At 70.9% G+C, this 57,671-nt stretch carries 49 protein-coding genes (2 of these 49 cut by a window edge); 23 read left to right on the forward strand and 26 right to left on the reverse strand.

Going from position 1 to position 57,671, the window contains the following annotated elements; translation table 11 throughout:
* Nucleotides 1-103, forward strand: partial view of a LysR family transcriptional regulator gene (locus EW117_RS18430; protein ID WP_129788168.1) — the 3' end only. 797 nt of this gene lie to the left of the window's left edge; 103 of the gene's 900 nt are visible here — the last part of the coding sequence; the start codon falls outside the window, past its left edge; the stop codon is at nucleotides 101-103.
* Nucleotides 104-113: 10 nt separating this feature from the next.
* Here EW117_RS18430 and EW117_RS18435 read toward each other — a convergent pair whose 3' ends face one another.
* The 3 genes from EW117_RS18435 to EW117_RS18445 all read right to left on the reverse strand — a co-directional run bounded on the left by EW117_RS18435 (nucleotide 114) and on the right by EW117_RS18445 (nucleotide 2,132).
* Nucleotides 114-995 carry an LLM class F420-dependent oxidoreductase gene (locus EW117_RS18435; protein WP_129788169.1) on the reverse strand — a complete coding sequence of 294 codons (882 nt, stop codon included), beginning with the start codon at nucleotides 993-995 and terminating at the stop codon, nucleotides 114-116.
* Between the two features lie 102 nt (nucleotides 996-1,097).
* On the reverse strand, nucleotides 1,098-1,529 hold the full coding sequence (locus tag EW117_RS18440) for a hypothetical protein (RefSeq protein ID WP_129788170.1): 432 nt from the start codon (nucleotides 1,527-1,529) through the stop codon (nucleotides 1,098-1,100).
* A gap of 72 nt (nucleotides 1,530-1,601) precedes the next feature.
* Complete coding sequence (locus EW117_RS18445; RefSeq protein WP_242504364.1) at nucleotides 1,602-2,132, reverse strand: MarR family winged helix-turn-helix transcriptional regulator; 531 nt, start codon at nucleotides 2,130-2,132, stop codon at nucleotides 1,602-1,604.
* Nucleotides 2,133-2,221: 89 nt separating this feature from the next.
* Between EW117_RS18445 and EW117_RS18450 the strand changes: the two genes are divergently transcribed.
* Together EW117_RS18450 and EW117_RS18455 are read left to right on the forward strand one after the other, a co-directional pair.
* A complete protein-coding gene (locus tag EW117_RS18450) occupies nucleotides 2,222-2,845 on the forward strand; it encodes an NADPH-dependent F420 reductase (protein ID WP_129788171.1) in 624 nt (207 codons plus the stop codon).
* A gap of 31 nt (nucleotides 2,846-2,876) precedes the next feature.
* Nucleotides 2,877-3,785: a VOC family protein gene (locus EW117_RS18455; RefSeq protein ID WP_242504365.1), complete on the forward strand. Its 909-nt coding sequence runs from the start codon at nucleotides 2,877-2,879 to the stop codon at nucleotides 3,783-3,785.
* On the opposite strand, the gene EW117_RS30835 is transcribed toward EW117_RS18455, so the two are convergent.
* Nucleotides 3,765-4,205, reverse strand: a complete 441-nt coding sequence (locus EW117_RS30835) for an alpha/beta hydrolase (RefSeq protein ID WP_242504366.1) — start codon at nucleotides 4,203-4,205, stop codon at nucleotides 3,765-3,767. The two genes, EW117_RS18455 and EW117_RS30835, sit on opposite strands and share 21 nt — an antisense overlap.
* Nucleotides 4,202-5,080, reverse strand: a complete 879-nt coding sequence (locus EW117_RS30840) for an alpha/beta fold hydrolase (protein WP_242504377.1) — start codon at nucleotides 5,078-5,080, stop codon at nucleotides 4,202-4,204. Before EW117_RS30840 ends, EW117_RS30835 begins: the two co-directional genes overlap by 4 nt.
* Here EW117_RS30840 and EW117_RS30275 point away from each other — a divergent pair.
* Nucleotides 4,974-5,216, forward strand: coding sequence for a hypothetical protein (locus EW117_RS30275; protein WP_242504378.1), 243 nt, complete (start codon nucleotides 4,974-4,976; stop codon nucleotides 5,214-5,216). The two genes, EW117_RS30840 and EW117_RS30275, sit on opposite strands and share 107 nt — an antisense overlap.
* 378 nt (nucleotides 5,217-5,594) lie before the next feature.
* On the opposite strand, the gene EW117_RS18465 is transcribed toward EW117_RS30275, so the two are convergent.
* Both EW117_RS18465 and EW117_RS29810 read right to left on the reverse strand, forming a co-directional pair.
* The gene (locus EW117_RS18465; RefSeq protein WP_129788172.1) at nucleotides 5,595-8,534 is read right to left on the reverse strand and encodes a glycoside hydrolase family 2 protein; all 2,940 of its coding nucleotides are present in this window, start codon (nucleotides 8,532-8,534) and stop codon (nucleotides 5,595-5,597) included.
* A gap of 44 nt (nucleotides 8,535-8,578) precedes the next feature.
* Entirely contained in the window at nucleotides 8,579-8,977 is a 399-nt protein-coding gene (locus tag EW117_RS29810; protein WP_207211924.1) for a hypothetical protein, read from the reverse strand.
* Between the two features lie 436 nt (nucleotides 8,978-9,413).
* Here EW117_RS29810 and EW117_RS18475 point away from each other — a divergent pair, with 436 nt between their 5' ends.
* The 6 genes from EW117_RS18475 to EW117_RS18500 are packed head-to-tail and all read left to right on the forward strand — an operon-like array spanning nucleotide 9,414 to nucleotide 17,271.
* Entirely contained in the window at nucleotides 9,414-10,991 is a 1,578-nt protein-coding gene (locus EW117_RS18475; protein WP_129788173.1) for an ABC transporter substrate-binding protein, read from the forward strand.
* Nucleotides 10,988-11,965: an ABC transporter permease gene (locus EW117_RS18480; protein WP_129788174.1), complete on the forward strand. Its 978-nt coding sequence runs from the start codon at nucleotides 10,988-10,990 to the stop codon at nucleotides 11,963-11,965. The genes EW117_RS18475 and EW117_RS18480 overlap by 4 nt, the downstream gene beginning before the upstream one ends.
* Nucleotides 11,962-12,852, forward strand: coding sequence for an ABC transporter permease (locus EW117_RS18485; protein ID WP_129788175.1), 891 nt, complete (start codon nucleotides 11,962-11,964; stop codon nucleotides 12,850-12,852). Before EW117_RS18480 ends, EW117_RS18485 begins: the two co-directional genes overlap by 4 nt.
* Nucleotides 12,849-14,612: an ATP-binding cassette domain-containing protein gene (locus EW117_RS18490; protein ID WP_129788176.1), complete on the forward strand. Its 1,764-nt coding sequence runs from the start codon at nucleotides 12,849-12,851 to the stop codon at nucleotides 14,610-14,612. The genes EW117_RS18485 and EW117_RS18490 overlap by 4 nt, the downstream gene beginning before the upstream one ends.
* Nucleotides 14,609-16,648: a CocE/NonD family hydrolase gene (locus EW117_RS18495; protein ID WP_207211926.1), complete on the forward strand. Its 2,040-nt coding sequence runs from the start codon at nucleotides 14,609-14,611 to the stop codon at nucleotides 16,646-16,648. Before EW117_RS18490 ends, EW117_RS18495 begins: the two co-directional genes overlap by 4 nt.
* The gene (locus tag EW117_RS18500) at nucleotides 16,645-17,271 is read left to right on the forward strand and encodes a TetR/AcrR family transcriptional regulator (protein WP_129788177.1); all 627 of its coding nucleotides are present in this window, start codon (nucleotides 16,645-16,647) and stop codon (nucleotides 17,269-17,271) included. The genes EW117_RS18495 and EW117_RS18500 overlap by 4 nt, the downstream gene beginning before the upstream one ends.
* A gap of 12 nt (nucleotides 17,272-17,283) precedes the next feature.
* Here the strand turns inward: EW117_RS18500 and EW117_RS18505 are convergent, their stop codons facing one another.
* Entirely contained in the window at nucleotides 17,284-17,919 is a 636-nt protein-coding gene (locus tag EW117_RS18505) for a histidine phosphatase family protein (protein ID WP_242504367.1), read from the reverse strand.
* Between the two features lie 297 nt (nucleotides 17,920-18,216).
* Here EW117_RS18505 and EW117_RS18510 point away from each other — a divergent pair, with 297 nt between their 5' ends.
* The 3 genes from EW117_RS18510 to EW117_RS18520 all read left to right on the forward strand — a co-directional run bounded on the left by EW117_RS18510 (nucleotide 18,217) and on the right by EW117_RS18520 (nucleotide 22,333).
* The gene (locus EW117_RS18510) at nucleotides 18,217-19,962 is read left to right on the forward strand and encodes an HNH endonuclease signature motif containing protein (protein WP_129788178.1); all 1,746 of its coding nucleotides are present in this window, start codon (nucleotides 18,217-18,219) and stop codon (nucleotides 19,960-19,962) included.
* 210 nt (nucleotides 19,963-20,172) lie between these two features.
* Nucleotides 20,173-21,009, forward strand: a complete 837-nt coding sequence (locus EW117_RS18515; protein ID WP_129788179.1) for an NAD(P)H-dependent oxidoreductase — start codon at nucleotides 20,173-20,175, stop codon at nucleotides 21,007-21,009.
* A 151-nt stretch (nucleotides 21,010-21,160) separates the two neighbouring features.
* Nucleotides 21,161-22,333, forward strand: coding sequence for an endonuclease/exonuclease/phosphatase family protein (locus tag EW117_RS18520; protein WP_242504369.1), 1,173 nt, complete (start codon nucleotides 21,161-21,163; stop codon nucleotides 22,331-22,333).
* Between the two features lie 40 nt (nucleotides 22,334-22,373).
* On the opposite strand, the gene EW117_RS18525 is transcribed toward EW117_RS18520, so the two are convergent.
* Entirely contained in the window at nucleotides 22,374-23,231 is an 858-nt protein-coding gene (locus tag EW117_RS18525; RefSeq protein WP_165362768.1) for a dihydrodipicolinate synthase family protein, read from the reverse strand.
* Between the two features lie 68 nt (nucleotides 23,232-23,299).
* Entirely contained in the window at nucleotides 23,300-23,560 is a 261-nt protein-coding gene (locus EW117_RS18530) for a hypothetical protein (protein ID WP_129788181.1), read from the reverse strand.
* Between the two features lie 84 nt (nucleotides 23,561-23,644).
* On the opposite strand from EW117_RS18530, the gene EW117_RS18535 reads away from it, so the two are divergent.
* Nucleotides 23,645-25,243, forward strand: a complete 1,599-nt coding sequence (locus tag EW117_RS18535) for an alkaline phosphatase D family protein (protein WP_207211927.1) — start codon at nucleotides 23,645-23,647, stop codon at nucleotides 25,241-25,243.
* Nucleotides 25,244-25,400: 157 nt separating this feature from the next.
* A complete protein-coding gene (locus tag EW117_RS18540; RefSeq protein ID WP_129788183.1) occupies nucleotides 25,401-25,967 on the forward strand; it encodes a dihydrofolate reductase family protein in 567 nt (188 codons plus the stop codon).
* Between the two features lie 94 nt (nucleotides 25,968-26,061).
* Here the strand turns inward: EW117_RS18540 and EW117_RS18545 are convergent, their stop codons facing one another.
* The 4 genes from EW117_RS18545 to EW117_RS18560 form a co-directional block, all read right to left on the reverse strand.
* Nucleotides 26,062-26,868, reverse strand: a complete 807-nt coding sequence (locus tag EW117_RS18545) for an ABC transporter permease (RefSeq protein WP_129788184.1) — start codon at nucleotides 26,866-26,868, stop codon at nucleotides 26,062-26,064.
* Nucleotides 26,865-27,908, reverse strand: a complete 1,044-nt coding sequence (locus EW117_RS18550; protein WP_129788185.1) for an ATP-binding cassette domain-containing protein — start codon at nucleotides 27,906-27,908, stop codon at nucleotides 26,865-26,867. The genes EW117_RS18545 and EW117_RS18550 overlap by 4 nt, the downstream gene beginning before the upstream one ends.
* A gap of 84 nt (nucleotides 27,909-27,992) precedes the next feature.
* The gene (locus EW117_RS18555) at nucleotides 27,993-29,807 is read right to left on the reverse strand and encodes a calcineurin-like phosphoesterase C-terminal domain-containing protein (RefSeq protein ID WP_207211928.1); all 1,815 of its coding nucleotides are present in this window, start codon (nucleotides 29,805-29,807) and stop codon (nucleotides 27,993-27,995) included.
* Between the two features lie 173 nt (nucleotides 29,808-29,980).
* Nucleotides 29,981-30,481 (reverse strand): nitroreductase family deazaflavin-dependent oxidoreductase, encoded by a 501-nt coding sequence (locus EW117_RS18560; protein WP_129788186.1) that lies wholly within the window; start codon nucleotides 30,479-30,481, stop codon nucleotides 29,981-29,983.
* Nucleotides 30,482-30,624: 143 nt separating this feature from the next.
* Between EW117_RS18560 and EW117_RS18565 the strand changes: the two genes are divergently transcribed.
* Entirely contained in the window at nucleotides 30,625-31,299 is a 675-nt protein-coding gene (locus EW117_RS18565) for a GntR family transcriptional regulator (protein WP_129788187.1), read from the forward strand.
* Here EW117_RS18565 and EW117_RS18570 read toward each other — a convergent pair whose 3' ends face one another.
* Nucleotides 31,300-32,697, reverse strand: coding sequence for an MFS transporter (locus tag EW117_RS18570; protein ID WP_129788188.1), 1,398 nt, complete (start codon nucleotides 32,695-32,697; stop codon nucleotides 31,300-31,302).
* A complete protein-coding gene (locus EW117_RS18575; RefSeq protein ID WP_129788189.1) occupies nucleotides 32,694-33,425 on the reverse strand; it encodes an RraA family protein in 732 nt (243 codons plus the stop codon). The genes EW117_RS18570 and EW117_RS18575 overlap by 4 nt, the downstream gene beginning before the upstream one ends.
* 43 nt (nucleotides 33,426-33,468) lie before the next feature.
* Between EW117_RS18575 and EW117_RS18580 the strand changes: the two genes are divergently transcribed.
* From EW117_RS18580 to EW117_RS18590, 3 genes are read left to right on the forward strand one after another with little or no spacing between them, the layout of a single operon-like run.
* Nucleotides 33,469-34,785 (forward strand): MFS transporter, encoded by a 1,317-nt coding sequence (locus EW117_RS18580; protein ID WP_129788190.1) that lies wholly within the window; start codon nucleotides 33,469-33,471, stop codon nucleotides 34,783-34,785.
* Nucleotides 34,782-36,164, forward strand: a complete 1,383-nt coding sequence (locus EW117_RS18585) for an acyclic terpene utilization AtuA family protein (RefSeq protein ID WP_207211929.1) — start codon at nucleotides 34,782-34,784, stop codon at nucleotides 36,162-36,164. Before EW117_RS18580 ends, EW117_RS18585 begins: the two co-directional genes overlap by 4 nt.
* A complete protein-coding gene (locus tag EW117_RS18590) occupies nucleotides 36,157-36,519 on the forward strand; it encodes a DUF4387 domain-containing protein (RefSeq protein ID WP_129788191.1) in 363 nt (120 codons plus the stop codon). Before EW117_RS18585 ends, EW117_RS18590 begins: the two co-directional genes overlap by 8 nt.
* Here the strand turns inward: EW117_RS18590 and EW117_RS18595 are convergent.
* A complete protein-coding gene (locus EW117_RS18595; RefSeq protein ID WP_129788192.1) occupies nucleotides 36,480-36,710 on the reverse strand; it encodes an AraC family transcriptional regulator in 231 nt (76 codons plus the stop codon). The two genes, EW117_RS18590 and EW117_RS18595, sit on opposite strands and share 40 nt — an antisense overlap.
* A gap of 8 nt (nucleotides 36,711-36,718) precedes the next feature.
* On the opposite strand from EW117_RS18595, the gene EW117_RS18600 reads away from it, so the two are divergent.
* Nucleotides 36,719-37,678, forward strand: coding sequence for an SDR family NAD(P)-dependent oxidoreductase (locus EW117_RS18600; RefSeq protein WP_129788193.1), 960 nt, complete (start codon nucleotides 36,719-36,721; stop codon nucleotides 37,676-37,678).
* Between the two features lie 4 nt (nucleotides 37,679-37,682).
* Complete coding sequence (locus EW117_RS18605) at nucleotides 37,683-38,285, forward strand: TetR/AcrR family transcriptional regulator (RefSeq protein WP_129788194.1); 603 nt, start codon at nucleotides 37,683-37,685, stop codon at nucleotides 38,283-38,285.
* A 33-nt stretch (nucleotides 38,286-38,318) separates the two neighbouring features.
* Here EW117_RS18605 and EW117_RS18610 read toward each other — a convergent pair whose 3' ends face one another.
* From EW117_RS18610 to EW117_RS18645, 8 genes are all read right to left on the reverse strand, one after another.
* Nucleotides 38,319-40,397 (reverse strand): glycoside hydrolase family 31 protein, encoded by a 2,079-nt coding sequence (locus EW117_RS18610; protein ID WP_129788195.1) that lies wholly within the window; start codon nucleotides 40,395-40,397, stop codon nucleotides 38,319-38,321.
* 54 nt (nucleotides 40,398-40,451) lie between these two features.
* Complete coding sequence (locus EW117_RS18615) at nucleotides 40,452-41,420, reverse strand: glycoside hydrolase family 43 protein (RefSeq protein WP_207211930.1); 969 nt, start codon at nucleotides 41,418-41,420, stop codon at nucleotides 40,452-40,454.
* Nucleotides 41,421-41,454: 34 nt separating this feature from the next.
* On the reverse strand, nucleotides 41,455-43,776 hold the full coding sequence (locus EW117_RS18620) for a glycoside hydrolase family 2 protein (protein WP_129788197.1): 2,322 nt from the start codon (nucleotides 43,774-43,776) through the stop codon (nucleotides 41,455-41,457).
* An 82-nt stretch (nucleotides 43,777-43,858) separates the two neighbouring features.
* The gene (locus EW117_RS18625) at nucleotides 43,859-45,505 is read right to left on the reverse strand and encodes a type 2 periplasmic-binding domain-containing protein (RefSeq protein WP_165362769.1); all 1,647 of its coding nucleotides are present in this window, start codon (nucleotides 45,503-45,505) and stop codon (nucleotides 43,859-43,861) included.
* 92 nt (nucleotides 45,506-45,597) lie between these two features.
* Nucleotides 45,598-46,557, reverse strand: a complete 960-nt coding sequence (locus EW117_RS18630) for a carbohydrate ABC transporter permease (RefSeq protein WP_129788199.1) — start codon at nucleotides 46,555-46,557, stop codon at nucleotides 45,598-45,600.
* A 14-nt stretch (nucleotides 46,558-46,571) separates the two neighbouring features.
* A complete protein-coding gene (locus tag EW117_RS18635; protein WP_129788200.1) occupies nucleotides 46,572-47,543 on the reverse strand; it encodes an ABC transporter permease in 972 nt (323 codons plus the stop codon).
* 180 nt (nucleotides 47,544-47,723) lie between these two features.
* A complete protein-coding gene (locus EW117_RS18640; protein ID WP_129788201.1) occupies nucleotides 47,724-48,719 on the reverse strand; it encodes a LacI family DNA-binding transcriptional regulator in 996 nt (331 codons plus the stop codon).
* 3 nt (nucleotides 48,720-48,722) lie between these two features.
* A complete protein-coding gene (locus tag EW117_RS18645) occupies nucleotides 48,723-51,089 on the reverse strand; it encodes a glycoside hydrolase family 95 protein (RefSeq protein WP_129788202.1) in 2,367 nt (788 codons plus the stop codon).
* Nucleotides 51,090-51,262: 173 nt separating this feature from the next.
* Between EW117_RS18645 and EW117_RS18650 the strand changes: the two genes are divergently transcribed.
* Together EW117_RS18650 and EW117_RS18655 are read left to right on the forward strand one after the other, a co-directional pair.
* Entirely contained in the window at nucleotides 51,263-55,540 is a 4,278-nt protein-coding gene (locus tag EW117_RS18650; RefSeq protein ID WP_129788203.1) for a putative Ig domain-containing protein, read from the forward strand.
* 345 nt (nucleotides 55,541-55,885) lie between these two features.
* Complete coding sequence (locus tag EW117_RS18655; RefSeq protein WP_129788204.1) at nucleotides 55,886-57,067, forward strand: glycoside hydrolase family 76 protein; 1,182 nt, start codon at nucleotides 55,886-55,888, stop codon at nucleotides 57,065-57,067.
* 4 nt (nucleotides 57,068-57,071) lie between these two features.
* Here EW117_RS18655 and EW117_RS18660 read toward each other — a convergent pair whose 3' ends face one another.
* Nucleotides 57,072-57,671 carry the final stretch of an alpha-L-arabinofuranosidase C-terminal domain-containing protein gene (locus EW117_RS18660; protein WP_129788205.1) on the reverse strand. It continues 1,698 nt past the right edge of the window, so the window shows 600 of its 2,298 coding nt (coding positions 1,699-2,298); the start codon falls outside the window, past its right edge; the stop codon is at nucleotides 57,072-57,074.

Below are 57,671 nucleotides of genomic sequence, written 5' to 3' on the forward strand. Positions count from 1 at the left end.
GCCCTCCCGGCGCATCCTGACGTGCGTGCGCCGGGGGAGCTCCGGTCAGAGCGCCATTGCCGAGGGGCTGAGAGCGCTCAGGGCACGCGCCACCCTGAGGTAGCGGGGCCCGGCTAGACCTGCTTCAGCCGCGGCACGACGTCCTCGACCAGCTTCGTCGCCCAGGGGACCGGGTTCTCGTACGGCGTCGGCGTCAGGCTCACGAGCGTGACGCCCAGGGCCTTGTACCGCTCCATGTCCGTCAGGAACGCGTCGGCGTCGATGGCCGCGTCACCCGGGTAGAGAATGGTCTTCTCGATGGCGTCGTAGTCGGTGCCCAGGCGGTCGCAGTGCTCTCGCAGCACCTCCAGCTTGTGACGGATGGTCTCCAGCGACTCCTCGCCCGGCCCGGCGAACAGGTTGGTGCCCTGCCCGTACTCGGCTACCAGGCGCAGCGTCTTGCGCTCCCCGCCGCCGCCGATCATCACCGGGACGGTGCCGCGCGGCGGCTGCGGGAGGTTGATCGTCTCGGCGAGCTGGTAGTGCTTGCCGTCGAAGGCCCCGTCGTCGTCCGACCACATCTGCCGGCAGATCTGCAGAGTCTCCTCGAGGCGCTCGAAGCGCTCCGCCGTCGGCGGGAAGGGCACGCCCAGGCCGGCGTGCTCGCGGTCGTACCAGGCGGCTCCGATGCCGAGCATCGCGCGGCCGCGGGAGAGCACGTCGAGCGTGGAGACCGTCTTGGCGAGCAGGCCCGGATGCCGGTAGGTGACGCCGGTGACGAGCAGGCTGAGCCGGACGTTCTTCGTCACCCCGGCGAGATAGCCCAGCGAGGTGTATCCCTCCAGCATCGGCTCGAACGGCCCGCCCGTGTGGAGCATCTGGAACCAGTGGTCCATCACCGACATCAGGTTCACCCCGCCCTCGTCGGCGATCTGGGCGGTCTCGGTGAACCGCTCGGCCAGGGTGGTCTCCCACTCCGGGTGGGTGAAGGTGAAGTAGTGCAGCCCAAGTTCCATGAAGTGCTCTTCCGTTCGGCGGGTGCATGACGGCGCCGACGACGGGCGCCGCCCCGACGCTACGACCTCGCCGCCCGCTGAGCCAGGCCCCGGCAGTCCCTGTCAGGTCCGGTCAGCCCTCGTCAGGCCCCGGCTCGGTGCGCCGTTGGGCGCGCCCGCGTCCCAGGAGCGCGCGATGCCGAGACGTCGCAGGTGATCGCCGGTCACGGTGACCCCGTCCGGCCCGATCCAGTGCTCGCTGCCGAAGCGATCATCGGTGGCGGCATCCCAGCGGCGCATGAAGGGCGTGCCGTTGTCGGCGATGACCACCGACCCGTAGGTCGTGGGGAGCGGCCGAGCTGGAAGGTGGATGAGGGTGTACGTCTCCGCGAGGTCCGACGGGCCGACCGAGGACACGCTGTACCAGTTGCCGTCGACGTCCCGCTGGACCGCGTACCCGCTGGCGTCCAGGGCGACGCTGAGGTGGGGCAGGTCGGCGGCGAGAAGCTCCTGGCTGGTCTGGTAGACAGTGCCGACCTGGGCTGGTTGGGTCATCGCGGGGATCTCCTGGATGTCGAGTCGGTGGTATTCACCCATCCAAGCGGATTCGTCGCGATTTGGCCGGGGTTACGACGTCTTCGGTCCGGATGACTTGCGTGCCGGTGAGCTGAGCGACTCCGGCGGCGGGTCGCCCGACTCCTCGGCGAGCTTCGCGCCGATCGCGCCGGTGATCTCGGTGAGCGCGTCGAGCTGCTCCGGGGTGAGCGCGTCGATGACGAGCCGGCGCGCCGTCGCGATGTGGCCGGGGACCGAGCGGATCAGCACGCGCCGGCCGTCACCGGTCAGGCCCACGTTGGTGGCGCGGCGGTCCTCAGGGCAGGTGGAGCGGGCGACGAGGCGGCGCTTCTCCAGGCGCCCGACCACGTGGGAGAGGCGCGGCAGGGTGGCGTCGGTGGCCTGGGCGAGCGTCGTCATCCGCATGGTCGGTTCCGGGCTGAGCTGCAGAGTGGACAGCACCACGAACTCGAAGTGCGTCAGCCCGGAGTCGCGCTGGAGCTGCCGGTCGAGCGCGGACGGGAGGAGGCTGAACACCGTGGTCAGGCCCAGCCAGGCCGCCGACTCCTGCTCGTTCATCCGGGGTACGCGTCGCTTCTTCACAAACCCATCCTACCGTTTGGTTGACGCGACAAGTAATCGGTGCGAGACTCGACCTGTTGGTTGTAGGAACAACTATTTAGGGAGCGGTCATGACCACGGTCACCGTCATCGGAGCAGGAAACCTCGGCAGTGTCGTCGCGGGCATCGCGGCGAAGGGTGGGACGGGCGTGCAGGTGCTGGCCCGCGACGCGGAGAAGGCACAGGCGGTCGCCGGTCCGCTGGGCGGCAGCGCCGGCGTGGTCGGTGACGCGGTCACGGGGGAGATCGTCGTGCTGGCCGTTCCGTACGCGGCGTTCGAGGACCTGATCGCCGCCTACCCGGGCGCGTTCGACGGCAAGGTGCTGGTGGACGTCAGCAACCCCGTCGACTTCAGCACCTTCGACGATCTCCTGGTCCCGGCCGACTCCTCGGCGGCGAAGGTGCTGCAGGACGCCGTCCCCGGGGCGAAGGTCGTCAAGGCGTTCAACGCGAACTTCGGCGCCACCCTCGGCACCGGCGCGGCCGGCCCCGTGCAGACGGCGGTGCTCGTCGCCGGCGACGACGCGGACGCCAAGCGGACCCTCGTCGACCTCGTCACCTCGGCCGGGCTGCGCGCCGTCGACGCGGGCTCGCTCAAGCGGGCGCGTGAGCTGGAGGCCATCGGGTTCCTGCAGATCACCCTTGCGGGTGCCGAGAAGATCTCCTGGGCGGGCGGCTTCGCCCTCGTCGACTGAGTCGACTGAGTCGACTGAGGAGGCTCAGCTGATGAACATGCAGAGATCCGTCCCCGCGTGGCTGCCCCGCCACGTCGCCACCGCGGGGACGGCGCCCGACGGCACCCGGATGAACACCGTGGAGCTGCTCGTGCGCGACCTCGACGTCATGACCGCGTACTACCAGCACGCGGTCACCCTCGACGTCCTCGGCCAGTCCGGTGCCACCGCGACGCTGGGCCGCGGCGGAGTGCCGATCATGGTGCTCCGCCAGGAGCGGGACCTTCCGGCCGCGAACCCGCGAGGCGCCGGGCTGTACCACACGGCCATCGTCTTCGAGGACGAGCGGCGGCTCGCCGCGGCGCTGGCGTCCATGGCGCAGCGGGTGCCGCAGACCTTCACCGGCAGCGCCGACCACCTGGTCAGCGAGGCGTTCTACTTCTCCGATCCCGAGGGCAACGGCGTGGAGCTGTACCGCGACCGCCCCCGCGAGGAGTGGACCGTCAACCCGGACGGGACGGTGGCGATGGCCACCGAGTACCTCGACCCGAACCAGTTCCTGCGGCGCTGGCACGACCCGGACGTGCCCGACGCCGGCGCCTCCGCCGCCATCGGGCACGTCCATCTGCAGGTGGGTGACATCGCCTCCGCGCGCCGGTTCTACGTCGACACGCTCGGGTTCGACGTCACTGCGAGACTGGACTCCGCCCTGTTCGTCTCGGCGGGTGGTTACCACCACCACATCGGCATGAACACGTGGCGCAGCGCGGGGGCCGCGCCACGCGCGGCGACGCTGGGCCTCGGCGACGTCCGGATCCTCGTGCCCACGCGGGCCGACGTCGAGGCCCTTGCCGACCGCCTCCGGTTTCACCGGGTGCCCACTGCGGACGACGGCGACACGCTGCGCTTCGCCGACCCGTGGAACACCCGGCTCGCGGTGTCACCCGAGAGCGAGGGCTGAACCAGCGTTGCGGGCTGAGCCGGCCGGGGCCGCGCAGAGGGTGTCGGTCTGCGGCAGGTTCCCGTCGAGCAGGAATCGCGTGGTGGTGTTCAGCGCGCACGGGTTGTCGGCGTAGACGTACACGCCGTGCCCGCCGTCGTCGACGCTGACCAGCCGCGCCCGGTCACCGAACGCCTCGCGGGCGATCTGCCCACCCAGGAGCGGGGTGGCCGGGTCCCGCAGGTTCTGCAGCACGAGCACGTTAGCCGGACCCTCCGTGGTGAACTCCACCGGCGGCTCGACCGGGTCGTTGTGCCAGAACGCGCACGGCGTGATGTTCGCGGACGCCGCACCGAACAGCGGGAAGCGCTCGCGGTCGGTCGCGACCGCGCGCTGGTAGGTGCGGACGTCCTCGGGCCACTCGGTGTCGTTGCAGGTCACGGCCAGGAACGCGGACCAGGCGTTGTCGTAGGGCGACGGCGTCGCCGCCGACGTCCCGTCCGTGCCGGCAGCGGCCGTCGTGCCGGGCAGCGTGGCGCCGGGCAGCGCGCCGCCAGACAGCGTGGAGCCGGGCGCCATGGAGGGGACCACGGAACGCAGCTTCTCCGCCTGGCTGCGCGCGGTCTCCGCGTCGCCATCGGCCAGGGACTGCCAGAGCTGGGCGACCGTCCCGAAGCTGCTGTCGCCGTAGAGCCCGGCGAACGTGTAGAACCGGAGGGTTGCGCCGTCGATGCCACCGACGGGCCGGTCAGCCAGCTCGTCCGCCTGAGCGACGAAGGTCTTGCGTACCGCGCTCGGGTCGTGCCGAGCCCGTAGCTCTCGTGCCGTGGGGCCGCCCACTTCGCGAAGTCGGGGAAGCGGTCCTCCATGCCGAGCCCGAACCGGCGCAGAGCACCCTGGTCGAGCGAGGTCGCGCCGAGGTTGCTGTCCACGACCACCCGGTCGCTCCGCTCCGGGAACAGCGACGCGTAGGCGGAGCCCAGCGCGCTGCCGTACGAGGCGCCGTAGAAGCTCAGCCGGTCCTCGCCGAGCGCCGTCCGGATCACGTCCATGTCGCGGGCCGTGTTCGCCGTCGTCATGTGCTGCATCCGGCCCTCGGGGTCGTTGGCCGCGCACTGGTCGGCGATCCTCCGCGCGGCCTTCGCCTGCTCGGCGACCGCCGCCGCGTCCTCCGCGTACGGCGGGACGTTGCCCGGATAGTTCTGCTCCATGGTGAAGCCACAGCTCACCGGAGACGAGTGCCCGACCCCGCGCGGGTCCATGCCGATCAGGTCGTACGCGTCCAGGACCGACGCCGGCATGCCCCGCCCGTTCAGGTCGGCCGGCTGGGACAGCCCCGAGCCGCCGGGCCCGCCCGGGTTGAGGAGCAGCACACCCTGCCGGTCGGCGGGACTGGTGCTGGCCAGCCGGGAGATCATGATGTCGATCTGCGTGCCGTCGGGCTGGTCGTAGTCCAGCGGCACCGGCACGGTGGCGCACTCCAGAATGGCCCGCGGCTCGGCAGGCATGTCGTCCGGGCACGACCCCCAGGCCGGTCCGGCGGCCGGGGCGCCCGGCCCTTCGTCGGCGCTCGCGGCCGGCGTCGTCAGCAGAGCCCCGGCGAGTCCCGCCGCGGCAGCCACCGCCAGGCCGGCCCGGACAATGTCAGCCCGGACAACGTGTCGTCGATCCATCTCGTACCCCTCGTCTCGTCGTGCGCCTTCGGCGCGGGCGAGACCCACTCCAGACCGTGTTCCTGGCACACGGTCAAGGGCGGACGAGAACCGGCACGGGGAGCAGGCCATCGAGGCGGGGTTGTGCGGGCGGCGCCGTGCGGGCGGCGCCCGGACGTCACCGCAGGACGGTCAGCAGATCGTCCGGCGCGACGGTCTCCGCAGGAGCGAACTCGGGTCCGGCCATGTAGTCCAGCAGGCTGTGCCGGAACTGGCGGGCGGCTGCGCGGTCACCTGACGGGTCGAGGTTGAGCGAGCTCACCACGATCCTGCCCCGCCCGACGTTCGCCTCGAACAGCACGCCGAGCCGCCGCGCCTCGAACCAGGTGTCGATCGGCTGCGCGAGGGGGCGCAGGCCGGGGGAGAGCCCGTCGAGCAGCATCGCCTTGGCGCCGTGCAGCAGCTCCCACCACTGCCAGTCGGTGGTGCCTTCCGTGGGGAAGTGCCGGAAGACCGGATGCCGCGGGTCGTGCAGCACGCCGAGGGTGTGGGGCGCCTGGCCCGAGGTCCAGGCGGTGTTCCAGAACGCCGGCGTGAAGCCCAGCGCGACGTCGTTCCCGACGCTCTGGGGGCCGAGCTCGAGCAGCACGGTCGCGCCGTCGCCGGCTCGTTCGAGGGCCTCGCGAATCTCGCCGGTGACCAGCACGGCGTCCCGGAGCTCCACATCCTGGGCGGGCTCCTGGGCGGCCTCTGGGGCGGGCGGGTACACCCACACGTCCCAGTCGTTCTCGGAGGAGGCGCCGGCGGCGTCCTCGACCGAGATCGCGAGGGTCAGCTGCGCGGGCCCGGAGACGAGTCCCGCGGGAACGACCACGGGGCCGAACCGGGTGCCGTTGCCGATCGGGATGTGCGCGCCCTGGGCGACCGCGCCGCTCGCGAGCTCCGTGCCGTCGCGGTCGCGGAGGTGCCAGCGCACGTCGGCGTCGAGCGGCGTCGGGCCGAAGTGGGCAACCTGCACCTCGAACCGGATCTCCTGGTCCGCGGTCCAGACCCGCCGCGGCAGCCGCGCCAGCGGGACGGTGGGGCCGCAGAAGCGCGCGAACTCCTCGGGCGTGCAGTAACCCTTCGTCTCCCAGAACGGATTGAGAACGCCGACCAGCGCCGTGCCCTGCCCGGGAAAGTCGCTCAGGCCGAGGAGGTGGAAGCCGCCGAACCCCTCGGTGCGCAGCGCCGCCTCGATGTCCTCCTTGTAGCAGAGCACCTGGAGCCGGCCGGAGGCGTGGAGGAACGCCTCGGCCTGGTCGGCCATCCCGGCGTCACGCAGGAAGTCGGCGAAGATGCCGAAGTTCCTGGGCTCCATGAGCCCCGTGTACCTCGACGTCTCCGCGAAGTCGGGGTACGCGCACCACTGGCCGATCTCGTGGCTGATGATCGGGCGGGGGCGCGAGCTGACCCAGTCCCGGTAGTCCGACTCGGTCTCCGGCGGGCGGCCGTTCAACCGGGACTGCAGCCCCTCGCCCCACCGGTGGGCGCGCGGCTCCGGGATGTTGTCGAAGTCGTTCTCGGGGAGGGCGGGCCAGCCGGCGGCGCTGGTGTACAGGCGCCGCGGGTCGTACGTCCGCCACGTGGTGACCCACGAGGCGAGGAGCTCGGCGTCCCGCCCGCCGGGCTCGTTGCCGTGCGCCATCATGAGGAACGAGGGGTGGTTCCCGTAGGCGTCGAGGATGCGCCGGGTCTCCTCGAACAGGAAGGCGTCGACGGGGCGCCCCTCGCCGAGCCCGGCGCCCTGGTTGGCCCAGACCGGTCCCTCCACCTGGACGTAGAGGCCGGCCTCGTCGGCGGCCACGAACGCCGCCTCCGGCGGGCACCAGGAGTGGAAGCGCAGGAGGTTCAGCCCGTGCGCCTGGCAGACGGCGACGATGCGCCGCCAGGAGCCGACGTCGGTGGGCGGGTAGCCGGTCAGCGGGAAGACGCAGCACTCGAGGGTGCCCCGGATGAAGGTGCGGCGGCCGTTGACCGTCACCTGGGTGCCCTCGACCCCGACCTCGCGCACGCCGAAGACGGTGCGGGCCACGTCCCGGCGCTCGACGTCGTGGACGTCGGTGACCAGCTCGACCGTCAGCTCGTACAGAGCGGGCCGGAACTCGTCCCAGGTCAGCGCGTCGTCGCCCAGGGGCAGCTCGACGTCGACGTGCGTCCCGCCCGAGGTGAGGCCCCGTTCGCCGAGGTCACGGCTGTGCTCGGCCTCGAAGGTGGCGGTTACCGGCCCGGCGTCGTGCTCGCCCGGAACCTCGCCCGCCGCCTCCCCTGGAGTATCGCCCGGAACGTTGAAGCGCCGCGCCGAGACCCGGACGCTGCCTACGCCCGCGCCGCCGCTGCCGGCCGCGATGTCCACCTTGACCAGCGCGGACCTGGCCGCGACGTCCGGCACGACACGGACCCGGCGGATCGTCACGTCGGGCCGGGCGGTCAGGGTGAGCGCGCCGACGACCCCGTTCCAGTTGCCCTGGGTGTGGTCGGAGACGCTGTGCGCGTTGGGTCCGACGTCGACCACCGCCCGGTTGTCGACGCGGATCGTGAGCAGGTGCCGGCCGGGGAAGAGGCGGCCGAGCTCGAACCGGTGGGCTGTGCTGAGGCTGCGCTCCGTGCCGACCTGCCGGTCGTCCAGCCAGACCGTCGACTCCCAGTGGACCCGCTCCAGGGACAGCACGACGTCGCGCCCGCCCCAGTCCTCCGGGATCTCCACCTCGCGCTGGAACCACGCCGCGCCGCGGTAGTACACCCGGGGCTGGAGCCAGAAGGGCACCGCGATGTCGCCCGGCTCGCGATACGGGGCGTAGCGCTCCTCGGTGAAGTACGACCGGTCGACGATGCTGCCCGTCCATGGGGTGTCCAGGCCGACCGGGTCGCCGATGCCCTGGTGCTGGATCGAGCCCGGCAGGTCGACCGCCGGGGTGTCCCCGGGCAGGGCCTGGCGGAACCACTGCTCGAGCTCGCCCACGCCGTCCGGGTCGAGGGCGCAGCGCCACCGGCCCGACAGGTCGAGGGACGAGCGCGCCGCGCGAGGCGCCTGTGCGTCAGGGGCGGCCGGATCGGACGCGGACTCGTCGGTGAGCATGGCTCGACCCTAGGTCGACCGCGGGGGCCGTTGAAGGGACGATGCTACGCAGTCGGATGGACGATTCTCTGGTCCTGGCCGGTCAGCCGCCTCCGTGGGCAGGCGACCGTTTCCTCCGCGCTGTTCGACCTAGGGCTGGATGGCGTTGCGGATCTCGTCGGCGAGTGCTCCTCGGAGGCGTAGATGAAGGACGGGATGACCTCGGCGAGCAGTTCCTGGTAGCGGTGGTGCATCCACAGGTCGTAGTCGGACAGGAAGTTGTCCTCGTGGCGCAGGTTCTCGTTCTCCGCACGGCGGCCGGTGAGCGCGGCCTGGACCAGGTGGGGTCGGATCTCGCCCATCGTGGCCGTGACCAGATCGGCGATCTTCTCCGCCAGCTCGCGGTCCTTGGTCATCGCACCGAACACGGCGAAGTACAGCGCGGCCCTGGGGGTACCGCGCACGCACTCGCCTCGTGATACACCCGACCACATCAGCGTGCTTGACCTCAAAATCACAGATCACGATGGTCGGAGCGTCCCTGGCGTCGGGGAAGAAAGACGCGGACCAAGCTCGACGCCGTCGCTGACCTTGTTGCAGCGCAGATAACCGATCGGGCACCGGGCGAACCGCGTCGAGGCGGGCGCGCGGCCCATGGCCACGCCGCGTTCGAAGCCTTCCCCGATCTCCAGGACGCGGGCGGCGGCCACACGGCCCAGCCCAGGCGTAACGACTGTGTAAATGATCCGCGCCCGCCAACACCCTCATCAGACACGCCGGGATCGGCGCCAGCCCGTCGATCCCGGCGGGTGCCGAGGACCGCCGTCGGCATGTTTCCGCGGTATGACTCCCCGTCGGTACCCGCTATCGTTCAGCGGAACGATTACGGGGAGGTCGAGAATGCCACGCATCGCGGAGCCACTGAGCCGGCGGACCGTGCTCGCCGGTGCCCTCGGGGCGGCGGGTCTGGGGCTGCTGTCGCTCAGCGGGTGCGCGCCCGCCCGGCAGGAGCCGACGATCCCGCAGGCCGCGGCGACCGGCGCGGCGCGTCCCGGAGGCATGCTGCGCGTGGCGCGCCCTGCGGCGTCGGCGGCGGAGACGCTCGATCCCGCGAGCTCGCTGTCGGCGTACGAGTACCTCGGCGCGCTGTACAACCGGCTCGTCAAGCTCGACGAGCGGGGCGGTACGGTGCCCGACCTGGCGACCGAGTGGAGCAGCAACGCCGACGTCACCCAATGGACGTTCCGGCTGCGCGGCGACGTCCGGTTCCACGACGGGGGCGACTTCACCGCGCGCGACGCCATCGCCTCGATCGCGCACATCCTCGACCCCGCCACGGCGTCACCGCAGGCAGGGGTCCTGGGGGAGGTGATCGACGCCGCGGCGATGACCGCCCCGGACCCGCACACGCTGCGGTTCCGCCTCTCGAAGCCGAACGCCGAGTTCCCGTCGCTGCTGGCGGCCTACCAGTGCTACATCGTGCCGGCCGACGCCATCGGCGATCCGCGGCGTGCCGGGATCGGCACCGGCCCCTTCCGCCTCTCGTCGTTCCACCCGGCCGGCACGGGATCCGTGGAGGCCGTCGACGACCACTTCGCCGGCCGGCCGATCCTGGACGGGATCGACTTCTTCTCCGTCCAGGACGCGTCGGCCCGGGTGAACGCGCTGCTCGCGGGCCAGATCGATCTCATCTCCCAGACCAACCTCGACTTCGCCACCGCGCGCGTGGTGTCGGCGTCGCCACGCGCGACGGTCGCCCGCAGCGAGAACGCGCAGTGGTACACGATCCCGATGCTCGCCACGAGCCCCGAGTTCTCCGACGTCCGGGTGCGGCGGGCGATGAAGCTGGCCTACGACCCGCGCCGGGTCGTCGAGACGGCGCTCAACGGCACGGGCTCGGCCGGCTGGGACAACCCCGTGCCGCCGAACATGGCGGCGTTCCTGGACGAGCCGCGCGAGCACGACCCCGACAAGGCCCGCTCGCTCCTCAGGCAGGCGGGTGCCGAGGGGCTCAGCACGAAGATCTACACCTCGAGCTACGACGCCGTGTTCACGCCGCTGGCGGTCGCGTACCGGGACGCCGTCGCCGACGCCGGGGTCCGGCTGACCGTGCAGAACGCCTCGTCGGACTCCTACTACACACAGGTCTGGATGCAGGAGCCGCTGATGGTCAGCTACTGGTTCACCGGTCGTCCGATCGACCAGCTCCTCGGGCAGATCTTCCGCTCGGGCTCGTCGTACAACGAGAGCGCCTGGTCCAGCCCGGCGTTCGACGCCGTGCTCGACGACGCGCGCGCCGAGACGAACGACGCCCGGCGGCGGATGCTCTACCAGGACGCCCAGCGGCTGATCGTCGAGGACGGGGCGGACATGACGCCGATGTTCGGCGACCGGCTCGTGGGGATCTCGCGCGACGTCGTGAACTACGCCGAGTACGGCTTCGAGTTCGACTACCTGTCGATCGGGTTCCGGAAATGAGCGCCGTGGTCGCCGTCGGGCGACGCGTGCTCATCGCGCTGCTGACGATCGTGCTGGCCTCGTTGTTCGTGTTCCTTGCCGTCCAGGCGCTGCCGGGAGACGTCGCCCGGCAGCTGCTGGGCCAGGACGCGACGCCGGAGGCCGTCGCCGCGCTGCGCGAGACGCTCGGCCTCGACCGGGACGTCTGGTCCCGGTACGCCGACTGGCTCCTCGGCGCGGTGCGCGGCGACTTCGGCGTCTCCCTGGTGAGCGGGGCGCCGGTCGGCCCCGACCTGCTGACGGCCTTCGGCAACAGCCTGCTGATCGCGGTGCCGGCGGTGCTCGTCGGCATCACCGTGGCGCTTCTCCTCGGCGTCGTCGCCGGGGTCAGGCGCGGCCGGACGGCGGACACCGCCATCTCCATGACCGCCCTGGTCCTGATGAGCGTGCCCGAGTTCATGATGGCGACGGTGCTCGTGCTGCTGTTCGCGATCGTCTTCCCCGTGCTGCCCGCCGTGGTGCTCCGCGGGCCGGAGGCGACACCGGTCGAGCTGCTGCCGAGCGTCGTGCTGCCCGCTGTCGTCCTGACGCTCGCGATGGCCGCCTACGTGGTGCGCAGCATGCGGTCGTCGACCATCGACGTCATGTCGCGGGAGTTCGTCGTGACGGCCGAGCTGAAGGGGCTCACGCCGCTGCAGGTCGTCCGGCGGCACGCCCTGCCCAGCGCGCTCCTGCCCGTCCTCGACGTCGTGGCGCTCAACGTCGCGTGGCTGCTCGGGGGCGTCGTGGTCGTCGAGAACGTCTTCAACTACCCGGGCATGGGCAAGCTCATGATCGAGTCGGTGCACAACCGGGACCTGCCGATGATCGAGGCGATCGCCGTGGTGAGCGCGGCGGTGTACGTCCTGTGCAACCTCGCGGCGGACATGACGGCGCTCGCGCTCGACCCGAGACTCCGGACGCGACGCCGCACACGAAGCAGGAGATCCGCATGACGACGACACCTGACGGGCGCAGCTCTCTACGGGGTGCTCTGGGGGGTGCTCTGGGGGGTGCTCTGCGCGGGTCACCGACCCTGGTGGTCGGCCTCGCCCTCGTCACCCTGCACGTCCTGCTGGCCCTGACCGCGCCGTGGACCACCGGCCACGATCCGGTCGTGACCGACTCGGGCGACGTGCTGTCCGGGCCGACGGCGGCGCACTGGCTCGGCACCGACCAGTACGGCCGCGACATCCTCTCCCGCGTGCTCCACGGTGGCCGGTACGCGCTGGCCGTCACGGGGCTCGCCACGACCGTCGCCGTGGCCGCCGGCACGGTGATCGGGTGCTTCACCGCCTACGCCGACAACTGGCTCGACGAGGTGGTGATGCGCGTCATGGACGCCCTCCTGAGCATCCCGACGGTCCTGGCGCTGCTCGTCGTCGTGACCGTGCTCGACCCGGACCTGTGGGTGGTCGTCCTCGCCATCACCGTCGTCTACACGCCTGCGGTGACGCGCGTCGTGCGCGGTGCCGCGCGCGCCGTCATCACGCAGGACTACGTCACCGCGGCGCGCGCCCGCGGCGAGCGTGCGCCGAGCATCGTGTTCCGCGAGATCCTCCCGAACGTGCTCGACGTCGTCCTCGTCGAGCTCGCGATGCGCGCCTCGTGGGTGGTGCTGCTCGTCGCCACGCTCTCGTTCCTCGGCTTCGGCGCCAACCCTCCGACCCCCGACTGGGGACTCATGGTGGAGGAGAACCGCACGGCCCTCACGGTCGTCCCACTCGGCACGATCGCGCCCGTCGTCGCACTCGCGACCCTGGTCGTCGGGCTGAACCTGAGCGCCGACGGGCTGAGCAAACGTCTCGGCGTCGACCGAGCGCAGCAGGGAGCCGCCGCATGACCGCCACGGAGCAGGTGGCCCCGCCGGTCACCGGTGAGCCGATCGTCCGGGTCGAGGACCTCACCATCTCGTACCGCACTGGCTCGTACCGCACCGGCCGCCGTGACGTCCCCGTCGTCAAGGGCGTGAGCCTCGTGCTCCGGCCCGGACGGGTCCTCGGCCTCGTCGGCGAGTCGGGCAGCGGCAAGTCGACGCTCGCCCGGACGCTCCTGGCGCAGCTGCGGCCGGGCTCGCGGGTCGTGGGCGGGTCGGTGGTCGTCGACGGGAACGACGTCTTCGCGCTGACGCCGGCCGCACGCCGGGAGCTGCGCGGCGGCACGGCCGCGCTCGTGGCACAGAACGCCGGGCAGGCGCTGACCCCCTCGATGCGGGTCGGGCGCCAGATCGCGGAGGCGCTCGAGAGCCACGGCCTCGACGCCGGCGCCGAGCGGGTCCTGGAGCTCGCCAGGCACGTCCGGCTGCCGGACCCGGAGCAGCTGGTCCGGCGCTACCCCCACCAGCTTTCCGGCGGCCAGCAGCAGCGGGTCGCGATAGCCATGGCGATCGCCGCGCGGCCCCGTGTCCTCGTCCTCGACGAGCCGACGACGGCGCTCGACGTCATCACCCAGCACGCGATCCTCCGCCTGATCAAGGGGCTCGCGGACGAGCTCGACATGGCGGTGCTCCTCGTGAGCCACGACCTCGGCGTCGTCTCCGCCATGTCGGACGAGACCGCCGTCATGACGGACGGGCGGATCGTGGAGCAGCAGCCCGCGAGGGACCTCTTCGCCGCGCCCCGGCACGAGTACACGCGCTCGCTGCTGGCGGCGTCGCCCGCACGGCTGCGGCCGGCTGCAGTGGTGAACGAGCCTGTCGCGGACGAGCAGCAGGAGATCGTCGTGCGCGCGGAGAACCTGGTCGTGCGCCACCATCGGTCTCTGGCGCCCGCGGTCAGCGACGTGTCGTTCACGATCGGCGCCCAGGAGACCCTCGCGCTCGTCGGCGAGTCCGGCAGCGGGAAGTCGACGATCGCGGCGGCCCTCGCGGGCCTCGTGCCGGTCGAGTCGGGCCGGCTCGATCTCACGTCCCCGGACGGGGCGTCGGATCTGAGAACGAGCCCTACTAGGGACCTGACCAGGACTGCCACGTCCCGGGACACCCAGACGCTGCGCGCCGTGCAGCTGATGTTCCAGAACGCCGACACCTCGTTGAACCCGCGGCGCAGCATCGGCTCGGCGATAGCACGCCCGCTCAAGCGTTTCGCCGGGCGGCACCCGCGCGCCGGCGTCGGACAGCTGCTCGCCGAGGTCGGCCTGCCGCCGGCATTCGCCTCCCGCCTGCCCGCTCAGCTCTCCGGCGGCCAGCGACAGCGCGTCGGCATCGCCAGGGCGCTCGCGGCCGGACCCCGGCTGATCATCGCCGACGAGATCACGACGGCGCTGGACGTCCGGGTGCAGGCCGAGGTCCTGGAGCTGCTCCGGACGCTCAAGGACGAGCAGCAGCTCAGCTGTCTCCTCATCAGCCACGACCTCGCCGTCGTGCGGAGCGTCGCCGACCGCGTCGCCGTGCTGAACGCCGGCCGGATCGTGGAGATCGGGACGGCCGAGCAGGTGTTCACCGGGCCCAACCATCCCTATACGCGGCAGCTCATCGACGCGACGCTCGAGCCCGGGGCGGAAGGGCTCGACGAAGCGGTCGAGCAGGTCGCGTGGCGGGACGCGGGCGACGGCTGGATCGACGCGGGGGACGGGCATCACATCAGGAGGTGGGAGCAGGGATGACGGAGGGTATCGACGTCACGGATCGCATCGATGTCAGGGAGCGCTTCGACGTCACCGTACGTGACGAGTGGATCGAGATGCCCGACGGCGTCCGGCTGCACGCGAGGATCTGGGCGCCGGTCACGGACAGGACCGTCCCGGCCCTGCTGGAGTACCTGCCGTACCGGCTCGACGACTGGACGGCGCCGCGGGACAGCGAACGTCATCCTTGGTACGCCGCCAGGGGTTACGCGTCGGTCCGGGTCGACATCCGCGGGACGGGGTCGTCGGACGGCTTCTTCGACGACGAGTACTCGCCGCAGGAGCTCGACGACGGCGAGGCCGTGATCGCGTGGCTCGCCGCCCAGCCATGGTGCTCGGGCGCCGTCGGCATGTTCGGCATCTCGTGGGGCGGGTTCAACGCTCTGCAGCTCGCGGCCAGGCGCCCGCCGGCGCTGCGCGCGATCGTCACGGTCTGCTCGACCGACGACAGGTACGACAACGACGTGCACTACATCGGTGGGGCGGTGCTCGGCATCGACATGGCGGCCTGGGGCGCCACGATGTTCGCGTTCAACGCCCGGCCGCCCCGGCCGGAGGTCGTGGGGGAGGAGTGGGTCGAGCGCTGGCGCGAACGGCTGGAGCAGCACCGGCCCATGACGCCGACCTGGCTCGCGCACCAGGAGCGTGACGACTACTGGCGCCACGGCAGCGTCAGCGAGGACTACGACGCCATCGACGCGGCGGTGCTCGCGATCGGCGGGTGGGCAGACCCGTACCGGGACACGGTCTTCCGCCTCGTGGAGCACCTCTCGGCCCCCGCCAGAGGGATCGTCGGGCCGTGGTCGCACCAGTACCCCGACCGCGGTCTCGCACCGGGGCCGGCGATCGGGTTCCTCCAGGAGACGCTGCGCTGGTGGGACCGCTGGCTGCGCGGCGTCGACACGGGCGTCGAGGCGGACCCGGCCCTGCGGGCGTGGATCAACGACAGCGAGCCGCCCGCCCCGTACTACCGGCAGCGCACGGGCCGGTGGGTCGCCGCCGAGGCGTGGCCCTCGAATGCCACGGAGGGGCGTGTCGTCCCGCTCACGGTGCTCACGGGGGGAGAGCGGCCGCGTGCGGTCCGTTCGCCCGCGCACACGGGGATCGACGCCGGCCGGTTCTTCCCGTTCGGCAACCGCGCGGACCTGCCGCCGGACCAGCGGGCGGAGGACGGCCGCTCCGAGTGCTTCGACCTCCCGCTCGACGCCAAGCTGGACGTGCTGGGCAACGTGGAGGTCGAGCTGTCGCTCGCGAGCGATCGGCCTCGGGCGATCGTCGCGGTGCGGCTGTGCGACGTCGCGCCCGACGGCTCGTCCACGCTCGTCACCCGCGGCGTCCTCAACCTCGCCAAGCGGCACGGGCGCGACCGCGACGACCTGATGGCGCCCGGTGCTCCCGAGCGGGTGCTGGTGCGCCTCGTGGCGGCGGGCCACTCGTTTCCCGCGGGCCACCGGCTGCGGGTCGCCGTGTCGACGTCCTACTGGCCGTGGGTGTGGCCGTACCCGGATTCCGCAACGGTCACGATCGACCCGGCCGAGAGCTTCCTGACCCTGCCGGTCTGGACCCGGCAGGACGACGACGGCGTCCGCTTCGAGCCGCCGGAGCAGGCGCCGCGGCTTCCGGTGCGTTCCCTTCCTGCCTCGTCCCACCGCCCCGAGCGCCGCGTGCTCCACGACGTCGCGGAGGGCGAGTGGACGCTGGAGGTCGATCCCGGCTACGGGGGCTCCCGCGAGTATCCCGACGGGCTGGTCTTCGAGGAGGACAGCCGGGAGCTGTACCGCATCGCCGATGGTGACCCGCTGTCGGCGTCCGCGGAGTCGCGCTGGACCATCACGTTGCGGAAGGCGCTCTGGCGTGCGCGACTGGAGACGGTCTCGCGGGTGACCGCGACACGGGATGCCTTCCGGGTCGAGAACACCGTGCGAGCGTGGGCGCGTACCGGCGGGCCCGAGGAGGCCGAGGCGCTCGTCGCCGAGCACACCTTCGACGAGGCCGTTCCGCGGACCTCCGCATGAGCGCCGGCCGAACGTCGCGGCAGCGGCCCGAGGTGCGCCGCGCGATGATCGTCGACGCGGCCCGCCAGGTGCTCGTGCGCGACGGCGTGGCCGCCACCGGGCTGCGTGACATCGCCGCGGCCGCCGACGTCTCGGTCGGCACCGTGACCTACCACTTCGCGAGCGTCACCGAGATCCTCAACGAGGTGGTGGCGCGCGAGACCGAACGCTTCTACACGTCGATCATCGAGCGGGCCGACGCGGAGCCCGACGTCGTCGCGGCGGTGCGGTCGCTCATCGCGCCGTTGTTCGACCCGACCCCCGAGATGCACGACCACTGGCGGCTCTGGTCCGACTACTGGACCACGACGGCGCATCGCCCCACGCTGTCGGACGACTACCTCGCCCGGATCCGCATCTGGGAGGCGTGCATGGCGAGAACCATCCGCAGGGGCGTGGAGTCCGGGGTATTCAGGCCGGTCGATCCCGCGGAGACCGCACTCAAGCTCGCGGCTTACAGCGACGGCATAGCGACGCAGCTCGCGCAGAAGGCGCCCGGTCTCGACGAGGGGCGGGGACTGCGCTGGATGTGGACGTTCCTCGACCACGAGCTGGCGGGAGGCGGCGCGCTGTTCGCCGTATGAGGTGTGCTTCTGCTACGGGTCGGCGGGTGGCCAGGCCGGCCATGCGGCACAGCTCCACCTGGCGCCGTCCCACTCGACGAGGAAGGGCTCGGCGTGGGGTAACGGCGCTCCCCAGACGGACGAGCCGAGCGCGCAGAGCTCGCTCAGCGCGACGGTGAGGCCGGCGACGTGGCCGACGACGGCGACGGTCTCGCCCGGGTGTCGCTGGGCGATGCGTTGCAAGGCCTTTGTCGTCCGGGCCAGGACCTCGTGCCCCGTCTCGCCGTCCGCGACCTGCTCGTTGAGCTCACGCTCGACGACCCACGAGCGGAGCACCTCGGCGGTTCGCCGTCGGACGGCTGGATCACCGCTGCCCTCGTGTCGCCCGATGCCGACCTCGACCAGGTCCGGCACGGATTCGATCTGGACGCCGGGCGCGGCGGCGAGGAGGCCTGCGGTCTGAAGAGCCCGCAGGGCGGTGCTGGAGTAGACGCGCCGGATCGGTTCGCGGGCCAGGACCCGGGCAGCCCCGATGGCTTGCTGGCGCCCGTGCTCGGTGAGGGCTGCGTTCGGTAGGGCGCCGGCGAGTGCGGCGGTGACGTTCTCCGACTCGCCGTGCCGCAGGCACCAGATTCGAACCGGGGCGTCCATGTCGTCACGGGTGATCACGTTTCTTCGCCGCCTGGTTGCAGAAGAACTCTCGCGCATGCCGTCGTCGTCCTGCCGTGGGCCGTCGCCGCCAGGTCGTTCTGAATAGTGTGCCAAGCGGTCGAGTGAGTGTGCCAGGACTTGTAGGAGGTCGACGTGAGTCGTTGACCTCTGAGGGATCGCCGAGGGCGGTCTCGACTAGCCCTGAAGAGTTATCCACAGATTTCAAATAGGCCATGCAGATCGCACGAACGTTCGAGACAATGGAGGCAGCAAGGAACAATGATCTAGACAGACGACGGGCGGGGGTGGGGACCGGTGGAGCAGTCGACGAACAACACGACGCCTGGTGGCCTGCCCCCGGCGGCGTCGATCGAGGAGGCGGTGGCCCGGATCAAGGCCGCGGTCGGCGACCTGGCCGACCTGACCGGTCCGGAGGTGCTGGACGGGTGGGACGCGCCGAGCATCGGCCGCCTGATCGAGGCCCACACCCACATCCGCGGCCTGACCGGCCAGCTGGACGGTGTCCGGTACACCCTGCTGCCCCGGATCGAGGCCGAGGGCTCGTGGCGTTCGGGTGGGATGGCGCGCGCGTTCACGACGTGGCTGCGGCTGCGTGAGGGCGTGTCGTCGAGCACGGCGGACAAGGACCTGAAGATGGCGCGCCGCCTGGCCACCGCACTCCCGCTGACCCGCCAGCGGCTGGTGTCGGGTGACCTGGGCGTGGACCACGCCAGGGTGATGGTCGACGTCGCACCCACCAGCGAGACCCGTACCGACGCGTTGGGGTGGCTGATCGATACCCGCACGGGTGACAGGACGACCCCGGAACAGTTTGTGCAGACCGTCGCCGTGGACTTCCCCGACCCGGTCGAGGACCCGGACGGTGAGCGCACTCGTGAGCTGATCACCGCCGTGTTGGAGGGTGCGGTCGCGGTCGGGACCCTGGCCACCGGGGAAGGCGTCGTCCTGCACGAGGCGCCTGTGCTCAATGTGGAGCAGTTCCGCAAGGTGGCGAAAGCGTTCGCGTCGGTGACCGACCCGGACACCGACGAGGCGGATGATGACAAGGCCGCGGCCGGGGAGTTCCTGGACCTGTCCAAGACGTTCGGCGGCTACCATCTGGAAGGGTTCCTCACCGACGAGCACGGCCTGCTGGTGCAGACCGCGATCACCGCCGTCATGGGCGCACCCGCTGCTGAGGACACCCGGACACCCGCGCAGCGTCGTGCGCAGGGCCTGGCGGACGTAGCCCGGGTGGTGCTGGACACGAACCAGGCCTCCCCCGGGGCAGCGATCGCGCCGCACCTGAATGTGACGGTGTCCTGGAAGGAGCTGGTCACCCAGGTCACCCGCACCCGCGAAGGCCTGTGCCTCTCGTGCGGGCACACCGCGCTCGCACGCGGGACTCCCGCAGGTGCAGCAGCCGCGGGCGGAGGCACGACAGGCACCGCGAGCACCGCGAGCACGATGGCGGGCTGGGGCGTGGCCGGCTGGGGCACGGCAGGCGCACCATCACTGTCCGGGCTGCTGGACTGCGGTGGCCCGGTGTTCACCGAGACCGGCAGCCGGGTCCCACGGGCACTGCTGCGCCGCCTGGCGTGTGACAGCCGGATCACCAGGGTCGTGTTCGGCCCGGACGGCGCGGTGCTGGACGTCGGGCGCGCCCAGCGCACCGTGACCGGGCAGATGCGCCGCGCGGTGATCGCGCGGGACCAGCATTGTGTCTATCCCGGGTGTGATCAGCCGCCATCACGGTGCGAGGTCCACCACGCCGTCCAGCACTGGGCCGACGGCGGAAACACGTCCGTGGCCAACAGCGCCCTGCTGTGCTGGCACCACCATGCCCTGGTCGACGCCAAGGGCATCAGCATGCACTGGGCCGGCAAGCCCACCACCGACAGCACTGGGGCGAGCACCCTGGTGGAGACCGGGTGGGTGTTCACCGACGCCCACGGGCATCGCATCCGCCTACCCGACGCCATCGACACCATCGACACCATCGACGCCCCACCTCCGCCCACCGAACCGACCGCGGAGCCACCGGCCGCGGAAGCCGCCTGAACGAACGGACCGCCGGACCCGCCGGGCTGGCCGGGTCAACTGGCCGTCAGGGCCCGGCCCGGCCCGACCAGCCCGGCAGATCGACATGCCCGACGAACCGCCAGCCCGTCGAGTACCCGAGCCCGCACCGCGAGGCGCCGCTTCGTGGCGCGCGGCTCAGGACCGGGTACAGACTTCCGGTGAGCCAACCGCCGTCGGGAGACAAACCTCATGACGATCACGCATCCGCCGACCCCAGGTGCCGCCCTGTGGCTCTACGCGCATCCTCGTCGCCAGTCCCTGAACCATCGCCTCTTCCGCGAGGGCGTGGAGGCGCTGTCTGCGGGCTACGACGTGACGACGTCCGACCTGCACGCGCAGGGCTTCGATCCCGTCCTGAGCGACCGCGACCTCGGCGATCTCGCGGGCGAGGCAGGGAATCTCTCCGAGCTGCTGGGCGAGGCGTACGCCCGGGGGCGGCTGCCCGCCGACGTGCGCGAGGAGCAGGCCAAGGTCGCGGCGGCAGAGCTGCTAGTCGTGCAGTTCCCCCTGTGGTGGTACGGCCCGCCGGCGATCCTGAAGGGCTGGTTCGACCGGGTCCTCACCAATGGGTTCGCCTACGGTGACCTCGATCCGGAGCGCGGCATTCCGCGGCGCTACGGGGACGGCGGTCTGGTCGGGCGCAAGGCGCTCGTCGTGGTGACCGTGGGGGAGGACCCGCGCTCGATCGGCCGGCGCGGCATCAGCGGCGACCTGGAGTCCCTGCTGTTCCCGGTCACGCACGGCGTGCTCTGGTACGTGGGCATCGAGACGCTCGACCTGCATGTCGTCTACGACGCCGACGACCTGGATCGCGCGGCTGCGGATCGGGAGATCGAGCGACTGCGGGTGCGGCTGCGCGCCGTCGACGTCGAGCGGCCCCGACGGTTTCGGCGGTTGCGCGACGGCGACTACCAGGGCACCCGAGCCCTGCGCGCGGACATCCTGCCCGGCCGGACCGATCTGGGAATCCACATCGCCGATCGCGCCGTGCCTGACCTTGATTCAACAGGCTCGGGAGAGCCGTAATCAGGCGATCTGTGGACGCTGCTGGCCTGCTGAACGTGCGTCAGCTCGCCGCAACCGCCGCGGCGGAGGCGTTCACCTCCCGGCCATAGGCAGGTCACGCGCACCTCGTAACCTCGCGGCCGCACCGCATTCCGAGCCGGGGGAGCCAAAGATGTCATCAGCACGCATTCGCCGAGGTCTGATCGCGACCATGGGCATCGGCGGTGTCCTCGCCGCTCTCGTGACGGCCCCGCTCGCTTTCGCGGCCGAGCCCGCCCTCAGCCCGGACAGCGCCGGCACGGCCAACGCCAGCAAGACCAACGCCGGCAAGGGCGCGCGCCCCGCGAAGCCGAAGCCCGAGGTCGACGGCGTGAGCGAGCTCAACGTGCTCGCCTTCAACGTGTGGCACGGCGGCACGCAGATCGACAACGGCGCGCGGGAGATCGCGGACATCATCCGACAGACCGACGCCGACGTGACGTTCCTGCCCGAGCAGGGTGACGCACCGAAGCGGGTCGCCAGGCTGCTCGGGTACGACCACCTCACCGCCACCGACACGGGCATCGTCTCGCGCTACCCGATCCTCGAGACCAGCACCGTCGACGACTGGTGGTCGAAGGCGGTGCTCGACGTCAACGGGACCGAGGTCGTGGCCTACGGCGGGCACCTCGAGTACCGCTGGTACGCCACCTACCTGCCGCGCGGCTACGGCGGCGAGATCCACGGCGACTGGCCGGACGGCTGGGACACCTGGAACAAGCTGGACGCGCCGGTCACCGACGTCGACGCGATCCTGGAGGCGAACCGGCAGTCGGGCCGCCCGGCGACCGCCGCGGCGCTGGTCGAGGACGTAGCGGCCGAGCGCGCGGCGGGCCGTATCGCCGTCGTGGGCGGCGACTTCAACGAGCCCTCGGTGCAGGACTGGACCGAGGCGACCGCCGACCTGCAGGACCACAACGGCGTCGTCATCCCGTGGCAGACGACGCAGACGCTGCTCGACGGCGGGCTGGTCGACGCCTTCCGCGAGGTCTACCCCGACCCGGTCGCGAACCCTGGCATCACGTGGCCGTCCGACAACGAGCTCTTCCCGACGTCGGACCTGACCTGGGCACCCGAGGCCGACGAGCGCGACCGCATCGACTACGTCTTCGTCACGACCGACCAGCGCGTCTCGATCGACGACGCCGCCGTGGTCGGCCCGCAGTCGACGATCGTGCGCAACGAGCGCATCGACGACGACAGCGCCGACGTGATCCTGACGCCGGACGCCGTCTGGCCGTCTGACCACAAGGCCGTGCTGGCTTCGGTCAGCATCTGCGACGACGGCTGCGGGCCGACGCGCTGATCGCGCTGATCGCTGTCGCGGACGCTCGTGCCGTGACGGTCTACCGGTGGGCCGCGACGGCGCCGCGTATCGCCTTGAGCGTCGCGTCGTCGACGGCTGGAAGTGCCATGCGGGAAGCCCACGGTGCGCCGTCGCGTGCGGACATGGCGGCCTTGAGCCGCGCGACCGTGGAACCGGCGAGCGGGACGATCTCCTCGACCACGGCCTGGATGGCATCGGACTCGGGGCTCCCGGCGTCGAGCGCCCGGGCGAGCGCGGCGAACGTCTCGGGGAACGCGCTCGACAGGCCCGAGACGACGCCGCTCCCTCCCGATGCGAGCACGGCCGGGAGCGTCGAGTCGTCGCCCGAGTAGAGCTCGTGGCCGGGGCCGAGCACCGCGGCGTACTCGGGCAGCCGCGCGGCTGCCCCACCCGACAGCTTCACGCCGACCATCCCGGGCAGCGCGAGGACCCGCGCGAGCGTCGCAGGGGAGACGTCCATCCCGGTCCGCTCCGGGAAGATGTAGGCGTAGACCTCGGCCTGCGGATGCGCCTCGGTGAGAGCCCGGAAGAACTGGACGACGCCGTCGTCGTCGGTCGGCAGGTAGTACGGGCTGAGGAGGGCGAAGCGACGGATCCCGATGGCCGCCACGGCATCGGCGAGACGTAGCACCTGACGCGTGCTCCCGTGTCCCAGGTGTGCGATGACGCGCTCCGCGCCCAGCAGGTCCGCGGCGCGCCGGAACAGCTCGACGCGCTCGTCGTCGTCGAGCGCGGGGAACTCGCCGGTCGTCCCGGCGACCAGGGCACCGCCCACGTGCGGTGCGAGCGTGGCGAGCGCGGCGTCGTAGGTGGCCAGGTCGAGCGACCCGTCGAGCGTGAACGGGACGGGGACGGCGCTGATGATGCGAGCGGGCATGGTGCTCCTTTGCTGTGGGAGAGGCACGGCCGAGGACATGAGGGCCTCGAACAGGACGACGGCCTCCACTATTCCTCGACGTTGCCCGGTGTGAAACTGGGCTGCTCTCGAACACCGGCCGGTCCTGATCGCACCGGTACAAGGGCCTGCACCTTGCCGCGCACGACGCCGACTTCCAGGCGGGTGCCGGGCCGAAGGTCGTCGGGCCACTGCTCGCGCTCGTCATGGCGGTGGCGGAACGGGCCACGGCGCTCGACGACCTGGACGGTGACGGCGTGCCGGAGCTGAGCGGAGAATCGCTGACCGCTCGACGTAACGCCGCTGATCATCGGGATTCACCCGGGCTTCGGGCCGCGGCCATCGGGACGCCTCCCAGCCCGGCTAGAACGGGTCGCATGAACCCTGGCCCTGCATTGAGCGGTCCTGAACTGAATGGTCTTGAACTGAACCGGCGCGCCCTGCTCGGCGCCACCGGCCTCGCCGCCGCCGGGCTGCTCCTGCCGGCCGCACCGGCTTCCGCAGCACCCGCATCCGCAGCACCCGCATCCGCAGCACCCACATCTGCAGCACGCGCCTTCGCGAGGGCCGGCCGCCCGGTGCTCACCCACGGCGTGCAGCTCGGCGACCCGCGCTCGGACGGGGCCGTGGTATGGACCCGGGCCGACCGCCCGTCGCGGATGTTCATCGAGATCTCCCGTGACCCCGACTTCCGGCGCACGGTGCGGATCCGCGGCCCGCTGCTCACCCCCGAGACCGACGGCACCGGCGAGGTGCGGCTGGCCGGCCTCCCGGCGGGGCAGGAGATCCACTACCGCGTGGTCGCGCAGGACCTGGACGGCCGGGCCGACAGCCAGGCGCTCACCGGGCAGTTCCGGACCGTGCCGCGGGACCGCAGGGACGTGCGGTTCGTGTGGTCAGGGGACGTCGTCGGCCAGGGGTGGGGCATCAACCCCGACATCGGCGGCATGACGATCTACGACGCGATGGCCGCCCGCAACCCGGACTTCTTCCTGCACAGCGGCGACACCGTGTACGCGGACGGGCCCCTCGAGGAGTCGGTGACGCTGCCCGACGGGCGGGTGTGGCGCAACGTCGTCACCCCGGAGAAGTCCAAGGTCGCCGAGACGCTGGCCGAGTACCGCGGGCAGTTCGCGTACAACCTGCTCGACGAGAACGTGCGGCGTTTCGCCGCGAAGGTGCCGCAGCTCGTGCAGTGGGATGACCACGAGGTGACGAACAACTGGTACCCCGGTGAGATCCTGAACGACGATCGCTACACCGAGCAGCGCGTCGACGTCCTCGCCGCCCGGGCGTACCAGGCCTTCCACGAGTGGCAGCCCGTACGCAGGCAGGACGCTGTCGACGGTCGCGTGTACCGCAGAGTGTCGCACGGCCCGCTGCTCGACGTCTTCGTGATCGACATGCGCAGCTACCGGGATGCGAACTCGACCGGCACCACGCCGGAGCGGATCCTCGGCGCCCGCCAGGCGCGCTGGCTGGTGGAGTCGCTGGACCGCTCCCGCGCGACCTGGAAGGTCATCGCCTCGGACATGCCGATCGGCATCACCGTGCCCGACGGCGACAAGATCGAGGGCGTCGCCAACGGCCTGCCCGGCGTGCCCAACGGCCGCGAGGCGGAGCTGGCATGGGTGCTGCAGGAGATCAGCCGGCGGCGTGTGCGCAACACCGTCTGGCTGACCGCCGACGTGCACTACTCCGCCGCCATCCACTACTCACCCGAACGAGCCGCGTTCGACGGCTTCGACCCGTTCTGGGAGTTCGTCTCCGGCCCGCTGCACGCCGGCGCGTTCGGCCCGAACACCCTCGACCCGACGTTCGGTCCGCAGCAGGCGTTCGTCAGCTCCCCGCCGCGCGCCAACACGTCACCGCTGGAGGGCTTCCAGCACTTCGGCGAGGTGAACGTCGACGGCGCCACGAGGCAGCTCCGAGTCGACCTGCGCGACCAGGCCGGTCGGTCGCTGTGGGCCACCACTCTGGACCCGAGCCGCTGACCCGACCTGCCCGACGTGATCCGCCCGACGTGATCCGCCCGACGTGATTCGCCCGACGTGATTCGCCCGACCGGTGAATGTCGAGAACTCGTTCGTGGTTCCGTCCCTGGGTTGAACGCGGCCGCACGGGCCGTACCGAACCAGAGGGACCACGAACATGCGAAAGCTCATCGTTCAGCAGTGGGTGACCGTCGACAATATCGCCGCGGAGGAGGACGGGGGACTCAGCTACGTGTCGGCCGAACCCTTCGCCGAGAACGACAGGAGTGCGTTCAAGGCGAACATGATGGGGTTCATGGACTCGATCGACACCTTGATCCTCGGCGCGAACACCTACGCCCAGTCCAAGGACTACTGGCCGTACGCGGAGGAGCAGGGCGAGTACGGCGAGAAGCTCAACAACCTCACCAAGTTCGTCGCCTCGTCGAAGCTGGACGACGCCCCGTGGGGCGCCTTTCCCGCCGCGACCGTGACACGCGACGCGGTGGCGACCGTCCGGGAGCTCAAGGAGCACAGCGGCAGGGACATCTGGCTGTGGGGAAGCCTGACGCTCATGTACGCACTGCTGGACGCCGGTGTCGTCGACGAGGTCCGGTTGCTGGTCAGCCCCGCGTCGCGCGGCAAGGGAACACGCGTCTTCAAGGACTCGCAAGACCTGAAGCTGGTGGAGGCGACCGCGTCCGAGAACGGCGTGGTGCTGCTCCACTACGAGATCAAGAGGTAGGCGGTAGCAGCGGCCGGCGGGCATCGGGGTGCCCAGCCGTCGTGCACCAGAGTGTGCGCGACGGCCGGCGACTCCGTCAGGTCTTGCTGCTCCGTCAGGTCTTGTTCCGGTAGATCCGCATCGCGATCGGGCCCAGCACCGCCGTCAGGACCACGGACGCGATCAGGACCCAGACGATCTCGGTGGTGTCCGGGCTGCCCGCCATGAGGCTGCGCTCCGCGGTGACCAGGTGGCTCACCGGGTTGACCTCCACGAACGCGCGCAGGCCGGACGGCATGGTCGCCGGGTCCACGAAGACGTTCGAGGCGAACGTGAGCGGCATGAGTACCATCATCGACACCCCCATCACGGCGTTGGGCGAGCGCACCAGCAGCCCGAGGATGATGAAGGTCCAGCTCAGCGCGAACGCGAACACCAGCAGGAGCAGCACCCCGAGCAGCACGCCCAGGAATCCGCCGTCGGGCCGGAACCCCAGCACGAGCCCCAGGCCGATGGTGATGACCGAGGCGATCGTGTAGCGCACCGTGTCGCCCAGCAGCGCGCCCACCACGGGTGACGGCCGCCAGATCGGCAGCGAACGGAACCTGTCGAACACACCCTTGGAGATGTCGGTGTTGAGCGTGTAGCCGGTGTAGATCGTCACGAACAGGATGGTCTGCACGAGGATGCCGGGCAGCAGAAACTGGATGTACGCCTGTGTGGAGCCGGCCAGCGCGCCCCCGAACAGGTACGTGAACATCAGCGTGAAGATGATGGGGGAGACCAGCACGTCGAACAGCTGCTCGGGCACGTGCTTGATCTTCAGCAGCGCCCGCCAGCCGAACGTCAGCGTGGTCGACAGGGGCGACGGCCGCGAGGGTGGCTCGGTGAGGGCGACGGCCTCGCGCAGGGTGGTGGTCATCGGGACGCCTCCGTCGTCTCAGTACTGGTCGCGGAACGGGCCGAGCCCGCGGGAACGCCGTCGCCGCCCGGCTCCTCGTCGGGCAAGGGCTGGCCGGTGAGGGCGAGGAACACCTCGTCCAGGCTCGGCTGGCCCAGGGTGAACTCGGGAACGCTGATCCCGGCCTCGGTCAGGGCGGGCAGCAGGCCGGGCACGGCGTCGGCGCCGGTGTCGGGCACGCGGGCGGCGATCGCGTGCGGGTCGGAGTCGAAGGTGACCTCGGCGCCGAGCACGCGCTCGGTGATCTCGGCCGCCCGGGCGCGGTCGGCCACCTCGGCGACGCGCAGGTGCACGGCCCCCTCGCCGACCGAGCGCTTGAGCTCGCTGGGCGTCCCCTCGGCGATGGTGCGCCCGTGGTCGACGACGGCGATGCGGTCCGCGAGCTGATCCGCCTCGTCGAGGTACTGGGTGGTGAGCAGCACGGTGGCGCCGTCGTCCACGAGCACGCGGACGATGTCCCAGACCTGGTTGCGGCTGCGGGGGTCCAGGCCGGTGGTCGGCTCGTCCAGGAACAGGACCCGCGGGGCGAGCACGAGCGACGCGGCGAGGTCGATGCGCCGGTGCATGCCGCCGGAGTAGGTCTTGACCTGCCGGGACCCGGCGTCGGCCAGGTCGAACGCCTCCAGCAGGCCCTGGACGCGCCGCCGTGCGGCGGCCGGCGCGAAACCGTACAGCCGGGCGAGCATGAGCAGGTTCTCGGTGCCGGTCAGGTCCTCGTCCACCGAGGCGTACTGCCCGGTGAGGCCGACGGCGGAGCGGACGGCGTCGGCGTCGCGCACGACGTCGTGACCCAGCACGCTGGCGGTTCCGGCGTCGGGCCGCAGCAGGGTGGCGAGCATGCGGACCACGGTGGTCTTGCCGGCGCCGTTGGGGCCCAGCAGGCCGAAGACGCTGCCCTCGGTGATCGAGAGGTCGATACCGTCGACAGCCTTGGTGACGGACTTACGGGTGGTGAAATGCCGGACGAGGCCTCGCGCCTCGACGGCGAGCGAGTCGGACATGTGATCCCTCCAAGATGCCACTGTGGCACCGCGGGACCCGACCCTCAATCCGATTCGCTCGCCGCCGAAGCGATTTCGCCCGGGTCAGTCGGTGACCTCGAAGGTCAGCGTCTCCGTGAAGGTGCGGCCGTGCACGTCCGTGGCGGTGACCTCGGCCGTGTGCGAGCCGGTCGCGAGGTCGGCCGGCAGCTCGAGGCGCCACAGGTGCATGGAGCGCTCGGCGATGCTGCCGCCGTGCACCAGCTGCTGCTGCGCGGCGACGGGGTCGGACCACTCGGCGCCGACCTTCGGCGCCTCGCCCTGCATCGGCTGCGTGCGGACGGCCTCGACGGGTTCGCCGCCGTCGAGCGTCGCCGTGACGGTGGAGCCCGTGCTGCCCATCCAGAAGTTGGTGGTCAGCCAGGTGGTGCCGGCCAGATCGGCCTGCGAGACGACGAGCGGGTCGGTGAACTCCGGTGCCTCGCCGGCGTCGGCGCGGTGGGCGGCGAACCACTCGCGATAGCGGGGCGTGTTCACGCCCAGCGCCATCTGGTGCGTGTCCGGCTCGCCGCGCACGGTGAACCGCTCCTCGACGCTGGTGCCCGCGATGTCGAGGGTCAGGACGCCGGGCTGGCCGCCGTCCCGCTGCAGCGCCGCCGGATAGCCCTCGGGCAGCAGGACGCCCGAGTACCAGTCGCCGGAGATCGCGCCCGCCGTGATGTGCGGGAAGGGCAGCTCGTCGACGCCCATGACGTCCGACCAGCCCTGCAGGCTGTCGCCGGCCCGCAGGTTCTCCAGGCTGTGCGTGTGACCGCCCAGGGCGATCGCCTCCCGGCCCTTCAGGAGCTCGTAGACCTCCTTGACCTGAGCGACCTGGTGCTTGGTGCTGTCCTGGTCGGCGTAGTCAAGGAGCGGGATGTGGGCCGCGATGACGATCAGCCGGTCCTTCGGCACCCGCGCGAGGTCGTTGCGCAGCCACTCGAGCTGGCGCTCGTCGAGCGAGCCCGTGTACGAGTCGCCCACGGGGTACTCGACGGTGTTCAGCGTGACGACGTGGGCCCGGCCCACGTCGTAGGAGTAGTACTCGGGGCCGAGCTTCGCCCGGTACGTGTCGAAGGTGTGCTCGCTGCTCGTGGCGTCGAAGTCCAGGTCGTGGTTGCCGGGCAGGAACCGCGCCGGCCCGTTGAGCATGCCCGTGAGCTCGCGGATCTCGGAGTACAGGGACAGGTCGTCGCCCACGACGTCGCCGATGAACAGGGCGCCGCAGCCCGTGTAGTCGGTGCGTGCGGCGAGGTCGGTGAACGCCCCCTTCCGGGCGTACTCCACCTCGTCCCGGTCGTACGGCTGGATGTCGCCGCCGATGAGGCAGTGCTGCTCGGCCGACCCGGTGAGACGGCTCGTGGCGAGCGGGAAGTTGACCTCGTCCGGGAGCGGGCCGGTCGGCTCGAGCCCGCCGTAGCGCAGCTCGGGGGAGCCCTCGGGCAGGTGGTGGTAGTAGAACTGGGCGACGTTGTCGTCGTCGACCGGCACCTGGAAGCCGCTCGGCTGGGTGACGGAGACCGTCATGTTGTCGAACGCCGGCAGCTCGTAGCGGCCGCGGTGGTCCGTCGTCGTGACGTCGCGGCCGTTCGAGACGGTGACCCCGCGCAGCCCGCGCTCGTCGCGGTCCTGCCGGGAGTCCTCGTCGCGGTCGACGAAGACGACGCCGTCGATGGTCTCCTGGTCCTCGTCCGGTCCGGCGACCACGTCGACGGCGCCCCGGTAGGCCGACTCGGCCCACGAACCGGTGCTCTGGCCGGCACCCGGAGCGGCGGTGGCGGACGGCAGCAGCGCGCCCGTGAGGGCGAGCGCGAGCCCTCCTCCGGTCAGGCCGAGGGTCCGGACCCAGCGGGCGGTCGATCGGTTGGCAGTCGATTTCACAGAATTCTCCTGTCCTGATCGCGGGCCGACCGTCTGGCCGGCCCGCCATCACGCTGCCGTCCGATCGTGAACCCGGGCTGTCCGGCTCCTCACGACGCGGCAAATCTCACCCGACGGTCAGTAGATGCCCAGAGCACCAACACCGGCCACGAGCGGGCGATCAGCCGGTCGGATCAGGCTCTGGGCGCGTCCTCGTCCGAGGTGACCAGGGCGCGCCGCAGCACGAGGAAGTCGTTGACCCCGAAGAGGCGTACGAAGGGAAGCTGCCCCGCCGGCACGTACGGCAGCGTCTCGTCCCGCCCGACGATCTGCCCGGCCGCCACCTGGTACGTCCGGCCGCCGCTCACGAGCTCCGCGGCGCCCGCCGCACGGATGTTTCGCAGCCAGTCCGTGTCAGTGCCGTACGACATGATGGCGAGGAAGTCGTCGCCCATGGGCAGCACCCCGAGCGGCGTCGCGTACGGCGTGCCGGAGCGTCGTCCGACGTGCCGGATCACGGCGAGCCTCGATCCGGGCTCGCCCGCGTGCCGCAGCATGCGGGGGTTGTTGAACCGCCGGTTGAACTGTCGGACGGCGGCGAGCGCCCGCGGGTTCTTGGTGCGCATGACCGTGACGAGCGTCAGGAACAGGCCCAGCACCAGCACGAGCAGGCCGACGGCCACCCAGATCCACACAGCTGTTCTCTCCCTCGTGACGGCTCCGGTTGCGGGGTACCCCGCTGCGGGGTGAACCTACCGCACGTTTGCTATAGCGTTGGTACGGAAACCCGCGTCGGCTGCTCGAGGCTCGCGGAGCGATTCTGTGAGGGGAGACCCGCGTGGTCGAGACGACCGGCCTCCAGCCGTTGCCCCGGGCGGGGTCGCTGGCCGAGCATGCCTACAGCGCCATCCGCAAGAGCATCGCCGACGGGGAGCTCGCCCCTGGCGCCCAGGTCACGGAGCGCAAGCTCGCCGCCGATCTCGGCGTGAGCCCGACGCCGGTGCGGGAGGCGCTGCGGAAGCTCGAGCACGAAGGGCTTGTGGAGCGCAGCGACTCCCGCCGGCTGCGCATCGCGGCTCAGCCCGGGGAGACGCTCGAGGAGCTCATGGAGATCGAGGTCCTGCTCCGGGCGGCGGAGGCTCGGCTGGCCGCCCGGAAGATCGATGACGAGGGTCTCGCCCGGCTGCAGGAGCTCCTGGAGAAGGCCGAGGGCGGCCTGGAGACCGAGGGGGCGTACGAGCTGATGACCCTGGCGCGCGCCTTCGATTCGGTGGTCGCGGATGCCGCCGCGAACCCACCGCTGCGCCGCATGATCGAGAGCTTCGCGATCCTGGGTGGGGACGAGCGGATCCGCACCGTCGAGCAGGACGTGGCCGACGTCGAGTGGACGCGCGGGCGGATCGAGGACCACATCGCGATCTACGGCGCCCTGCGCGACCACGACGAGGAACGCGCGGAGACCCTGATGCGGCGGCACGCGCGGTCCGCGATGGGGCGCCTTCAGGACACGTGATCAGGACGCCGCACGGCCGTCGGTCCGTAGCGCCGGGTCGGCGGCCGTCAGCAGCAGGGCGGCTGCCGCGAGGCCGGTGATGATCCAGCCGACGAGGTGCAGGTCGGCGTCCGTCGCGCCCGACCCGAACAGCGGCCCGATCACACCCGAGGCGGCGATCGCGCCGAGCTGGACGGCCGTGCGGGACATCCCGGCCGACACGCCCGTCTGCCGGGGCGGCGCCTGGGCGTACAGCGCCACCTGGTTGGAGACCGCCGCGAGTCCCTGGGACGGCCCGAACAGCGCGATCGCGACCAGGATCACCCAGGTGGGGGAGTCGGCGGCGAGGAACGTGAGGAGCAGGCCGCCGACGGCCGGGATCACCGCGGCGAGCATGAGCGGCACGCGCAGTCCCCGGCCGCGGGAGACGAGGACGGCGGCGACTCCGGCGAGCAGCACCGCGGGCAGCTGCATCCATCCGGCCGCGCCCGCGCCGTAGCCCGCCGCGGACTGCAGCCACTGGGTCATGCCGTAGATGACGAGGTAGACGCACGTGTGGACCAGGAACAGGCGCGCGTACGTCCGTAGGAGCGCCGGCCGCGCCGCGAGCATGCGGACGTCGATGAACGGCTGGTCGCGGCGGCGCTCCCAGACCACGAGCGCCGCGGTCGCGACGACGGTCACGGCGGGCAGCCAGTACTGGCCGGGCCACAGGCCGAGGACGAACACGAGCACGGACGCGATCGCGACCGCGAACAGCACCAGCCCGGCGACGTCGAGACGCGGCCGCCGCTCGCCGTCGGCATCGTCGTCGGGCCGGATCGTCGCGGGCCGCGGCCGGTCGCCGGGGAGCCACAGCAGCGCCAGCACGATCGCGGCGAGGCCGTACGGCGTGTTCGCGACGAAGATCGACTGCCAGCCGAAGTGCGTGACCAGGACGCCGCCGAGCACCGGGCCGATCGCGGCGCTCGTGAGGCTCGAGACCGACAGCGCCGAGAACAGCCCGCGCGGTGGTTCGCGACGAGTGCGCGCCGCCTGGGCGCGGATCGACGCCATCGCGGCGGGATAGGCCGACGACGTGCCGATCCCGACGACGATCCGGGCCGCGAGCGCCGCGCCGAACGTGGGCGCGAACAGCGGGACGAGGCCGGCGAGCGCGGCGACCGCCATCCCGGTGACGTAGATCCGCCGCGGGCCGTAGAGGTCGACGAGCCTGCCCAGGACGGGCTGCGCGATCGCGCTGGCGAGGTAGAGCCCGGCGACGAGCAGGATCACCTGGGCCGCGGAGGCGCCCGTCGCCTCGGCGATCGGGACCAGGGCGACCGAGATCATCGTGGTGTTGATCGAGTTCAGCGCCGGCCCGAGCACGAGGGGCAGGGCGAAGCGGGCCCCGAACCCGTCGGCCGGGCGTGCGGTCATGCGCCCCGGTTCGCGGACGGCGCCTGGGGCGGGGGCGGGGCGCCGTAGCTGCGCAGGCGCCGGTAGCCGTCGAGGGTGAAGTCCGGTCCGTTGAGATAGGCGAGGTCGCGGGCTTCGCTCTCGCGCACGTTCCGGACGGCGCCGGGCAGGTCGGGCAGCGCGTCCCACGGCACCACGACTATGCCGTTCTCGTCGCCGTGGAGGACGTCCCCGGTGGAGATGCGCTCGCCGTCGAGCGCGACGGGGTCGCCGACGTGCGAGAGCTCGAAGTTGGCGTGGGAGGCGACCGTGTACCGGGAGAAGTAGTGGAAGCCGTTGGCGCGCACCTCGGCGACGTCGCGGAACGCGCCGTCGGTCACCATGCCGACGGCGCCGAGCCGCCGGGCGAGCGTGGTCATGATCTCCCCGGCGTACGCGACGCGGCTGGGCGTCGTGCTGGCGTCCTTCATGACGATGACGACGGGCCCCTCCATCTGTTCGAGCTGCGACCACAGCTCCCAGTAGCCGTCCTGGCGGGCGGGGCGGCCGACGGCGTCGGAGCACGTGACCGTGAGCGCCCGCCCGACCATCGGGCCGAGCTCCGGGAAGTTGCACCGGACCCGGCCGCCGACGTAGCCGGAGCCGCGGTCGCGCAGGTCGATGCGTTCGATGGCGTTGGCGAGGGTGGGGCTGTCCTCCGCGGTGAGGAAGTCCAGCTCGGGCTGGGTCAGTGAGCGCCGGTCCGTCATGGGATTATGCTATAGCAAATAGCGCAGACAAGGGAGTCTGAGAATGACAACGTCCGCCAGGGGAGTCACCCAGCGCGCGAGACTGAACACCCGCGCGGCGATGCTGGTCGCCCTCGCCGTCTTCGCGCAGGAGTCGGTGTGGAACTTCTACGACGCGCAGGTGCCCGCGTCGATCGCGCAGCACACCACGAGCGCGGCCCTCATCGGGCTGCTCATGGGCGTCGACAACATCCTCGGGATCGTGTTGCAGCCGCTCGCGGGACACCTCTCCGACCGGACGCGGACCCGGTGGGGGCGGCGCGTCCCCTACCTCGTCATCGGCGCACCGGTCGCGGCGGTGTTCTTCGTCCTCATTCCGTTCGCCGGCTCGTTCGGCGCGCTCGTCGTCTGCATGTTCCTGTTCGCGGTCGTCGCGAACGCGTTCAAGCCGCTCACCGACGCGCTGACGCCCGACTTCCAGGTACCGGGCCGCCGCAGCCTGGCCAACGGCATCGCCAAGGTGGCTACCAGCCTCACCATCATCGTCTCGGCGCTCATCAGCTTGTTCGTCGTCGACCGCGACCTGCGGCTCGCATTCGCAATCCCTGCGATCCTGCTGGTCTGCGCGATGACGATCGTCGCCCTGACTATCCGCGAGACCCGCTCGCTGGGATACCAGCGCGCCGTCGCCGAGCGCGCGAACGGTGTCGGCGGGTGGAGCTTCCGCGGCGTCGTCGGCGAGCTCTTCCGCGACCGGGACCGGAGCCGGATCTTCCTGCTCCTCGGGATCGTCGCGACGGCGGGGACCTGGGCCGCGATGCGCTCGCAGCTCACCCCCTACGCCATGGAGGTGCTCGACGTGAGCCGAGGAGTCGCCGGCTCGCTCACCCTGCCCGGCGGGATCGGGTTCATCGCCGCCGCCATCCCGTTCGCGCTCGTGTCCGACCGCCTGGGCCGACGCCGGATGGTGCGTCTCGGGCTCACCGTCATGGTGGCCGGCTGCCTGATCGCCTTCGCCCTGCCGACCCTGGAGATGACGATCACGGGCCTCGTGGTCGCGGCGATCGGCTACGCGGCGTTCTCCGTCAACGGCGTCGTGCTGATGTGGAACCTCGCTCCCAGCGGTTCGGTCGTCGGGGCCTACACAGGGCTCTACGCCGTGGCGGCCGCCGTCGGGAACTCGCTCGGGCCGGCCCTGATCGGCGGCCTGGTCGACCTGACGAGCTGGCGGCTCCTCTTCCTGCACTCGAGCCTGGTCGGGGTCGCGGGGCTCGCGCTCTTCTTCTTCGTCCGGCGGGAGATCAGTGCCGGCCAGGAAAGCCAGCAGGAAAGCCAGCAGGAAAGCCAGCAGGGAAGCCGACAAGGAAGAGAGACATCGTGACGACACCCACGACGCAATCCGTCAAGGTCTTCGTGCCCATCGGGATGCTGGGCGGCGGCTTCGCCGAGACGATGGTCGAGCGCGGTATGGAGCTGGGCCCGGACGTCATCGCCGTCGACGGCGGCTCCACCGACTCCGGCCCGCACTACCTCGGCTCCGCCACGGCGAAGTCGCCCGCGGCCTCGATCGCGCGCGACCTGCGCCTGCTGCTGCGGGCGGCCGCACGGGCCGACGTCCCGCTGATCGTGGGGTCGTGCGGGACGAGCGGGACGGATACGGGCGTCGACTGGGTCGCCGGGATCGTGACGGCGATCATGGCCGAGGAGGGCCTCGACCTGCCGGTCGCGCGTATCTACAGCGAGCAGCGCGCCGACGACGTGCAGGGCTACCTCGCCGCGGGCCTCGTCCACCCGCTCTCGCCGCTCGGCGAGCTGGCCCCCGAGACGATCGACTCGTGCACCCACATCGTCGGGCTCATGGGGCACGAGCCGATCGTCGAGGCGCTCCAGGCGGGAGCGCAGGTCGTGCTCGCGGGCCGGGCCACGGACACCAGCATCGCCGCGGCCGTCCCGCTCTTGCGGGGTATGCCCGCCGGGCCGACGTGGCACGCGAGCAAGATCGTCGAGTGCGGCGCCCAGGCCACGACGAATCCCCGCACCGGCGGCATCTTCGCGACGATCGACCACGAGGGCTTCACCATCGAGGCTGTCGATCCGGACACCGCCTGCACGCCGACGTCGGTCGCCGCGCACATGCTGTACGAGAACGCCGACCCCTTCCTGCTCACCGAGCCGGACGGCGTCCTCGACGTCCGGAACGCGACCTACCGGGCCCTGGACGAGCGCCGGGTGCGTGTCGAGGGCTCGGAGTTCCGGCACGCCGCGCAGCACACGGTCAAGCTGGAGGGCGCGCGGATCGCCGGATACCAGACCGTCTCGTTCGTCGGGGTCCGCGAGCCGCTGGTGCTGGCCGACCCGGAACGGTGGGTCGAGGTACTGCGCAAGTACCTCTTCATGCGCGTCGAGCAGGCGCTCGGGCTCACCGAAGGGCAGTTCGACTTCGACCTGCGCCTCTACGGCCACAACGCCGTCCTCGGCAAGCTCGACCCCGCGTCGGGGCCGCCCCGTGAGCTCGGCGTCATGCTCGTCGTCAGCGCGCCGGACCAGCCGACCGCCACCGCGATCGCGCAGGTCATGAACCCCTACCTGCTGCACATGCCCACGCAGGAGATGGACTACCTGCCGAGCTTCGCCTTCGCGGCCTCGCCCGCGGAGACCGAGCGTGGTGCCTCCTACGAGTTCGTCCTCAACCACGTGGTCGACAGCCCGACGCCGACCGCCTTGTTCCGCACGGAGATCGGAGCCACCGCCCATGTCTGACCAGCCGCTCACCCTCGCCGACGTCTGCCACGAGGTCCGGTCCAAGAACGCCGGCCCGTTCTGGGTCACCATCGACGTGTTCGCCAAGGACCACGAGACGTACCAGGCCGTCGCCGACGAGTCGTACCTGGACGAGCAGCGGATCGCCGACCTCTACGACGTCGACCGGGAGACCGTACGGATGTTCCGGCTGCCCGACCTCGACGTCGTCAAGATCTCGTTCCCGCGCCGGGTCTCGCAGGGCTCGCTGCACGACCGCGACATCCACGCGGGGCAGCACCACGTCCCGCTCGCCGTCCTCCCGGTGCCGCCGCGTCACACCGCCGGGGCGGTGGGACGGAAGGTGGTGCGGTAGGCGCGCGGGGTGACCCCCGTGGCACGACGGAAGAGCGCCCGGAAGTTGCTCGGGGTCGGGAAGCTGACCTGGCGGGCTATCCGTTCAGCGACGGGGGACAGCGACGGGGGACAGCGACGGGGGACGGCGACAGGGTGACAGTGACAGGGTGACAGCGAAGGTGGACGGCGTGTACCTTCGAAGGTGGACACTGTGAACCATGGGGTTCACGGGTCGGACGCTGGAGGTAGTCATGCAGGAGAACTTCGTGCTGGTCACCGGTGCCACCGGTGGCCTCGGCCGCAGGACGGTACGAGAGCTGGTGCGCCGCGGCGTGCCCGTCGTCGTCGGCGGGCGCAGGCGGGACACTGTCGAGGCATTGACGGCCGAGGTCGCGGCCGCTGGGGTCGGTTGCCTGCCGTTCGTGGCCGATCTCGCCGACCTGGCGTCGGTGCGGCGCGGGCTCGAGGAGCTGGGCGACGTCCGCCTGCGTGGCCTGGTCGCGAACGCCGGGATGAACAGCCGGCGAGACGCCCGGACCGCTGACGGGTTCGAGATCAACTTCGGGGTCAACGTGCTCGCGCACCAGCTCGTGCTCTGGTCGCTGCGCGACCACCTCGAACCGGGCGCGCGGGTCGTGGTGCTGAGCAGCGGGGTGCACGAGCCGGACAACATGCTCGCCCGCCGGGCCGGCATCCCCGCGCCCACCTGGATGGGGGCACGCAACCTGGCACTCCCTGACGATGCCGAGCCCGGTCGGCGGATCGAGGCCGGGACCGTCCGGTACTCGACCTCGAAGCTCGCGAGCGTGCTCCAGGCGCGCGGGCTGCAGGCGCACTTCCGCGACACCGGACGCGACGTGGACGTCTTCGCCGTCGACCCGGGCCTGATGGTCGACACCGGCCTGGGCCGTGAGATTCCCCGCTGGCTCCAGCCTCCGCTGCGTGCCCTGGGGTACGCGCTGACCCCGTTCGTGGCGAACATGCGCCTGTCCGGCACGAGCGCGCGCAGCATGGTGTCGCTCCTGCTCGACGACGGCTGGCACGGCCGGGGCTTCCAGTACCTCGACGGGCTGCGCCCGAAGGACCCGTCGCCGGACGCGATGCGCGACGAGCTCGCCACCGAGCTGTGGACCCAGAGCGCCGAGCTGGTCGGGATCACCGTGCCCCGACTACGGTGACCTGGTGCCCTACCCGAGCCACGTCGATCCTGCGCAGATCGGCCCCCGCGCCCTGGCCGTCGTCGAGGCGAGCGGGTGGGACCAGTGGTCGCTGCGGGAGATCGCCGGAGAGCTCGGTGTCTCGCCGAACGCGCTCTACCGCTACGTGGACGGGCGCGACGGGCTGGTCGTGGCGATCGGGGCGGCGGCGGCCTGGGCGTTGCACGCCGCGCTGCTGGACGTGGAAGGCTCGGGCGAGGACCACCTGATCGGCATGGCGGACGCCTACGTGAACTTCGCCGTCGAGCGACCCCATGCGTTTGCTGCCCTGGTGCACGCCAAGCCCGCGCCGGACGACCCCCGGGTCGAGCCGTGGACCGCACTGTGGCACCACCTGCTGGAGACATTCGAGCAGGTGCTGCCGCAGAACGGGAGCGCTGCCGGGTTCGCGTACTGGGCGCTGGCCCACGGGCGGGCCGAGCTGGCCCGCGGCCCCGCGCGCCACGCCGAGCCGACGGCGGGCCTGGCCGATGCCGTGAGAGCCCTGATCGCCGGCTACCGGGCGATCGGGACGGTTCCCGACCCGGTCCCGGCGGCGCTTCGCTCGTCCGCCCCGCGCGACGCCTGAGCCCGGCTTCGTCGAGCTGCCAGGGCAGAAGGGTCAGGGCACGAGGAACCCGCGGAGCTCGGGCAGGGCGCCGTCACGAGTGAACACGGGAACCAGGTGCCGCGGGGCGTCGGCGTCGATCCACTGACCACCGGTGTGCACGGCACCCGTGTGCAGGTCGGTCCAGTGCGCGCCCGAGGGCAGGTACACGGATCGCGACGTCGCGCCGGGCTCGATGACCGGCGCGACCAGCACGTCCGGCCCGTGCATGAACTGGTCGCCCACGTCCCACGCCTGCGGGTCGCCGGGGAAGTCGTGGAAGAGGCCGCGCATCACGGGTTGCCCGTTGTCGTGTGCGGACCGCATCACCGCACGGGTGTAGTCGCGCAGGCGCTCACGGAGGTGGACGTAGCGCGCGAGGATCTCGTAGTTCTCCTCGCCGAAGCTCCACAGCTCGTTCCCGGCCCCTGACGACAGCCGAGGGGTGCCGTCGGCCGCGACGACCGGAACCTCCGGGCCGCGGGTCCCGTGCAGGCGCATCACCGGCATGAACGCGCCCATCTGAAACCAGCGGACGAGGAGCTCCTGGAACGCGGGGTCGTCGGTGCGTCCGCCGCCGAAGCCGCCGATGTCCGTGGTGAACCACGGCACGCCCGCGGCACCCATGTGGATACCCGCGGTGATCTGCCGGCGCATCGCCGTCCACGACGAGTGGATGTCGCCCGACCAGACGAGCGCCCCGTAGCGCTGGCTGCCCGCCCACGCGCAGCGCACCAGGTTGACGACGTCGGTCTCGCCGTCGCCCTGCTGGCCCTCGAAGACGGCGCGGGAGAACGTCTGCGGGTAGATGTTGCCGACCTCCAGGGCCTGGCCGGCGTGGAAGCAGTAGGCGCCGAAGTCGTACAGCCCGAACTCGGGCTCGGCCTCGTCCAGCCAGAAGGTGCGGATGCCGTGCCGACCGTACCCGGCGCGCAGCTTGTCCCACAGGTACTTCCGCGCCCTGGGGTTGGTCGTGTCGACGAACCGGCTCGGGCCCTGGAACCACATCTGGACGTCGATGCCCCGGTTGCTCTGCACGAGCAGGCCCTGGCGGGCCATCTCGTCGAAGTTCTCTGACGCGAGCGCGACCTGGGGCCACACGCTGACCATGAGCTCGACGCCCATCGTCCGCAGCTCGTCGACCATGCCGCTCGGGTCGGGCCAGAACTCGTCCTCGAACCGGAAGTCGCCCATCTTCGGCCAGTGGAAGAAGTCCGCGACGATGACGTCCAGCGGCAAACCGCGTCGGTGGTGCTCGCGCGCGACCTCGAGGAGCTCCTCCTGGGAGGAGTAGCGCAGCTTGCACTGCCAGAAGCCGAGCCCGCGCTCGGGCATCATCGGGGCGTGCCCGGTCGCGTCGGCGTACGCCCGGGTGATCTGCGCCGGGGTCTCGCCCGCCGTGACCCAGTAGTCGATCTGCTGAGCGGACTCGGCCGACCACTCGGTGCCGTTGCGGGCGAACGTCGCTCGCCCGATGGCGGGGCAGTGCCACAGCATCCCGTAGCCCGCACTGGAGATGACGAACGGGACGCTGGCCTGCGAGTTGCGGTGCGCCAGCTCGAGCGAGCAGCCCTTGAGGTCGATGTGGTCCTGCTGGTACAGGCCCATCCCCACGAGCTTCTCGTCGGCCGGGCTCTCCAGGAAGAGCGTGGCCTTGCCGCCGCCTGTGGCGACCGCGTCGTACTGGCGGGCGTTCAGGGCCAGCGCGCCGCCGGGGTCGCGCTCGGACAGCAGCTCGCGGCCCTCGGCGTCCTGGAAGGCGACGCGGCAGCCGAAGTGGCGCTGCCCGCTCTGCATGTGGTCGTAGTCGTACGCGGTCACGACGACGCGCAGCCCGCGATTGACCAGCGTGGCGACGTCGCCGTCGACCTCGACACGCGCGTGCTCGGCGTCCGGTGCCGGAAGCAGCGCCCAATCGGCGTCGACGACCTCGCCCAACGCGGACCGGACACGCGCGCTGTCCGGTCCCCATGGCTCGACGACGAGCACCTCTCCGCCTCCGCGCCAGGTCAGCCTCGCCCCGTCCACCTGCCACGGGGTGACGGCGGGGGACTCGTGCCCGGCGTCCGCGGGCGATGGGGGCGTTGTGGTCATGCGTGGGTTCCTTCGTTCAGCGATGTATGAGAGGTCGTGAATGAGAACGGACCCTCAGGTCCAGGTGGTCCTGAGCCGCTCGTACTCCGCGGCGGTCACCGGCAGCACGACGCCGTGGCAGGGCTCTGGCGGCAGCCGGAAATCCTCGGAAGGACTCCATCGGCCGCGAGCGAGGTCAGTCGTCTCGAACGGAACATAGCGGCGTTCGGGCGTGAACTCGTCGATCCAGAGGTACCACTTCTCCTCGGTGTTCGACTTGTACACCAATGGCCCTTCGCCCCGGACGACCGCGCCGAGGCCGATTCCCTCGGCCAGGGGTGTCCACTCGGTGGCCGTCAGGGAGGTGGCGGTCTCGGAGAAGATCGACTTGCCGAGCGGCGCGCCCGCGACGCGGCTGCGCTCGTCCTTCAGGTACCGGTAGTAGACGCCCTGATGCTCGATGAGCGTGGCGTCGATGGTGCTCCATCCGCGATCGATCCAGACCCGCGGTTCCGAGAACTCGCGGAAGTCGCGGGTGGTGGCGCACATGATCCGGTTGTAGCTCTCGCCCTCGTGCTCGGGGTTGTCGTAGAGCTTCGAGGACCAGTGGACGAGGTAGGCGTCCTGCTCGGGATCCCAGATCGACTCGGGGGCCCACGTGTTGCCTGCCTCGGGCGGTGCGACCTCGACGAGACGGCCCTCGCCCCAGTCCACCAGGTCGGTCGACTCCCAGACCATGATCGAGCGGCTGCCCCGGCGCTGCATGTGGTCCCAGTCGTCGCGGTCGTGGACGCGCAGGTCGGTCGCGACCAGGTAGAACCGGTCGCCGTCGGGGGAGCGGACGATGTGCGGGTCGCGGACGCCGCGTTCCCCCAGGGTGGAGTGCAGCACCGGCGTGCCGCCGTTGAGGTCGTCGAAGTGCAGCGGATCGTTGCCCGCGCTCAGCGCGAAGTGGATCTGCTCGCCGTCGGCCGACTCGCGCTTGAAATGGACGTAGAGGTAGCCCGCATACTCAGGCTGCTGGCATGCTTCGTCGGATGTCATCGGGTTGAGGGCCTCTCGGGTGGCAGACACAGAATTAGTAGGCACGGATCTCCTCCACGTCCAGTGGCGCATCCGGAAAGGTCAGCCGCACGACAGAGGCCCGGCACGGCTCGAACTCGAGCCGGACCGACGTCTCCGCACCGCCCGGGCCGGCCTCATGGAGGGGCTCGAACACGCGGCCGTCCGTCCCGGTCTCGACGAGCCACGGCTGCTTCGGCACCTCGGCGAACACGATGACGATCCGGCTGATCTCGTAGGAGAACTCCGGGATCGCCGCGATCCACTCCCCGGGTCCGCGCAAGGCCGCCCGCCAGAACGTGCCGCTGCCGAGCGCGGTGACGTTGCTGCCCTCGTGACCGGGCTGCGCGCTGCACGCGGTGACCGGCCGGGACGCGGTCAACGAGGCCTCACCCGTCCCGGCAGGTAGGTCGGTGACGTACGGAGCGGATGGCGCGAGCCGCCGGGCGTGCTGCGGAGTGCGCTGCGGCCTGGCCGGCCCCGTCGCGACGAGGTCCAGCTCGGCGGACAGCAGGCCGGGCGACGTCGCGCGGATGCGTTGAGCGCCGGGCTCGTACGAGCGGAGCTCGATCGCGCCCGCGCCGTCCCACAGGCCGTCGGTCTCGGGAGACAGCGTGATGCTGCGACCCGAGGGGAACAGGCCTCCGCCGTCGACGACGGTGAGGGTCACGGCCCGGTCGTCAGCGACGCGGGCGCCGCCGGAATCGAGGAGCTCCACCACGAGCCGCACGTCGCCCGTGCCGTCCGTCGGCATCTTCGGGGCGTCGGAGCTCAGGCGCAGCGCGACCGCGGTACCGGGCTCGGGAAACGACGGCGGCGCGATACCGCGCATCTTCTCCCGATACCAGTAGTACGGCCTGCGCGGCGTCCGGACGTAGTCGACGAGGCCCTGGAGCCCCGCGCCCGGCGCTATCGACTTGTAGTGGAAGGCGCACCACAGGATCTTGCCCGAGCGCCACGGGTGGTCGACCTCGACGCCGTGCTCCGACGTCACCTCGTACTCTCCCGGGCCCCGGCCGCGGACGCCGTGGTACTCCGAGACGAGGTTCGGGATGCCCTGGTCGTGGAAGATCTCGGCGCCGTCGCCGTTGTAGCCGGCGAGGTCGCCGAGGACGTCGAAGCCCTTGCGCTGCGCGCCGCCGACCGCGGCCGGGCGCGTCGGGTCGAGCACGTGTGATAGGTCCACCAGCTCGCTCGTCAGCGCCTTCGCCTTGCCGATCACGTGGTCGTCGCTGAAGAAGGCCTCGTTGCCGACGCTCCAGGTGACGATGCTCGGGTGGTTGCGGTGGGTGCGGATCATCTCCCGCAGGGCGCGGCGCAGGCTCTCCTCGAACTTCGGCTCGTCCTCTTGGTGCACCGGGTAGGCGCTGGCGAACCAGTAGCCCTCGACGTTCTCGCCGCCGATGCCCCAGAAGTGCAGCTCGGACCAGAACAGGAGCCCCTGCCGGTCGTACTCCTCCGCGAAGTAGGAATGGTGGGGGTAGTGGGAGCCGCGGACGATGTTCATGCCCAGGTCCTTGACCATGGCGACGTCGCGGCGGATCCCGGCGCGCGTCCCGGCGTCGCCCCAGCCGCCCCGGTTCTGGTGCACGTTGGCGCCGTGCAGGTCGAGGCGCTCGCCGTTGAGGAAGAACCCGCGGTCGGCGGTGAACTCGAACCAGCGCACGCCGAACGCTGTCGCTTGCCGGTCGCGCACTCTGCCGTCGACGACGATCGACACGGTCAGCGTGTACAGGTGCGGATGGTCCGGATGCCACAGCACCGGCTGGTCGACGGCGCCCGCGAGCTCGACCACGGCGGTCTCGCCGGCCGCGATCGTCCGCCGCACCTGCGCGGATGACGCGACCGGGCCGCCGTCGTCGGAGACGGCCGCAGTGAGGACGGCGGAGACGGTGACCTCGACCGGACCGGGCTCGTCGTTGACGACCTCGACCGAGGCGTTCACCTCGGCACGCTCGGCGTCGACCACCGGGGTGGTCACGCCGATGCCGTCGTTGGGCCCGGCGGCGACGGCGTCCGAGATGTCGACGACGAACGGCGTGTAGCCGCCCTCGTGGCGCCCGACGAGCCGCCCGTTGACGAACACCTCGGCGACCTGGAACACCCCGAGGAACTCCACGGCCACCCAATTGCCGATCCACGCCTCCGGCACATCGATGCACCGGCGGTAGCAGCCGTGGCCGACGTAGAACCGGGGCTCGCGGAAGTCGGGCAGGTCGAAGGAGTGGGGGAGCCCGACGTCGTACCACTCAGGACTGGGGGACTTGAGCTCGGCACCGGAGTGCTCGCCGTAGTCGAACGTCCAGTCGTCGTTGATGAAGCGCTGCTCACGGATCATGCGGTCCGGCCTCTCAGGGTTCTCGGGTGCCGGAGGTGGGCCGCCCACGCGTGGACGGCCCGCCTCGGTAGTGCGGGTGGGACTACTTGGTGGCGTCCCAGGCCTCCTGGTAGATCTCGACGTACCGGTCGGCGCCGAGGTTGATGAGGTCCTGCTGGAAGGCGGCCCAGTCCTCGTCGCTCTCGATGTCGCGGGCGCCGGTGACGAACTCGGCGCTCGCCTGGACGACGAAGTTCTCCACGTTGGTCTGGATCGTGGCGAGCTCCCGCGCGGTGTCGCCGGTCACGATGACGTCCCAGTACGGGAATGCCTCGTCGGACTCGTGGCCCTCGTAGAGCTTCGTGGCCTCGAACAGGCGGCGCTCATAACCGGCAGGGTCGTAGATCTCGGCGGAGTAGACCTGCCGCTCCCGGAACTCCGCGTCGGTGAAGTACTGCCCGATCGCGCCCCAGGAGTTGTTCAGGCCCTCGCCCTCGGGCGGCGTGAGGGCCTTGAACAGCGGCTCGAGGGTCTCGTCGAGGGCCACGTCGCCCGCTTCGGGCTTGACCCAGTTGACGCCCTCGAGACCGTACTCGGCCAGCATGTGGCCGTCGTACGAGACCATGAAGTCCACGATCTGCATCAGCTTGCGCTGCTTGGCCTCGCTGGAGCGGTTCGTGATGACGAAGGACGCGCCGTTCGCGCTGTTGCTCCCGCTGTAGAACGTGCCGTCGCCGTTCGGCCCGGCGAGCGGCGGGACCGCGTCGTACTGCGCGTAGCGCCCGTCCTCGTTGTCCTTGTTGACGAAGCCCGGGTGCAGGACGGTGGCCGATCCGAGGATCACGCCGTCCGCGCTGTTCCCCTTGGCGGTGAGCGCCTCGGGGTTCTGCGTGAAGGCGGCCTCGTCGATCAGGCCGTCCTCGTACAGGGAGGTGACGTAGGAGATCCCGGCCCGCCACTCGTCACGGGTGGGCTGCAGGACGACCTCGTCACCCAGGGCGCCGAGCGAGGACGGGTTGCCGGCGTCCGCGTTCGCGTACCTGGCCGCGGTGTAGACGAACGGGTTCATCAGGTACGGGAGGGGCGAGCTGCCGACGTCCGTGGAGAGGGGGATCTCGTCGGCCTTGCCGTTGCCGTTGGGGTCCTGCGTCTTGAACGCCTCGAGCACCGTCCGCAGCTCCTCGGGCGTGGTGGGCTGCTCGAGGCCGAGCTTCTCCAGCCAGGCGGAGTTCATCCACAGCTTCGCCGGGTACGAGCAGTGGAAGCAGTCGTTCCACGTGGGAATGCCCCAGATGGTCCCGTCCGAGGCCGTCGCCATCTGCTTGAAGTTGGGCTCCTTCTCGAAGGCGGCGGCGAGGTTCGGGGTGTCCTCGCCGATGAGGTCGTCGAGTGGCAGGAGCACACCCTGACCGCCGAGCTTCACCAGCTCTTCGTTGCTGAACTGGTCGACCCACGGGATGAGCATGTAGGCGTCTGGGTACTCACCGCTGGCGAGGGAGACCTGCCGCTTCTCCGCGGCAGCGGTCGCGTCGTAGGTGGTGGTCTCGAACTGGAGGTCAACGTCGAACTTCTCTTCGAGAACCTTGGTGAACGCGTTCTCGTCCAGATCCATGTCGGGGTTCTGGGGGGCGAAGATCGTGATCACGTCGTCCGGAGAGGTCTCCGGCCCCGACGAGCACGCGGTGAGCGCGCCCGCGGATACTGTCAGGGCCGCTGCGGCGGCTCCCGCTCGGGCAAGTCTGCTGGTCATCATCGACCGCCTTTCATCGTTGAACCGTTGGGTGGGACTGATGGGTGAGTGGAACTGATGGGGCGGAGAGCTGGTTGGGGAGCGCGAACGGATCAGCCCTTGACCGAGCCGATCATCACGCCCTTGGTGAAGTGGCGGGCCACGAACGGGTAGGCGAGCATGACCGGCACGGTGGAGATGACGATGAGCGAGAACTTCATGAGGTCGGCGAGCTGCTGACGCTCCAGCTGGTTCGCGAGGTCGGTCCCCCCGGCATTGGCGTTGAGGACGAGGATGTTCCGGAGCACGAGCTGCAGCGGATAGAGATCCTCGTCGCGGAGGTAGATCAGCGCGCTGAAGTACTGGTTCCACTGCCCGACGCCGTACATGAGCGCGATGACCGCCAGCAGCGGTTTCGACAGCGGCAGCACCACCGACCACAGGAACCGCAGATCGCTGGCGCCGTCGAGCTGGGCGGCCTCGTAGAGCTCCCCGGGGATCGACGCCCGGAAGTAGGTTGCCGCGATCAGCACCTGCCAGGCCCCGAGCGCGCCGGGGATGACCATCGCCCACCGGGTGTCGAGCATCCCGAGTGACTGCACGACCATGTAGGTGGGGATCAGTCCTCCGCTGAACAGCATCGTGAACAGGACGCCGCCGGTCAGCACGCGCCGCCCCACGAGGTCGGAACGCGAGAGCGGGTAGGCGATCATGACCGTCAGGGCGAGGCTGATCACGGTCCCGACGACGACGTACAACAGCGAGTTGCCGAAGCCGGTGAGGACGGCGGAGTTGTCCAGCACCGCCTGGTACCCACGGAGCGTGAAGTCGACCGGCCACAGGAACACCCGTCCGCCAGAGACCGCCGCGGGACTTGAGAAGGAGCTGGCCAGGACGTTGATCAGCGGGACGAGCACGACGAGCAGGAAGGTCGTCAGGAGGATGTAGATCCCCGCCATGAAGACCTGGTCGAAGCCGGTCTCGGGCATCCGGCGGGGGCGGCGGCGGGGCTTTCGGTGCTCGGTGTCCGGCTCGGTCCGGAGGTCGGGCCGGGTCGTGGTCTTGAAGGTCATGGCAGGCGCTCCCTTCACCACAGCCCGTTGCCAGTCACGCGCTTGGAGACGGTGTTGACGGCCAGGAGCAGGATGAGATTGATGACGGAGTTGAACAGCCCGATCGCCGTCGCGAGGCTGAAGTCGGCGCTGAGCAGGCCGATCTTGTACGTGTAGGTCGCGATGATCTCCGACTGCGAGAGATTGAGGGGGTTCTGCAGCAGGAAGGCCTTCTCGAAGCCGATCGCCATGATGTTGCCGACGCTCAGGATCATCACGACCACTACCGTCGGCGCGATCCCGGGCAGGTCGATGTGCCAGATCTTCTGCAGGCGGTTGGCCCCGTCGAGGCGGGCGGCCTCGTACAGGCTCGGGTCGATGCCGGCGAGCGCGGCCATGAAGATGATCGCCGAGTATCCGGTGGTCTGCCAGATGTCGCTCCAGACGTAGACGTGCCGGAACGAGTCGGGGTCGGCAAGCAGGTTCGAAGGGGCGCCGAAGAAGCCGAGGAAGTCGGCCATGAACCCGATACGCGGCGAGAAGATCAGGATGACCATCGACACGACGATGACCGTCGAGAGGAAGTGCGGCGCGTAGGTGACCATCTGGACGGTCCGCTTGAAGAAGCGCGCCCGCACCTCGTTGAGCGCCAGCGCCAGGATGACAGGGATCGGGAACCCGGCCAGGAAGCCGTAGAGGCTCAGGACCAGCGTGTTGCCGATGAGATCCCACGCGACCGGGTTGGCGAAGAACCGTTCGAAGTTCTCGAGCCCGACCCATGGGCTGCCCCAGATCCCGCCGACTACGTTGTATTCCTTGAACGCGATCACGTTGTTCGCCATCGGGATGTACTCGAAGACGATCAGGTACGCCACCGGGAGGACGAGCAGCACGTAGAGCTGCCAGTGCCGGCGCAGGCTGCGTTCCAGGGACCGTCGGGTGCTCGCCCGATGGGCCTCGCGGGTGCCCGGGGGAGCCGCCGCCCGGCGGTCCAGCACGGCCGTCATCGGGCCGCTGCCTTTGTTGTCATCATCGCTCCTTTGCGATCTGGCCGTGAACATTCACGGGCCGTGAAGGTTCACGGTAGAGACAGTTCTCCATCGTTGTCAATGTGGGTCCACGAGATGGTGGCCGCCTGTCTGGAAACGGCGTCATCCCGAGAGGGGTCTACGCCGAGATGTCTACATTTATGCCGAGGCGCGCCAGAGAAGCTGGGTGCGGACGGTGCGATGGATCGGCTCGATCCGCGCGAAATCGGCCTTCGCCAGGATCTCGGCGATGTCCAGCGTGTTCGACGCGATCCCCTCCCGGTCGATGGAGATCGTCGTGAGCTGCGGGTCGACGGCCTCGCCCAGGGAGAGGCCGTCGACGCCGACGATGCGGACGCTGCCCGGAACGTCGACCCCGAGGGCGTGTGCGCTCCGCACGGCGCCCAGGGCCATGAGGTCGTTGAACATCAGGACGGCGTCGGTATCCGGGTGCCTGCGCAGGAGCTCCGCGAACGCCTGGCCGCCCCCGGAGATGTTGTCCTCGTCGGCGACGACGACACCGGTGAGCTGGTCTCCCACCGCGCGCTCGAACCACTCCCTCCGGGGCGTGGGTTCGTAGGCCCCGAACGTTCGCCGCGAGTACCCCGCGTCTACCATGCCGAACCGGTGTGCGCCGCGCTCACGCAGTGCTCCGACCGCCTCCAAAATCCCCGACTCGAGGTCGACGTGGACCGAGTGGAAGCCCGGCACGGTGCTCACGAACTCGAGGTTCACCACCGGTAGGCCGCGGCAGGCCTCGCCGAGGTCGGCCTCGGGCGCTTGGAAGTGTCCGACCACCACGTCGACCTGGGCAGAGAGCTTGTTCAGGGCATCCGAGCCCTCGTCGCCGTCGGACGCAGCCAACAGGAGCTGCCAGCCGCGTTCGGCGGCGCCCGACAGCATGTCCGCGGCGATGTCGGTGTAGTACGGGTTGCGGAACGAGGAGACCACGAGCCCCAGCGCGTTCGTCTTCTGCCGGGTCACCAGGTTGCGGGCGAACCGGCTCGGGCGGTACCCGAGGCGGTCGGCCGCGTCGAGCACGCGTTGCCGGGTCGACACGCTGATGTCAGCCATGTCGTTCATCGCTCGCGTCACGGTCTGCCGGGAGACCCCGGCCTCCGCAGCGACGTCGAGGATCGTCACACGTTTGCCCACCGGTCAGCCCCTCTCGATCTCGTAGGTCCGCCCCGCCGCGGAACTCCAGGCCCAGCGGACGCGGCCCTCCGGTGCGGGTCCGGTGGGCTGCGGCTCGATCGCCGCCCCGGTGTCGTCGACGACCGTCGGCCGAGGCCCCGCGGCCAATTCGACCACGAGCTCGCCGTCGGCAGCGCTACGGATCCGGGCGCGCCGCAGGACTCCCGCCTCCCAGGCCAAGTCGACGGTCCGGTCCCCGCGCGCACGGAGACCCCGCACGCTGCCGCCGCGCCACGACGGCGGCAGCGTCGGCAGCAGCGAGACCGCGCCGTCGTGGCTCTGCACCAGCAGCTCGGCCAGCCCGGCCGTGCCGCCCAGGTTCCCGTCGATCTGGAAGACCGCACCGCTGCCCATCGGGTGCAGGTCGAGCAGCGACGCCGAGCTGAGCTCCTCGACGAGGACGCCGATCGACCGCTCGGCCCGCTCCGCGTCGCGCAGCCGCGCGGCCAGGCAGAGCACCCACGCCTGGCTCCAGCCCGTGTGCCCGCTGCCGTGCTCGAGGCGATAGGCCAACGCCCGTCGAACTGCCTCGTACTCGGCTGGCGTGGCCGTCTCCGTGATGCGCGTGCCGGGGTACGCGCCGTACAGGTGCGAGAGGTGCCGATGGTCGGGCTCACTGGGCAGCAGCGGCTGCGCCCATTCGCTGAGGCGGCCGGCGTCGTCGACGGTGGGGAGCCGGAGGAGGGGGAGGGCCTTGCGGCAGCGGTCGGCCAGGTCGTCACCGGCGCCTGCGACGTCGAGGCGTTCGGCGAGCCGGACGTACCGGTCGAGCGCCTGCGCCGTGAGCTCCTGGTCGATCGTGGACCCGGCGGTCACGGTGCCGCGCTCGCCGCCCTGCTCACCGTCATGCTCGCCACCCGTGAGGAACGGGTGCTCCGGCGACGTCGACGGGCTCACGACCAGCTTGCCCTCGGCGTCCTCGACGAGCTGGTCGAGCGCGAACTCCACGACCGCCCGGGTCACCGGTAGCGCCACGGACCGGGCGAACTCGTCGGACCAGCTGTACTCGAGCCGGTCGCCGACGTGCGCGGCGATCCAGGCCAGGCCGAACTGCCAGTTGGACCACTGCGGTTCGCCGTCGACGGGCGGGGTGAACCGCCAGATGTCCGTGTTGTGGTGCGTCGTCGCCCCGGCGGCGCCGTAGACCGCCCGGGCGGTGGCGCGGCCGGCCTCGGCGAGGTCGCGGGCGAGGTCGAAGAGCGGCTCGTGCAGCTCCGGCAGCGCCGCCTGTTCGGCGGCCCAGTAGTTCATCTCGACATTGATGTTGGTCGTGTAGTTGGAGCTCCAGCCGGGCTGGACGTCGACGTTCCAGATGCCCTGCAGGTTCGCCGCCTGCGTGCCGGGGCGGCTGCTGGAGATGAGCAGGTACCGGCCGAGGTCGAAGTACCGCTGCGCCGCGGTCGCCCGTGGGTCGTCCGAGGCGGACAGGTCGAGCCGGACCCGGCCGAACAGCTCGGTGTAGTCCTCGAGGTGGCGTCGTCGCAGATCGGCGGCCTCCTGGGCCAGCGCGGCAAGGACCTGGGCCCGCGCCTCCGAGGCGAGGGCCGGGAGGTCGGCGCTCGGCCGCTCACCCGCGCCGCGGAAGCCGCTGGCCGCCGACGCGACGAGCCGGCGGTCACCCGTCACGGCGGCGACGACCGCCCAGCCCGTGCCGGCGTCGACCAGGCCGTCTGCGTCGGGCGCGGCGTCGTCGTACGCGACGGCGTCATCGTCCCCGGCGTAGGTCGGCCGCGCACGGCTCGGCGCGCGTCCGGTGGCCACCAGCCATTCGGCGCCGTCCTGCATCGACACGGTGACGTCGACGGGGTGGGGCGAGTCGAAACCGAGTGCGGGTTCGAGCACGGCGTCGGGCGGGGCCGGGGCGCCGTGGGCCTCGGCGACGAGGACGCCGTCCGGGGCGCTGACGTACGTGTCCATCGACCCTGATCCAGTGGCGACCCGGGCGGTGGCAGAGGCCAGATCGAGTCGCCGCCCGTAGGCCCCCGACTCGTCGTCCGGACCCCACCGCCACGAAAGCCGCCCGAGCGGCTGGTACGCCTCGGTCCAGCCCGGGTCCTGGAGCTCGCGGGCCAGCTCGTCGGCTCTCCGGTGGTCTCCCGCCGCGATCGCCGCGCGCAGCTCGGCGATCGCGGCACCCGCCTCGGCCGGCGATGCTCGGCCGGGGCCGCCGGACCAGACGGTGTCGAGGTTCAGGTCGAACGTCTCGACGCCGGGTAGTCCGTAGACCGTCGCGCCGAGCGAGCCGTTGCCGAGCAGGAACGCCTCGGGGAATCCGGCGGCCGGCTGCTCCAGGCTGATCGCCTGGTCATCGGGCTGAAGTGCGTGTGGCACGTGCTCTCCTTCGAGTCTGTCCGTGAACCTTCACGCTAGCAGCCCTGTTCACGCGGCCGCACAGCCGCTAGGCTCCGACGTGCGGGATAACGATATCCCGTTGTAGTCGGCGCGAGATGCTGCCTTTCTCGCGACAGTCGAGCCGCGCCCCAGTCTCCGAAAGGAAGCCTGCAATGATGCAAGCTCGCAACCGTGAACGATCACGCCCACCGGCCCTGGCCGCCGTGCTGGCCATCCTCGCGGCCACGCTCGTGGTGGCCCCCGCGGCGAGTGCCGCCGGTGCCGAGGACCTGCTCACCGACAACGTGGTGGCGATCAACGAGACCGTCAGCGACGCCGGGTTCGTCCACCCCGGCGTCGGCCTGTCGGCCGAGGACCTGCGCAACGCCCAGGAGATGGTCCGCACCGGCGAGGAGCCCTGGGCCTCCTACTTCGACGCGATGACGAAGGTCGGCCACGCCGCCACCACCTTCCGCGCGTCCAACTCGAAGTCCCCGAGCGAGCCCGACGTCGCCGCCGACCCCAACTTCACCCACGTGGGCCTGCGCGGCCGCGAGACCAGCGACGCCTTCGGCGCGCTCACCCAGTCCCTGATGTGGGTCATGACCGGCAACGAGGTCTACCGGAAGAACACGATCCAGGCGCTGCGCACCTGGGCGAGCATGAACCCCGACGGCTACAAGTACTTCGCCGACTCGCACATCCACACCGGGCACCCGCTCTACCAGTTCCTCATGGCCGCCGAGATCGTCCGCGCCACCGAACCGCTGGCCGACGACAGCCCCGGCACCCAGGACGGTTACGACGTCGTCTGGAGCGCCGAGGACGACGAGCGCCTGCTGACCAACTTCGCGAACCCCGTGGTGGAGACGTTCCTGTACTCCAACGAGCGGTGGATGAACCAGCACAACTTCGGCCTGTTCGGGCGCATCGCGACCGCGATCTACGCCGATGACGTCGAGGGTTACGCGACCGGCGTCGAGTGGCTCACGGTCAACTCTAGTGACACCGCCTACGACAACGGCGCGATGGCCCCGCAGATGCCCCTCATCGAGGCCGACGACCCGATCAACCCGTACGGCCACGACTTCGTGCAGGTCCGTGAGATGGGCCGCGACCAGGCCCACGGCGAGACCAACATCGACAACTTCGCCGGCCTCGCCCGGATGCTCGAGGTGCAGGGCACCTCGGTCGACCCCGTGGAGGGGACCGTCTCGGATGCCGGCGACGCGGTGAGCGCCTACGACTTCCTCGGTCAGCGGCTCCTGAAGGGCGCCGACCAGTTCTACAAGTTCATGATGGGCGGCCAGGTCCCGTGGGTCGACGAGCGTGGCGAGGGCTGGAACGGCACGGTCTCGCAGGCGTACCGCGGCCGCATGTACAACATGATCTCGGTCGCCGAGCTGTACTACGAGTACGCGATCGAGCGCGGCGTCGACGTCGAGACCGAGGCACCGTGGCTGTCCCTGCTTGCGTCCACCATGGACGGACCGCTCTACTGGCGCGGCACGGGCGTGTCGAATTTCTGGGGCCCGGGTGACAAGAACCCCGAGTACTGGGTCGCGTTCCCCGAGGAGCTGGCCGGGACCGAACCGCCTCCTCTGCCTGAGAGCGCCGCGCTGCGGTTCGACAAGACCGGTCTCCTGCTCGACGACGGCACCGAGTACGTCACCGAGGACGGCGAGACCTTCGCCCGTGCGAGCCTCAGCGAGGCGGGCACGATGAGCGTCATGCCCCGCATGGAGTGGGGCAGGGGATCCATCATCGGCCTGAAGTACCGGAGCGACGGCCACGCGAAGCTGGAAGTGCTCCAGAACGAGGAACCCTCCGGTCTCAACCCCGATGAATCACCCGCCCACACGCTCGCGGAGCGCGAGCTGCCCGACACCGGCGGCGAGTGGCGCTACATCGCCTACCCGGCCGGCGGCAACGCCATCAACTTCTACCGGCTCACCGGTGCCGAGGGAACCACGGTCGACCTCGACAGCGTGATCCTCTCCGGAAAGACCGACCTGACTGCGCCGGAGTTCCCGCAGACCGACGACACGCTCTACCTCACCGCGAACATGGAGAGGGAACTCGACTTCGCCGCGGTCGACACCGGCGGGAACCTGACCCACACGGCCGACGGCCTGCCGGAAGGTGCCTCGCTCGACCCCACCACTGGCGCGCTCACGTGGGAGCCCACCAGCCCCGACCGAGGGCGGCACGACGTCCAGATCATCGCCGACGACGGCCAGACGGTCGCGGCGCGGACCTTCGAGCTCGTCGTCGCGAAGAACCGCCCGAAGACGATCGACGTCCTGCTCGACGACATCCACGATCCGGACGCCGCCTACACGACCGTGAGCCGCGAGCGCTTCGAGGCCGCGCTGCGCGACGCCCGGGAGGCCTCCGAGACCGGAACGGACGAGGAGTTCGTCACCGCCTTCGAGGCCCTGCGGGACGAGACCGAGGCGCTCGAGCTGCTCAACCCGCGCCTGGCCGACGGCGCGCTCGACATCAAGGGCGGCATGGTCACGGCGTCTGGGCTCTCCGCCGCCCAGGTGAACAGCTTGGTCGGCGACGGCCACATGGGTGTCGTGCTGCACGCCTCCTTCGTCCTCGACTTCGGGACCCGGTACCGAGTGTCGGCCGAGCAGATCGCCATCCAGGGGCCGTTCGCCTTCTCCATGCGCTCGGCGGGAACCAACGCGTACGGCTCGAACGACGGGACCTCCTGGGAGCTGCTGACCGAGCGGGCGACCACCGAGACCAACGACATGGAGACCATCCCGGTGGTCGCCGAACACCGGGGCGAGAAGTTCCGGTATCTCAAGCTCCAGGTCGACGACCCGGCGCCGCCGATCGACCCTGCCTACCCGGGCATCTGGACCCTCGACGAGGTCAACATCCTCGGCGACCGCAGCGAGGTGCCGGGCGCCATCGACGAGGTCTCCCTGACCTCCGCCGATGCCCTGCGTGAGCGGGTCACCCCCGGCGACACCGCCGAGCTGTCCTTCTCCAGCCCGGAGCCGATCAGCGACGTCGCGGTGACGATCGCAGGCCGGCAGGCCGAGGCGGTGAGCGAGGACGGGCTGTCCTGGACGGCCACCGCCGAGCTCGGCGAGGGCGACCCCACCGGAGACGTGCCGTTCTCGATCGATCACACCACCGACGACGATGACGCGGCGGCCACCGTGGTCGGGACGACCGACTCCACGGGCCTGTACTACTCCGACGAGCGCAACCTCGTGGACCTCGGCCGGTACGGCGAGGTGGTCGACGCCTCCGGTGAGGCCGACCCGACCAAGGCCGACCAGGCCGCGCTCATGCTCGACGGGAACGACAGCACGGCCGGCAACGTGGAGGCGGCTGCCGGTCAGTACCACCTGACCTGGGACTTCGGCGAGGGCCGGGCGCTCGCCCTGGACCGCGTCGACTTCCTGGCCCGCCAGGACGCCTACGGCATGCAGCGCATGGCCGGCATGGTCTTCCAGGGCTCGAACGACCTCGAGAACTGGACGACGCTGACCGAGCCGACCTTCAAGGGCTTCGACTGGCAGAACCTGGATTCAGCCGACACGACCCCGTACCGCTATCTGCGCGTGGGTAATCGCGACGTCATCCCGATCGCTGAGGTCAGGATCTTCGGCCAGATCGAGGCTGACCTCGACACGGTGCTCGCCCAGGCCGACGCGGTCGACCTCGACCAGTACACGCGCGGCTCGCGGATCCTCTTCCCGCGAGAGGTGGCGGCGATCCGCGAAGCCCTCGCCGAGCCGGACGCGGACGAGGCCGCGCTCGCGCGGCGGCTGGTCCGCGCCTGGGACCTGCTGGACACCTTGAAGACCGAGGAGCCAGCGACCCTCGACCCGGCCTGGGTCACCGCGAGCACCGCGACCTTCGACGGGGCGACCAGTGCGGCCGCCAACGGCTGGCGCATGTTCGACGGGGACACCAGGACGTACACCGACACGACCACGAAGGTCTGCACGAACACGGTGCTCCCGACCGACGGGACCGGGTTCACGGTGGTCGGCGTCAGGTACTTCCCGCGGGACAACGCGGTGTCGCGCTCGACCGGCATGGCCATCGAGGGCTCTGCCGACGGAGGTGCCACCTGGACGCAGTTCGCGAGCACGGGAACCCCGGTCCGCGGCTGGAACACGGTGAACCTGACCGAGCCCGTCCACTACGGGGCACTGCGCCTCAACGGCGGCAACGGCTACTGCAACGTGGCCGAGGTCCAGTTCATCGTCGAGGTCATCGACAAGTCGGGGCTGGCCGTGTACCTCGACGACGCGGCGGCGCTGGCCGAGGCCGGCTGGACCGCGGACTCCTGGGCCGCCGTGGTGGCCGCGCGTGATGCCGCGCAGGCCGTCGCCGACGACAAGGGCGCCACCCAGGGGGAGGTGGACACCGCTGCGGGCGATCTCGCCGACGCGATCGCTGGCCTGACAAAGGCGTAACCGCTCGACGCCAGGGGCCCCGAGCCGAAGCTCGGGGCCCCTGGCGTGCGGCTGAGTTCCGCCGTGCAGGTCGATCAGATCGCGAGCAAACGAGCACTTGGGGCGTGCTGTCCTCGAGGCACGAGAAGTCACGATCGCACGCCGTTGATGTTCGGGCTTATGACCGGATCGCGTCGTTGACCGGTTAGGTCCGGATCCCCTAGCCTGGCCGCCACGCGTTCAGGACGCTTTGGGCCCGCTCGGAGGAATGACAGCGCTGACATCCGTCGCCGTCGGGTTGGGGTCCGGGCGGCTCGGAGCAGCGGTGGCGGTCGACGGCCGACCCACCGAACGAAGGAGCGAACGATGAGGTTCACCAGAGTTGCCGCTACGGTCGTCGCGCTGGCCTGCGCGCTGGTGGCGGCGTCCCCCGCCGGCGCGCAGGACGGCGGCGCCCCCGCGGTGTCGCAGCGCACGCAGGTGCATCGGGCGGTCGTGTCGTACGACGCGATGCGCGAGTACATGGCCGCGAGCGACGGCTCCGGCCTCTACCGCGAGCGGTACCCGAGCGGGGCCGAGGACCGCACCTACTCGTTCGAGTGGCCGCACTCCCAGGCGCACGTCGCGACGCTCGACCTCACCGGGCTGCCCGGGGGCCTGGGGCGGTCGTTCAAGGACGACCTCGCGGACGTCGCCCGCGGGCAGGAGCACTTCTGGAACGCCGGCGGCGGCACCACCGGGCTGCCCGGCTACGACTCGTACCCGCGCGCCCCGTACGGCGGTGGCGGCGACATGTTCTACGACGACAACGAGTGGGTCGCGCTCGCCAAGGTGCAGCAGCATCTGGCGACCGGCGACGAGGCGGCGCTCGAACGCGCCGAGGAGATCTTCGAGCTCGTGGTCTCCGGGTGGGACACCGACCCGTCGCACAGGGCGCCCGGCGGCGTGTTCTGGACCCAGGCCACCTGGAGCACCGACCGCAACACGGTCTCCACGATGCCCGGCGCGCAGCTCGCCACCCGCCTGTACATGATCACGGGGGAGCGGCACTACCTCGACTGGGCGAAGCGGATGGTGGGGTGGACCGACGAGCACCTGCTCGCGCCGAACGGCCTCTACTGGGACAACATCAAGCTCGACGGGTCCATCGACCGCACGCAGTGGTCGTACAACCAGGGCGTCCCGGTGGGTACCTACACCCTGCTGTACGAGGCGACGGGCGACGAGCGCTACCTGGCGAAGGCGAAGGGGATCGCTGCTGCGTCCTACCGCTACTACGTCACCGAGGGACGACTGGCCGGCCAGCCGATGTTCTTCAACTCCATCTGGTTCAAGAATCTCCTCCTTCTGGAGTCCGTGACCGGCGGCACGACGTACCGGGACGCGATGGCGGACTATGCCGACCTCCAGTGGCGCACTGAGCGCGAACCTGCGACCGGGCTGTTCAACAGCGGGAACGAGCACACCGAGCTGCTCGAGCAGGCGGCGATGGTCCAGATCTACGCCACTCTCGCTTGGCCGCGCGAGCAGGCGTCCATCCTGTACTGATACCTCAGGGTGCGGCGCTCTCCGCCGCGATCTCGACCATGGTCACGGAGAAACCTGGAACGGTCACTCCCGAGCCCGTCGGCCGGATCTCGTGCGGCGCGAACGGCGCAGGCTCGAACGGGGCACCGGCTCCCGCGTCGCCGCTCAGCTGACGGCCGCCCAGCACGCTCACCGGGGCCCCCGACCGGGTTTCGAGCTGAACCGTCGTCGCGGTTCCCGTCGCGTTCACCAGCCGGACGGTCGTGCGCCCGCTCGACGTGTCGCGCACGCACGAAGCGGCGAAGCGTTCCTCCGGCGAGCGGGGGTCTTCGTACCCGTTCACGAGCCGGCCGTCGACATGGAGCTCCGTGACGCGACCGCCGTCTCGAACCTCGATGCGCACTGCGTAGCGGCGGCCGACCTCGATCGAGAACGGGATGCCCGGACAGGCCTCGTCGCGAAACCCGTCGCTGACCTCGAACAGGGTGGCGGTGCGATTCATCCAGGTGCCCAGGTTCCACTCCCAGCTCTCCGCCGAGTCCAGGTCGCCGAAGAGCACCGCGAGACTGCCCCGCTCGGGATCGCCCGCCACAGCGGTGAAGTCGAGCTCGATCGTGAAGTCGTG

The sequence above is a fragment of the Promicromonospora panici genome (assembly GCF_900608595.1).
GTDB lineage: Bacteria > Actinomycetota > Actinomycetes > Actinomycetales > Cellulomonadaceae > Promicromonospora > Promicromonospora panici.

Bases quoted from the DNA above. Each gene is read 5' to 3' on its own strand.
- EW117_RS18495 (WP_207211926.1), top strand. From the start codon at position 14,609: ATGACGGAGGGTATCGACGTCACGGATCGCATCGATGTCAGGGAGCGC.
- EW117_RS18455 (WP_242504365.1), top strand. From the start codon at position 2,877: ATGAACATGCAGAGATCCGTCCCCGCGTGGCTGCCCCGCCACGTCGCC.
- EW117_RS18490 (WP_129788176.1), top strand. From the start codon at position 12,849: ATGACCGCCACGGAGCAGGTGGCCCCGCCGGTCACCGGTGAGCCGATC.
- EW117_RS18550 (WP_129788185.1), bottom strand. From the start codon at position 27,908: ATGTCCGACTCGCTCGCCGTCGAGGCGCGAGGCCTCGTCCGGCATTTC.
- EW117_RS18655 (WP_129788204.1), top strand. From the start codon at position 55,886: ATGAGGTTCACCAGAGTTGCCGCTACGGTCGTCGCGCTGGCCTGCGCG.
- EW117_RS18475 (WP_129788173.1), top strand. From the start codon at position 9,414: ATGCCACGCATCGCGGAGCCACTGAGCCGGCGGACCGTGCTCGCCGGT.
- EW117_RS18620 (WP_129788197.1), bottom strand. From the start codon at position 43,776: ATGATCCGTGAGCAGCGCTTCATCAACGACGACTGGACGTTCGACTAC.
- EW117_RS30275 (WP_242504378.1), top strand. From the start codon at position 4,974: ATGGTGAAGCCACAGCTCACCGGAGACGAGTGCCCGACCCCGCGCGGG.
- EW117_RS18570 (WP_129788188.1), bottom strand. From the start codon at position 32,697: ATGACCGCACGCCCGGCCGACGGGTTCGGGGCCCGCTTCGCCCTGCCC.
- EW117_RS18580 (WP_129788190.1), top strand. From the start codon at position 33,469: ATGACAACGTCCGCCAGGGGAGTCACCCAGCGCGCGAGACTGAACACC.
- EW117_RS18520 (WP_242504369.1), top strand. From the start codon at position 21,161: ATGTCATCAGCACGCATTCGCCGAGGTCTGATCGCGACCATGGGCATC.
- EW117_RS18650 (WP_129788203.1), top strand. From the start codon at position 51,263: ATGATGCAAGCTCGCAACCGTGAACGATCACGCCCACCGGCCCTGGCC.
- EW117_RS18540 (WP_129788183.1), top strand. From the start codon at position 25,401: ATGCGAAAGCTCATCGTTCAGCAGTGGGTGACCGTCGACAATATCGCC.
- EW117_RS18625 (WP_165362769.1), bottom strand. From the start codon at position 45,505: ATGACCAGCAGACTTGCCCGAGCGGGAGCCGCCGCAGCGGCCCTGACA.
- EW117_RS18480 (WP_129788174.1), top strand. From the start codon at position 10,988: ATGAGCGCCGTGGTCGCCGTCGGGCGACGCGTGCTCATCGCGCTGCTG.
- EW117_RS18630 (WP_129788199.1), bottom strand. From the start codon at position 46,557: ATGACCTTCAAGACCACGACCCGGCCCGACCTCCGGACCGAGCCGGAC.
- EW117_RS18440 (WP_129788170.1), bottom strand. From the start codon at position 1,529: ATGACCCAACCAGCCCAGGTCGGCACTGTCTACCAGACCAGCCAGGAG.
- EW117_RS18465 (WP_129788172.1), bottom strand. From the start codon at position 8,534: ATGCTCACCGACGAGTCCGCGTCCGATCCGGCCGCCCCTGACGCACAG.
- EW117_RS18435 (WP_129788169.1), bottom strand. From the start codon at position 995: ATGGAACTTGGGCTGCACTACTTCACCTTCACCCACCCGGAGTGGGAG.
- EW117_RS18530 (WP_129788181.1), bottom strand. From the start codon at position 23,560: ATGATCAGCGGCGTTACGTCGAGCGGTCAGCGATTCTCCGCTCAGCTC.
- EW117_RS18575 (WP_129788189.1), bottom strand. From the start codon at position 33,425: ATGACGGACCGGCGCTCACTGACCCAGCCCGAGCTGGACTTCCTCACC.
- EW117_RS18610 (WP_129788195.1), bottom strand. From the start codon at position 40,397: ATGACCACAACGCCCCCATCGCCCGCGGACGCCGGGCACGAGTCCCCC.
- EW117_RS18600 (WP_129788193.1), top strand. From the start codon at position 36,719: ATGGGGTTCACGGGTCGGACGCTGGAGGTAGTCATGCAGGAGAACTTC.
- EW117_RS18515 (WP_129788179.1), top strand. From the start codon at position 20,173: ATGACGATCACGCATCCGCCGACCCCAGGTGCCGCCCTGTGGCTCTAC.
- EW117_RS18450 (WP_129788171.1), top strand. From the start codon at position 2,222: ATGACCACGGTCACCGTCATCGGAGCAGGAAACCTCGGCAGTGTCGTC.
- EW117_RS18615 (WP_207211930.1), bottom strand. From the start codon at position 41,420: ATGACATCCGACGAAGCATGCCAGCAGCCTGAGTATGCGGGCTACCTC.
- EW117_RS18545 (WP_129788184.1), bottom strand. From the start codon at position 26,868: ATGACCACCACCCTGCGCGAGGCCGTCGCCCTCACCGAGCCACCCTCG.
- EW117_RS18635 (WP_129788200.1), bottom strand. From the start codon at position 47,543: ATGACGGCCGTGCTGGACCGCCGGGCGGCGGCTCCCCCGGGCACCCGC.
- EW117_RS18500 (WP_129788177.1), top strand. From the start codon at position 16,645: ATGAGCGCCGGCCGAACGTCGCGGCAGCGGCCCGAGGTGCGCCGCGCG.
- EW117_RS18485 (WP_129788175.1), top strand. From the start codon at position 11,962: ATGACGACGACACCTGACGGGCGCAGCTCTCTACGGGGTGCTCTGGGG.
- EW117_RS18590 (WP_129788191.1), top strand. From the start codon at position 36,157: ATGTCTGACCAGCCGCTCACCCTCGCCGACGTCTGCCACGAGGTCCGG.
- EW117_RS18525 (WP_165362768.1), bottom strand. From the start codon at position 23,231: ATGCCCGCTCGCATCATCAGCGCCGTCCCCGTCCCGTTCACGCTCGAC.